Genomic DNA, 56909 nt, shown 5'->3' with positions numbered 1-56909 from the left:
GCGGCCCGGGGGCTAGCCGGGATCGCCCGTGACGTCTTCTCGGGAGCAACCGAAGTACTCGGGCTCGCAGTGGAGCGGTAACCTCCCAGCGGAGCGCTTCTCCTCTCTCGAGGGTAGGAAGGCCCGACGGCGCCCCCCGGATGGGGGGATCGACAGTTGAGGCCTTCCTGTTTCGTACCCTTTTATGTGGTGCCGGGTAGTATACTGGAATGCATTGTGGAGATCTGAATCATGCAACCGGACTGCCCCAACATCGCCGATCTCATGCTCCTGATGGCATCAAGCCTCGAAGAGACGGCACATACCCTGAACCAGGAGAATGCAGGCCAGTTCCTCGATGAGATTCTCAACGCAAAACGGATCTATCTGGCCGGTGCCGGGCGTTCAGGCCTTGTCGCGAGAGCGTTCGCCCAGCGGCTGATGCATCTCGGGTTCGAGAGTTACGTCATCGGTGAGACCATCACGCCCGCGTTCGGACCGGGAGACGTACTCATCGCCTTCTCAGGCTCGGGAGAGACCCAGTCCGTTGTCGACGCCTGTGAGACCGCCCGGGAGATCGGTGGGAGGATCTGCCTCATCACATCGACACCCGACTCCCATATCGGGCGCATGGCCGATTGCATCGTCGAGATCGGGAGTAACCCGCTCAAAGACGCGGATATCCCGCGCGACTTCGAGATCCGCCAACTCACCGGGCAATACCGGTCGGTCTCCGGCTCCTTCGCCCCACTCGGGACGCTTTTTGAGACCGCGGCGCTGGTCTTTTCTGATGCGATCATCTCCTCCCTGATGGAAGTGCGACACTGCACCATCGAAGAGATCAGGAGTCGTCTCGCGAACGTCCAGTGAGCGAGAGGCTCCAGGCGTCGCCCCGGAATCTTTTTGCCTATGTTCTGGGTCGAATTTATGCTGCCCGCAGGTAAACGGGAGTTTCGGCGTGCCCGGGCCGGCTGCGGGTAAAGCGCCGGAGTATTTATATTATTAATCATTAAGATTAAAGGGGGTTTTTGTTTGAGAGAGTTACGCATTCATGGTCGGGGTGGTCAGGGTTCCGTGACCGCCGCCGAACTCATCGCGTTCGCAGCGTTCGAGGGCGGTGTGTATTCCCAGGCATTCCCGGCCTTCGGCGTGGAGCGGCGCGGTGCTCCTGTTCAGGCGTTCGTCCGCTTCAGTGATGAGAAGATCCGGCTGCGCAGCCAGGTATACGAGCCTGACTACATCATTGTGCAGGACCCGACCCTGATCGGGGATGTAGACGTCTTCAAGGGCATGACTGCGGGCGGTATCGCCATCGTCAACACCGAGAAGCCTGACTTCGATGCCCGGGTACCGGAGGGCGTGAAGGTCTACGCTGTCGATGCGACCACCATCGCGCTCGAAGAACTGGGTGTGCCCATCACCAATACAACCCTGATGGGCGCGTTCGCTGCAGCCACCGGCGAGATCAAGCTTGAAGCGCTCGAACATGCACTGCGTAGCCGGTTCTCCGGGAGCATGGCCGATAAGAACGTCAGGGCAGCAGAGCGCGCATACAACCTGGTCGGGGGTGCCGCGTAGTGGCGCTGCGAGTCGGCTGCGCCGCGCCGCCAGGGAGAGCACTTGACAACAAGACGGGTGCCTGGCGGGTCTTCAAACCGGTCTTTGATCCCGAGACTTGCTCGAAATGCGGCATGTGTGCCATGGTGTGTCCGGAAGGGTGCGTTCGCGAGACGGAGGAGGGCACGTTCGAGCCCGATCTCGACTACTGCAAGGGTTGCGGGATCTGCGAGGAAGTCTGCCCGAAGAAATCGATCCGGATGGAGAAGGAGGAGAAATAATGCTGGAGTTTATGGAAGGGTCGCATGCGGTGGCCGAGATCGTGAAGCGGTGCCGTCCGCAGGTGATCTCAGCCTACCCGATCACGCCGCAGACGCACATCGTCGAGGACCTTGCCCAGATGGTGGCGAACTGCGAGATCGATGCCGAATACATCACCGTCGAGAGTGAGTTCTCGGCCCTCTCCGCCTGTCTCGGCGCGAGCGCGGCGGGCTCCCGGGTCTACTCGGCAACGACATCCCAGGGGCTTGCCCTGATGTTCGAGGTCTGCTTCAACGCGGCCGGGATGCGCCAGCCGATCGTGATGACGATCGCGAACCGCTCCCTCGGTGCGCCGCTCTCGATCTGGAACGACCAGCAGGACTCGATATCCCTGCGCGACTCCGGGTGGCTGCAGTTCTACGCGCAGGACAACCAGGAGACTGTCGATCTCCACATGATCGCCTATAAGGTCTGTGAAGACCACGACATCCTTCTCCCGGCATTCGTCTGTTTCGACGGGTTCATCCTCTCGCATACCTACGAGCCGGTCTCCCTCCCCACGCAAGAGGAGGTGGATGCCTATCTACCGGCCTTCATGCCCTACCAGCGGCTGGATGCAGCAAGCCCGCTGAGTTTCGGGATGTATGCGACACCCGAATACTACACCGAATTCCGGTACGAGATCGATCAGGCGCAGTATCGCGCCAAAGACGCGTTCATCAAGGCCGGGCGCGAGTTCGGCGAGCAGTTCGGCAGGGACTACTCCGGGCTCGTCGAAGGCTACCGGCTCGAGGACGCCGATATCGCGCTTGTCGCAATGGGCTCCATCTGCGGCACTGCAAAGGATGCCATCGACGAGATGCGCGAGCACGGCCGGAAGGTGGGGCTCTTGAACATCCGCGTCTTCCGGCCCTTCCCCGCCCGGGAGATCGCGGATGCCTTGAAGGGCGTCTCGACGGTGGCGGTGCTTGACAAGAACATATCGCTCGGCGGCGGCGGAGCGGTCGGCACCGAGGTGAAAGCGGCGCTCTACGGCTCCGGCATATCCGTGTACGACTACATCATCGCCCTCGGTGGACGCGATGTACGGAAGAGGGATATCGCTGCTGTTGTCGACCTCGCCGAGAAAGGGAAAGGAGACATGTTTTATGGATTACGGACGGAGGTGCTCTAGATGGCTGAAGCAGGACAGGGTTGCGTAGAGCAGGGATGCGAGCTCTTCTCGGCCGGGCACCGGGCCTGCGGAGGGTGCGGCCCGGCGCTTGCGGCCCGGCTCCTCCTCAAGGCGACAGGAAAGGACGTCATCATTGCCGCCGCCACGGGATGCATGGAGGTCTTCTCCACGCCCTATCCGGAGACCGCGTGGGGAGTCCCCTGGATCCACTCGCTCTTCGAGAATTGTGCAGCGGTTGCATCAGGCATCGAGGCATCGCTGAAGAGGCAGGGGCGAAAGGAGAAGGTCGTCTGCATCGGCGGCGACGGGGCCACGCTCGATATCGGGGTGCTCTGCATCAGCGGCGCCTTCGAGCGCGGCCACGACATCACGTATGTCTGCTACGACAACGAGGCCTACATGAACACGGGCATACAGCGGTCGGGTGCCACACCGTATGGCGCGAGCACTACGACGAGCCCCGCGGGGAAGTGCTCGCAGGGTAATCCGCGCCCGAAGAAGGATATGCCCCGGATCCTCGCTGCTCACGGTGCGCCCTACGTCGCGACCGCCTCGATCGCCTACCCGAACGACTTCGTCCAGAAGGTCGAGCGGGCGATCAACACCCCCGGCCCCTGTTACATCCAGGTGCATGCTCCCTGCTGCACGGGGTGGGGTTTTGAGTCCGGCGAGACGCTTTCCATGGCCAAACTCGCCATTGATACCGGTCTCTGGGTGAACTACGAGATGGTCGATGGCGAGGTGGTGAAGGCAAAGAAGGTGATGAGAAAACCCGTCGAGGAGTACCTCGCAAAACAGAAGCGTTTCCGGCACCTCTTCAAGCCCGCCCGGCAGGATGACGAGATCGCGAAGATCCAGGCGATCGCCGATGCAAACGCCGAGAGGTTCGGGATCGACATCAAGAAAAAAGGATCGTCAGAATAAAGTACAGCCCGAAGAGAATCATGGCGAGTCCGCTCGCCTGCACTACTTTTTTGTAATGGGTCCCGAGCACGTTCGCTCCCCGTGAGACCGCACCGGCGAGGAGCCCGAGGAAGACGATATCCGCACCGATATGCCCGACGTAGAACTCGACGAACGCCGGGTGGAGCGCGAGGAATCCGACGCCGAACGTGAGCCACCAGACCCACCAGTAGGGGTTGCCGAGCGTGCAGGCCAGCCCGAGAGCAACCGGCGCCCGGGTCTCTTTCTCCACAACGACGGCTTCTCCCGCACGAATGAACTGCACGATGCCGAACGCAATCAGAATGCCTGAGCCGAGGAGGGCGACGAGGTTGATGTACGGGACGTCACGCACGCCGAAGGCTATGGCCGCGACCATGGCAGCTTCGGGGATGCCGTGCCCCGCTACCAGGCCTGCAACGAACAGCCCCGGCGGCCGCGACCCGAGGCCGAGGACCGAGGCGGTCATGGGGCCGGGTGAAGCGGCCCCGGAGAACCCGATCAGGAATGATGCGATGACGATCTCGATCATTCACCTCCCCTCCTCCGCGAGATGAGGATGGGGAGGATCAGAACGAGCGCGACCGCGAGCCATATGGTGCCGAAAGCACCAAGCAGCATCTCGCGGTCGGGAGTATAGAATCGGACCTCTGCAACCGTTACATCCTCCCAGGCAACCTCAGTGGTCCCGTTCGGCCCGGACGAGATCGCCCCGCCGGAGCTGACCATCCCGATGAGCGGGTTTCTGACATCGAACTCCTCGGGGAGGGTGACGGTTACGGTATACGGTGTATCGAAGACAACCACGAAGTGGTTATCTCTCACCGGGGCCTGGTAGGTGACCGTGTAGTTACCCTCCGGGAAGGTGATGACCCCCCTGCCCGCCTCCTGGTACTCGACCGGGCCTGAAGGGCCGAGCACCTCGAGGTCCTCGACCTGGAGCGGGACACGCTCTCCCATCATGCCGGGGGTCCAGAACGTATGTTCGGTGCCGGTCACCTGGACCGAGGCCTCGTAGGTGGTGCCGCCGGGTAGCACCTGGAAGGCGGCCTCTTCGGCCGCCGCCGGAGTGCAGGTCAGTATCAGCGCAAGGCAGAGAGCAACGAGTGCAGGTCCGCGTCGATCTCGGTTGGGGGCTCGCATTGTCGTACCACTGTTTCGGGATCTTTTAAGAGGTGACCGGTCACCACGCAGACGATCCGCTCATCCCCATCGATCAGGCCGAGTTCGGCAAGTTTTCGTATTCCGGCGACCGAGGCAGCTGAGGCAGGTTCGACCCCGATGCCTTCTTTCCTCGCGAGATCCCGCTGCATGGCAAGGATCTCCTGGTCGGTCACGGCCGCTGCCGTCCCGCCGGTCGCGCGGACGGCGACGAGGGCCTTCTCTGCGTTCACCGGGGCGCCGATCCTGATTGCGGTCGCGATGGTCTCGGGCGAGGGTTCAGGGATCAGTTCGTCGAGGTTTTCGCTGATCGCCTTCACCAGCGGTTGTGAACCTGCCGCCTGGATGCCGGTCATCATCGGCAGGCGGTCGATGAACCCGAGGGACTCAAGTTCCCGGAGCCCCTTGTAGACCGCGGAGATGTTGCCCGCGTTTCCAACGGGGAGGACCATCCGGTCGGGCACTTCGCCGAGCTGGTCGATCGCCTCAAATCCGATGGTCTTCTGCCCCTCAAGACGGTAGGGGTTGACCGAGTTCAGGAGATAGAGGCCCTGGCTGATGCAGAGCTCGTGTACCATCTCAAGCGCTTTATCGAAGTTGCCGCGGATGGAGATGACCCGTGCACCGTGCATCAGCGCCTGGGCGACCTTGCCGAGGGCTACTTTCCCCGCAGGCAGGAGGACGACGCAGGGGATGCCGGCTTTCGCCGCGTAGGCGGCGAGGCTTGCCGAGGTGTTCCCGGTGCTCGCACAAGCGACGCTCGTCATTCCGAGTTCGCAGGCCATGCTGACGCCCACGGTCATGCCGCGGTCCTTAAACGAGCCGGTCGGGTTCATCCCCTCGTGTTTGGCGTAGAGTTCCGGGAGACCGAGTTCTTCACCGATCTTCTTTAAGTGGTAGAGGGGGGTGCCCCCTTCCTGGAGGGAGACCGGTTCACCCCTGACCGGGAGGAGCTCGCGGTAGCGCCAGACTGAGATGGGGCGCCGGTTCCATTCTTCCCGGGAGACGTTGATGCCGTCCAGGTCATATTCGACTGTCAGCAGGTGCCCGCAGCGGGTGCATGTATAGATGATCTGGTCCGGTGTGTAGGTCGCACCACAGTGAACGCAGACGAGACGGTACATGGAAAAATCGTTGATCGTCTGAATACGTATAGATATGGTTTCCGGGGGTATCCGGAACCGGGACAGGATCGTTTCATCGGCGCCATTGCCTCTTTACGCGGCAGATGAGCATGAAGAGCAGCCAGAGGAGAGGAGTTCCGACGAGCGTAAGAAGCCGGAGATCGTCCGGCGCTACTGGGGTCACGAACGGTGCGATGAACACCCCGACCGCCGCCAGCAGGAGTACGATGGTGAAGACGAGCGGTCGCACCTCGAGGTCTCCCTGCGTCCGGACGCGGCCCGCCACCCGCCGCCGGGAGAAGGGGTAGAGCCAGGCGACGCCGGCCGGGGTGCAGGTGTCCTCGACGAGGTGGAGGACGCACCCTGCAAAGAATGCGCACCCAAACAGAGGGAGGAGCGCAAGGGGCCATCCTAGCCAGGTGAGGATGAGGGCCAGGTAGCCGGAGAGAATGAGGGAAGTCAGCCCGACGCCTGAGAACGAGTGGAGCAGCCCCCGGTGCCGGTGCTGGTAACTCTTCCGGAGGAGCAGCGAGAAGATGAGGGAGAGCGGGTAGTAGATGAGGTACCTGATGGTATAGCCGAAGATCGGGAGCACCACCGCAAAACCGTTTAAGAGCTGTCCTCTCTTCCCTTTCACCCCGCCGATCCGCCCGTTGAATATCGCCGCGTCGGCGGCATCAGCGTCCGGTGCGAGCGATCCGATGAAGACGCCGAAGAGGAGGACGGCGCTCAGGACGGGGTCGAGGACGGTGAGAGAGGGAGCGATGAAAAGCCCTGCTGTCGCGAGACTGAGAGATACGTGCTGGTCACCCCGCATGGAATATCTCTACAATTTAGAGAGTAGTCGGTGATAAAGGTCGCTTCTGCGGTCCGAAAGTGAAGGAAGCGCAGATTGTGCCTCGTGAACCGTCGCAGGATCGAGTTCCACGATGAGGAGTTCCTCACCGGGACCGCACCGGGCGATGACAACACCGTCCGGGTCGGCGGCGAGCGACCCCCCGCAGTAGACGCCGTCCGGCCCGCTGGCCGTGTTGATCCCGGCCACGTAGTAGCGGTTCTCGAGGGCCCGTGCGGGGAGCAGGGTCTCCCAGTGGGAGAGGCGGCAACAGGGCCACGCGGCCGGTACCAGCATGCACTCCACCCCGGCGAGCGCGTAGATCCGGAAGAGTTCCGGGAACCGGAGGTCGTAGCAGATGGCAAGCCCGAAGGTTGTCCCGCCGACGGAGAAGGTGGCGATCTGGTCACCTGCCGTGTAGTAGCGGTCTTCCCCGCCAGGAGAGAAGAGGTGGGTCTTCGCGTAGTCGGCGACGAGGTTGCCGCCTGGATCGAGCACGACGACGGTGTTCCTGGGGCGAAGACCGCCTGCCGCTTCAACGATCGAACCTGCGACCGCGATGCCGTTCTCCTGTGCCATCCGTCCGAATGCGACAGTGAGTGGGCCGTCCAGGGGTTCTCCCGACCCGGGCGGGATCTCCGGGGACCACCCGGTTACAAACTGCTCGGGGAAACATATGAGCGACGCCCCGGCCGCGGCGGCCTCCCCTGCCATCCGCCCGGCCGCATCGAGCATCCGGGCCGGATCGCCCCGGCCGCCGGCAACCTGGGCAAGGGCTATCTTCGTCATTGCCGGGATGGATTTTCGTTCTGTCTCCGGCAGGAGAGGACGAGCATGGTTGCGCCGAGGACGACGAGAGCGGCGAGCGCCACCATGACATACCCGGTGAACGGGAGATCGATCGCGAATATCTGTAACCCGATGAGGATCCCGCCGGCGATGATGCAGGTGCTGATCAGGACCATACCGGGGAGCGTGAGGTCGGGTGTCATACGAGGCCTCCGGCGAGTATGGGGAATGCAGCCCTGAGCCCTACGACCATGAACTGGACCGCAATCGCGATGAGAAGCATACCCATCAGCCGGTTGACGGCGCGAAACTCTCGCTGGCCGATCCGCCGGACGATGATATCGGAGTGTTGCATCGTGTAGTAGGTGATCCCGATGGCCGCAACGGCGGCGAGCGGCACGATGGCGATAGCGACGACACCTATCCCCATCGCTTCGTTCATCAACACGATCACGGAGGCGATTGCACCGGGCCCCGTGATCATCGGGACTGCAAGCGGCATAACGGCGATGTCATCTGTCTCCTGCCCCTCGTACTTCTCGGTAGCCGTCATCTTCGTCCGCGAAGTCTTTGCATAGACCATGTCCATACCGATCCCGAAGAGAAGGAGGCCGCCTGCGATACGGAACGCCTCGATTGAGATGCCGAAGAGTTGCAGGATCCAGCCGCCGACGAAGGTGAATATCAAGAGGACGATCAGGGCGAACTGGCTCGCGTCACGCGCGACTTTGAGTTTAGCCGGCCCGTCCATCGTGCCGGTGAGGGAGACAAAGATCAGAGAGGCTGCGAGCGGGTTCACTACGATGATGATCGAAGAGAAACTCAGCAACGCAAAACTCAGGAGATCCGCCATTCGTGATCAGGTATGTGACAGGTTTGATATTAGCACTTGTGGTTTACCGGCAGACGTACGATCCGTCTTTCTGGATATCCGGCCCGAAAGGGGCATCTCCCACCGAAAGGTTCCGACAGCGCACGGCTGCAGCAGCTCGCTGGTAGTTCAGGGGAAAAAATAAGTGGTTTTTCGCCGCAATCCGGCACTCACTCGTAGAGGACGGACTCGTCAATCTTCGGGTAATCGACCAGTTCGCCGGATGCAAAGTGGATGCCGAGCTCGCGGGCGGCGCTCTCGGGGGAGTCGGATGCGTGGATCACGTTCCGGCCGATGTCGAGAGCGAAGTCGCCGCGGATGGAACCCGGTGCAGCCTCGGCAGGGTTTGTGGCGCCGATCATCCTGCGGACGACCGCGACTGCACCCTTCCCCTCCCAGGCCATCAGGAAGCAGGGTCCGCTCATGATGTAGGCTTTCAGGCCCGGGAAGAAGGGCTTCTCCAGGTGTTCCCGGTACTGCTCGACGACCCGACCCTCGGGGAGGAGTTCAAGTTTTGCTCCTGCGAGTTTGAGTCCCTTGGCCTCGAACCGGGAGACGATCTCCCCGACGAGTCCCCGCTGGACGCCGTCGGGCTTGACCATCACAAAGGTGCGATCCATCTGGATCACTCTTTGCCGCGGGCCTTGCGTCCCGCTGCGGTCCACTCAACGCGGCGCGGCACCCGGCCGAGCCGGTAGTTGTTCTGGCACTTGGTGCTGCAGAAGTAGTAGATGGTCCCGTCCTTCTTGACGAACATCTTGCCGGTGCCGGGCTCAAGGACGTCTCCACAGAAACTGCAGACGTATTTGTCGACCATGGTTACCGCCTCGAGAGCTTCTTGGCCTCACGTTCGGTCTCGAGCAGCGAGAGGATGTCTCCCTCCCGGATTGGGCCCACGGTGTTGCGGGTGATGATCCGCCCCTTGTTCGGGCCATCGAGGACCCGGCACTTCACCTGCTGGGCTTCGCCATGCATACCGGTCATGCCGATGATCTCGATAACTTCTGCGGGCGTTCCGTCGTTTGCCATGATCTCTTCCTCACGCTCTCAGTGCAGCAATCTGCTTCGCGATCTCGTCGACGAGATCCTTTGCCTTACCGGACTTGACGATAGCGGCGGCTGCCGATCCGACCTCAAGGCCACTGGCGGAGCCGATATCGTTCTGCTTCGTGATGTAGACGAAAGGAATCTGCTTCTCCTCGCAGAGCGGCGGCAGATGCATTACAATCTCTTCAGGCTCAACGTCCGAACCGATGAGAACCAGCTGGGCGATGTTTCGCTCGACGGCTTTTGTCGCCTCGTTGGACCCCTTCTTCACCTTGCCGGTGTCTCTTGCAATCTCAAGGGCTTCAAGGGCCTTATTCTGGATCTCTTCCGGAATCTCGAATTTTACATATGTCTTTGCCATAACTCGCCTCTTTCGGGAACAGGTATCGACTGTTCCGTCATCATTCATCAGTAGCGTAGCTGATCGAATGCGCTCTATTATGTCAATAGGAGGAGGGATAAAGGTTTGTCATTCGACCCTGCAAAGAGGGGTAATATTCTGGTATTCTCGTGCCTGCCCGCATGAGCGCGGTCGCCAGTGACACTACGCCGGAATCCTGTATATCTGGACTCCGTCTTTATCATAGATGAGTTCAAGCGTCTCCGTCGGGATTGAGACAGTGTAACGATCGCGCTCGCTTGCACCCACGTAGAGGAGCGTGGCGTTGTAGGCCCGCGCAAGGTCGACGGTCCGAGACGGCTGTTCGTATATTGCCCGCACGTCGGCACTCCGCTGGCCTACCCGCCCCTCGTCGCCCCGCCACATGTACTCGTGAAACGGCATCCCGATGACCGCCGGGATGCCGGAGAACGACGATACCCGGGAGTAGTAGGTGTAATCTCCGCCCTCCGCCTCGATGATGATATGGTCGCCCGGGAGGTCCCGGAGGAATACGATCGCTGCCGCATCCCCGGGATGCGAGCCATCTAAGTATGCCGCCCCGTCGAGGGTCCGGCTCCCGTAACCGAAGTCGATGTTGATCGCGAAGGGTGCGATGAGGACGAGCGCCACGACCAGAACCGGCAACCCCTTCCTTATCCCGGCGGGTATGCGATCTTCTACTCCGGCGCCCTCGAGCCACTTCCCGATGATGGAGAGGCTTGCCGTCCCCATCAGGAACCAGGCGGGGAGGTAGAACTTGAAGAGCGTGTTCATCCGGAAGTAGGTCTCTCCCATGTTGTCTACGAGGTAGATGATCTCTGTCGCGAGGATGATCGCGAGCCCGAAGATGGCGAGCGTATCGATAGCCGAGAACCGGCGGCGAACAAGGAGGTAGGCCAGCGGGACGGCGGCGATGGCCGCGGACGGATAGCCGGCGACCAGGAACGGCACCGCGGCAAGGAGGAGGTAGGGGCGTTTCCTGATATCGGGAAGACAGTAGGCGACCAGCACCGCAAGGAAGAATCCGTGGACCAGCAGAAACTCCACCGGGGCGGAGGGCGTCGGGACGATCCCGATCCCTTCGATGCCGGGACTGTTGAGCTGCAGGTAGAACGGGAGATACGCCAGGATCGCAAGCGGCGGCACCGCCGCAAGCACCATCCAGGACTTTGCCCTGTCCCGTGCAAAGTTTCCATAGCGCCGCCAGACCAGGAGGCCGAAGACCAGGGTGACCGGGGCATAGACCAGCACATCCCAGGAGTTGAACCCGGGCATGGACCCGAGAGAGAGGGCGGCAAGTCCGCAGAGGATCGCTCGCCCCCGCATCGAGAGGGTCCCCCACCGCAGGTAAGCGAAGACCAGGAGAAAGAGCAGGAATCCCTGGTTGAAGAAACTCATCACGTGCGGGTGCACGTCGCCCCAGAGCATCGAGAAGATGGGATACTCGTTGATGGTGTTTGTGATTGTCCTGGTGCTTCCCCAGAGGACGTCAAACCAGGAATCTCCGATAACGATATGGTAGATTGCCGATGGGTTCGGGATGAAGAGGGCAAGCACCGGGAGCCACCGGTGGCGATCGAGGAGAAGATGCCCGAGGGCGTAGAGCGAGACGACGGCAAGGCCGAGCACGGTCGGGAGGACGAGGTTGAACGTGACCGTCGAGGGCACCCCGGCCGTAAGACCGAGCACCCCGCTCATCCAGTAGCCGAGGTAGTAGTAGACGTCGAGCGTCCCCCCCGCGTACCAGGGGTCGAGCGGCGGGACGATCGGTTGCCGCATGATCGACGCGAGGATGGCGTGGTCCATGAACTTCTCAGCGTAAGAGATGGTCGGGTTGATCCAGCGCACCTCGAGCATGAAGAGGAAGGGGATCAGGAAGGCGAGGTCCCAGGTGAGTGCCGATCGCAGGCGCTCCCTCCCATAGAACCCCCGCGCCCCGGCGAGGGCGATAGCGGCGAGGAACGGCAGGAGGGGGAGCCAGACCGGAAGGCCCAGCAGGCCGCAGTACCAGGACCCGAGGGTGAAGAGGAGGACCGCCGCCGGGTATGCGGCGGCGGCCGCGAGGTTACCAAGGGTGCGGTCGAGCGCCGGCCAGGTCCCGAGCTGGAGCAGTTTGACGACTGCAAGCCAGAACAGGACCTGGACGACGAATTCACCCGCCAAACGTCTCCTCCTTCTCGATCTCCCTGGAAAAAGCCTTCTTTAAGAGGTCCATCGACCAGTCGCCGAAGTAGTAGATCGACCCGACGCCCCCGATGAGCGTGACCAGGTTCTTGATCAGGTGGTCGACGACCGCGATCAGCGTCGCCGTGGCTGCCGGCGTTCCCGCGAGCCCGAAGGTCAGCGCGAGCGCGAGTTCATAGGTCCCCACCCCTCCCGGGGTGACCGGCACCGCCTTGACGAGGTTGCCGATGACGATCGCGAGGATGACGATGCCGAATGGGACCGGGACCTGGAACATCAGGACGACCGCGAAGCAGACCAGCACGTCGACGAGCCATATGAGGAGCGATGAGCCGCTGAGCGTAACGAGGGCCCGGGGATTGAGGGAAGCCCGTTTCACTTCGTCGAGCATCCTCTGGATGGTAACGACGATCCGGTTCTCGGACTTCATCCTGCCAGACCAGAGGAGGACGGCAAAGAAGATGCCTCCTGCGACGAGGGGGACGATGATGGCCGTGACGAACCAGTCGGGGACATCGAGGACGGCGAGGACGAACGGGAGCGCGACGGCCCCGAGCACCGCGATCATGAGGATATCAAAGACGCGTTCGACGATGAGGGACGAGAACCCCTGCGAGTAGGTGGCGTCGTCCTCGTGCTTCAAGATGAGCATCCGTACAAGGTCGCCGAGGCGGGCGGGAACGATGAGGTTGGCCGTCTGGGAGATGAAGATGCAGGCGGTCGAAAAGCCAAGGCTCTTTTTGATGTCGAGCCCCTGCAGGATGAACTGGTACCGAAACCCCCGGAGGACCCAGGCAACAACGCAGATCCCTACGGCGGCAAAGAGGAAGGGTACCACGGCATGTTCGAGCGTCAGCAGGAGGTCGTCCCACACGCGGTAGAGCATGTAGACAACGATCCCGACCGCGAGCAGGGTGGGGAGGACGACAGCGCTAACCTTCTTCCACATGAAGCCGCCACCAGAGACGCACGATCGCCGATCCCATCTCGACAACATCTTTTCTACGCACAGTCGTCCCCTCTCCCTGCCGCCACTGCACGGGGAACTCCTGTACCCGGTACCCGTTCTTCTGTGCCCGCACCAGCACCTCGGTGTCCCAGAACCAGTGGCCCGCGGTCACCGATGGGAGCAGGTCAAGGAGGCGGTCGCGTCGGAACGCTTTGAACCCGCACTGGTGATCGTGGAGCGAGCTCCCGAGGATCGTCCGGACGAGCATGTTATAGCCGCGGCTTGCGATCTCTCTTTCGCCACTCCGGTTGATATCGCTCTCGGGGAGGAGGCGGGAGCCGGTTGCGATATCGTAGCCGTCCCGGATGGCGCCGATCAGTTCTGTGAGGTGCCGCATGTCGGTGGCGAGGTCGACGTCGTAGTAGCAGACGATCGATCCCTCTGCTCCGGTAAACGCACGGTTGAGGGCCCGACCCCGCCCGAGCCGCTCGTCGGAATGGAACAGGCGAACCCGGGGGTCGTTAGCCTCGTACTCCCTGACGAACTCGGTGCTCCCGTCGGTGCTCCCGTCCTCGGCGACGATCAACTCAAACTGTCCCGGCGCGATCGCCTCCAGCGTCTCAAGCGACTGCGGTATGGCGGTCTTGAGCGCTGAGAGGTCGTTGTAGACCGGCAGGACGGCGCTCACCTCGATCTCACGCATCCGGGTACCTCGCGAGAACCCTTCTTGCCACTTCCTGCCCGGCGACGACCGAACCGTTCATGCTCCGCTCGGGGTAGTTCGGGGGGCTGAACATCCCTGCGAGGAAGAGGCCGCGCTCCTCGTAGGCGGGCAGGCGGTTCCGGAGCCCGGTCGTGTAGACCGGGCCTGCGTATGGGTCGACGGCGAGCCGGTGCCAGTGCACCTCCTTCTCGCTGACGGAAAACCGCCGGCAAAAGTCGTTAAGCATCGACTGCTCAAAACCCTCCGGGAGCTTGCCAGCGAAGTAGGATGCAAGGTAGACGATATGTTCGCCGTACCACGCGAGCGGGGCGAAGTTGGTGTGCGAGACCACCGCACCGTACGGGGCCGCATCCTTCATGTTCAGCCAGTATATGCCGTTGGTCACGTCGCGGTCGAGCGCGAGGGTCATGCAGGCGGCGCCCTGGTAGGGCACCGGGGCGATATCGAGGCCGGCGAGGTCTGCGGTCACCTGCGGCGGGAGTGTCGATACGACGCAGTCATAGGCCTCACTGTTGACAAGCCAGCCATCACCCGCCCGCCGGATCTCCTCAACAGGAGAGTCGAGCATGATCGAGGCGCCCTGCCCCGTCGCCTCTTCCTCGAGTCGTGCTACGAAGTGCTGGAAACCTCCCCTCAGATAGCCCAGGCGCTCGCCCCCGGCACCCCGGTCCGACCGGATCGCGATACGGGATATGAGCCAGGCTGCAGAGACTTCGTCACGGCGCTCCCCGAACTTGCTCTTCAAGAGCGGCTCAAAGAACGAGGTATAGATGCCGGGGCCGAGGTTGTCGAGGATGAAGTCCTTTGCGGTGATCTCGTCGAGCGCTGCCACGTCGAGCCTTCGGGAGCGCAGGGTCAGCAGGCCGAGACGGGCCTTCTCGAGGAACGTGAGATGGGGATAGCGCAGGATCTCGGTCAGGGCGGTGAGCGGGTGGATGACTCCGTCGACGTAGTAGCCGGTAGACCCATGAAGCCATTCCAGCCGATCGGTCATCTGTAACTTATCGAAGAGGCCGAGCAGGCTGGTATCGCCGGCAAAGCAATGGTGATAGTACTCCTCAATCCAGTAGTCGCCGATCCGGTACGAACCGAGACAGCCCCCGGGAATGGGCCTTTGCTCATAGAGATCCACCTGGTGCATTCCGGCAAGTTCGAGAGCCGAGACCAGACCGGATAGACCTCCCCCCACAACGCAGATCTTCATCACTTACCACAACGTGTGAAAATTATAAGAACACTTTTGAGTTATAAAGTATACAACGTCTTTATACATAAACGTCGATATTATTGATTAGGCAATATGAGGGTGTGAAGCTGAATGAGGGTCTTCTTCATAGGATTCGGACAGGCTGGGGGCAAAATCGTTGATATGTTCATTGAACAGGATAAACGGATGCAGACCCAGAATTTCAGGGGCATCGCGGTAAACACGGCACGCACCGACCTGATGGGGCTCAAAAATATTGAATTAAAGGACCGGCTCCTGATCGGGCAGACGGTGGTCAAGGGTCACGGTGTCGGCACCGATAACGTAACCGGCGCACGAGTGACCGCCGATGAGATTGATGCCATCATCAACGCGATCGACTCGAGGGGGACGCACGATGTCGATGCTTTCGTCATCATCGCAGGCCTCGGCGGCGGGACCGGCTCCGGGGGCTCGCCGGTCCTGGCCCGGCACTTGAAGCGCATCTACCGGGAACCGGTCTACGCGATCGGCATCCTGCCTGCCCCTGAGGAAGGCCGGCTCTATTCGTATAATGCAGCCCGTTCCCTGAGCACCCTGGTGAATGAGGCGGATAACACCTTCATTTTTGATAACAGTGCCTGGAAGAATGAGGGTGAGAGCGTCAAGGATGCCTACAACCGGTTGAACGACGAGATTGTCCGGCGGTTCGGCGTACTCTTCCGCGCAGGCGAAGTCGGCAAGGCGGGCGTCGGTGAGATGGTCGTGGATTCGAGCGAGGTCATCAACACCCTGCGCGGCGGCGGCATCAGCACTGTCGGATACGCCATCAGCGAGAAGGTCAGCCCCCGAACGAAGCAGTCGCAGGGGTTTCTCTCCGGCCTGATGCGGAAGAAGGAGAAGACCGAGGAGGTGCTGACCGGGGAGGACAAATCGGCGAAGATCATCGCCCTCGTCAGGCGTGCCATGCTCGGGCGCCTCACCCTGCCGTGCGACTACTCGACGGCAGAGCGGGGGCTTGTTCTCCTCGCGGGCCCCCCGGATGAGATGGACCGAAAGGGTGTAGAAAAGTCGAAGAGCTGGGTGGAGGAGAACATCGCCGGGGTCGAGGTGCGTGGCGGGGACTACCCGGTGCAGAGCGACTACGTCGCTGCGGTGGTGGTCCTTGCGACGATAGGAAACGCTCCCCGGATCACTGACCTTCTTGAGATTGCAAAGGCAACAAAAGAAGACGTCCTGAAATCAAAGGAAAAACGTTCGACCATGTTCGATGACGGCATAGAACCACTATTTGAGTGAGGCAACGCAATGAAGGCAAATATCAGATGGATCATAGTTCTGCTGGCACTGGTCTGTGCCGTGCAAGTGGCATCAGCGGCGGCAGGTTTCGATATCAAGACCGAGACTATCAACCCGGCGAGCGGCGCTCTTGAACCCGGCCAGCAGGTGACCGCGCGGTACGTGCTCACCTACGAGATGGCCACCACCGGTACTGGCACCGGGGGTACTGACGAGACGTTTGAGTTCAGCACCGGCCTATCGGACCCCTCCTGGGACTTCAAGATCTACCGTGACGGCGTTGCCATCTATACCACCAAGAGGACCGGATACTACCCGGTCCTGACGGAGTATGAGGTCAACTACGGTGAAGACGATACCCAGCTGGACATCCAATTGCGCGGCAATGTGCCTTCGGGGGCAGGCGGAAAGATTGAGGTTATCAAGATCCAGCACATGCAGGGTGACACCGTGAGGGACACCCACTCCGTCAACCGCGACGTCGTGAGTGCGACCCAGGTCGGGAGTTCTCTCTCCCTCCAGCAGCAGAAACTCAAAGACCTGAAGGCCGACATCGATGACAAAGCCTCAAAGGGCGTGGACGTCTCCACCGCGCAGACCAAGTACAACGCCGCGAGTCAGGCGCTCACCAGCGCCGCGTCTGCAAGTCCGTCGCAGGCGGCGGGATACATCACCACCGCCACGAAGAATATGGACGAGGCGAAAGCGCTCCTAGATAAGGCATGGGCCGAGAAGGAGGTCGCCAATACCGCCGCGACGATCGAGTCCCTCGATGGGATGATCACCTACTTCGTTGAGAACCGCTCGATGGCGAGCGACCCGCAGGTGGTCGCCATCATGACCAAGCGCGAGAGCGCCGTCCAGTTCTACTCCCAGGCGCAGGACAACCTGAACGCAAAGAACTACCCGCTGGCACGCTCGAAGGCGACTGACAGCCAGAATAAGGCGAACGAAGCGCTGGCCGATGCCAACGCCCTCCGGGAGAAGATCGGTGAAGGATTTAACTTCGGCGGGAACCTCCTCCTCTACATCGGTGCCGGGATTGTCATCGTCCTGATCGTCGTGGGGGTTGTTCTCTACCGGAAGAAGTCCGGCTGGGACGAACTCGGATAGCCCAATCACTCTTTTTCACACCTGATTTTTTTGTCCGGATCCTGCCCCCCGGACCTCTCTTGGGATCCTGAGGACGGCCAATCCCCCAGGTCCCTCTACGCCAGCTTCCTCTTCTTCCTGGCTATATCTATGGCCTCGGGGATGTCTATGCGGCTCAGCAGGTCGGAATACCTGTAGATTGAGGCGCCTCCTTCCGAGAGGGGCAGCACCCTGCCTTTGTAGGTGAAAGTACATACAGATAGCGATATGTGATAGCGATAAGCGTCTTCTTGCATGGATTGCGATGAGGTTGGAAGGGTGTGGCGGGGCACCTGCACGTTATAGGTCCGCGCTGACAGGTGTGAAGCGTGTGGGAAGGCGAGCGTGGAGCATCAACAGGGCCGGGAACGAGCCCTGGCGTCGGTATCAGGACCGCTACCCGCTCCAGAGCCGACGAGGCACGTTTTGGAAAAAGAGGAGGATCTTCGGGCAAGCGCCCGGGCGGAGTATCATGCCGTTGTCGCCGTAGGGACCTTCGAGAAGACCTCGATGTTCCTGCTCCCTACCTTCCCGTCCCTCAGGAAGTAGTACTCGAGCAGCCTGTCTTTATTCTCATCGTACGAGAACCAGTAGTTCAGCCGGTAGGTCTCCTTCTCGTAGCCCTCGAGCGCCGGGTAGGTGTTGCCGTCGTGGGTGATCACGAGGTCGTAGCCGCCTCCATAGATCGTCGCCTCGCTTACCTTCTGGCTGTAATACGCGAGCTTCGAGGCGTTTTCACCCCGGTAATACCAGGGGAGCGGCCAGTAATTGTCGGTCGCAATCGCCACGTGGTCCGCGGCGTCAATCTTTGCAAAGACCTCCCGCAGGTCTTCGGAGTTCTGCACCTGCACAATGGGCTCATTGATGTCTGCGGGGGTGAACGCCACATGGAACGTCATCACGATCAGGAAGACGCTTGCCGCGACGGCGATGACTGCCTTCTTCGTCGTCATCGCATAGACCGCAACGAAGATCATGGGCAGGAGCTGGTGGAGGATCAGCCACGGCACCTTCTCGCCGATGTAGGCGTAGGCCGCCATCGAGAGGAGCATCCAGAAGATGGCGAACCGCGCAAACTCCCTCTGCCGATCGATCTGCTGGATCTCTCCCTTACCTGAGAGGATCTCGCGGAGCCGGTCCCTCCAGCCCTGTGGCTGCGGGGCGGGTGGGGCTGCAACCGCCGGAGGTTCTTCGTCGCCTCCTTCAGCCCCTTCCGTCGCCTCGGGACTCTCTACGCGCCTCTCCCTCCTCTCTCTCCAGCGGGAGACAGCGCCGGGGATGTCGATGAACTGCAAAACCCCGATGATGGCGAGGATCAGGATCGGCACCTCGTAGAGGATGAAGAGCAGGATGTAGAAGTACGGCGGCCCCCCAAGACGCTGCATCTGGTGCATCGATGTCCAGTGCTCGATGGCCCGGATCCACCAGGTCAGGATCATCTCCGGGTGGGCGCCGAACGACGAGTAGAAGGCCGCCATGATCCCGAAGACGATGAGAGCGACGAGCGCGAGATCCCGGACCCAGTGGGCCGGGAGCCGGATCTTCCTTGTCCAGACCGCGTAAAGGAGGTACGCCCCGAAGATCAGGATGACGATCGGCATGTTCTCCATCGTGGATATCCCGAGGCCGATCGCCGTCCCGGCAAGGAGCGCATACCGCATCTGCCCTCGCTCGAAGTAGTAAAGGAGGGCAACCAGGAGCACCATCGTGAAGAAGATGATGAAGGGGTCGTCCCGGAGGAACCTTGAAAAGTAGACCATGTTCGGCGATACGGCAAGGAAGAGCGCCGCTACCAGGGTCTGTTTCTTGTCGAGGTATCCGAGCTTGTAGATCGGGTAGAGCAGCGGGACGAGCAGGGTCCCGAGCAGCGCGGGGACGAGCCTTCCTACGAGATCCGAGTCGCCGAAGAGTGCAAACATGCCGGCCGTGACGTAGTAGCGCAACGGCCCATGGTACATGGGGTCGTAGAGGTAGGTCCCCTCGGTCAGGATCTTGTAGGAGAACCACGCGTGAATAGCCTCGTCGTGATGAAAGAGTTTTAAATCCAGGGAATAAAAACGAAGAATAATTGTGGCCAGAAGTATGAGGAGGAAAAGCCCCTCGAATGAGAGTAGTCGTTCACGGTACTCTGCCGCGAACGCGGCGGCCTTCACGCCGCTCTCACCTCAACTCTCCAGCACGATCTCGATGCCGATGTCTTTTGGAACCTGAATGCGCATCAGCTGGCGCAGTGCACGCTCGTCGGCATCGATGTCGATGAGTCTCTTGTGCACCCGCATCTGCCAGCGATCCCAGGTTGCGGTACCTTCGCCGTCAGGGCTCTTCCTGGTGGGCACCACGAGTTTCTTCGTGGGCAGCGGGATCGGACCTGCCAGATTGACGCCGGTACGCTCTGCTATCTCTTTGATCCTATCACAGACCATCTCGATCTTCTCAAAGTCAGTTCCTGAAAGACGTATTCTGGCCTTCTGCATGTCTACCACCAAAAAATTATAGGTACCTTCTTATCTCATCTGCTTGGGCGTGATGTTGATGCACACGCCTGCCGCAATGGTGGATCCCATATCACGGACAGCGAACCGGCCGAGCTGCGGGATCTCCTTGACCTTCTCGATGACCATGGCCTGGGTTGGCTTGATCTTGACGATCGCGGCATCGCCGGTCTTGAGGAACGTGGGGTTCTCCTCTTTGACCTGACCGGTGCGGGGGTCGAGTTTCTTCTGGAGCTCGACGAAGGTACACGCGATCTGGGCGGTGTGGCAGTGGAAGACCGGGGTGTAGCCGACGGTCAGGGCGCTCGGGTGGTGGAGCACGACGACCTGCGCGATGAATTCGTCAGCGACGGTCGGCGGCACGTCAGCGGGACCGCAGACGTCACCACGGCGGATGTCACCCTTGCCGATACCACGGACGTTGAACCCGACGTTGTCGCCCGGGAGCGCCTGCGGGATCTCTTCGTGGTGCATCTCGATGGACTTGATCTCACCCTCTTTGTTCGCAGGCATGAAGCTGACCTTCATCCCCTTCTTCATGATACCGGTCTCGACACGGCCAACAGGCACGGTCCCGATACCGGAGATGGAGTAGACGTCCTGGATGGGGAGACGCATGGGCAGGTTTGTGGGCTTCTCGGGCTCCGTGAGCGCGTTGAGTGCAGCGAGCACCGTCTGTCCCTTGTACCAGGGGGTGTTTGCGCTGGGCTTCGCGATGTTGTCGCCGACGAATGAGCTCATGGGGATGAAGCTGATGGCGTCAGGCTTGTAGCCGACCATCTTGAGCAGCTGGGAGAGCTGTTCCTTGACCTCGTTGTAGCGCTTCTCATCGTACTTGACGACGTCCATCTTGTTGATGCCGATGATGAGCTGGTTGATGCCGAGCGTACGGGACAGGAAGACGTGCTCCTTGGTCTGCTCCATCACGCCGTCGGGTGCGGCGACGACGAGCAGTGCGGCGTCTGCCTGGGACGCGCCCGTGATCATGTTCTTGACGAAGTCACGGTGGCCGGGGCAGTCCACGACGGTGAAGTAGTACTTGTCGGTGTCGAACCGCTTGTGGGCGATATCGATGGTGATACCACGTTCACGCTCTTCCTTCAGGCTGTCCATTACCCAGGCGAACTCGAACGAGCCCTTACCCTTGGTCTCAGCCTCTTTCCTGAACGACTCAATGATGTGGGGGGCTACAGCTCCCGTCTCAAAGAGCAACCGGCCGACGGTCGTAGACTTCCCGTGGTCGATGTGTCCGATTACCGCTAAATTCATGTGGGGCTTTTCAGCTGCCATAGATAATATCCTCCACTCAAATAGGCCTGTCACCTCGAACAGCCTGCTTATGCGAGTAACTTATACGTAGGACGTCCTCCATATAAAGCATTTCTATGCGCGCCAATAGCGCACATTGCGCAAATACCCCCTGGTAATCGACAGAATCTTATTCTCCTGAAATCTACGTTCTTCGTATATGAAGACACTTGAGTTTCACCGCGACGATGCAAAGGACCGGGTGACGGTTGCATGCGCAGATCGTGAGGTGTCGATCTACTCTCACTGCAGTTACTGCCGGCACTGTGCGGGTGTCCGGGTGGGCAGACGGACGATCCCGACACCGCAACGCCAGGCTCTCTCCGGCGTGCGGCAGGGGGGCAGCCCGGACGAGAACCTGATGAACGCCGCCCTCATGTTCAACACCCTCGTCCGGGATGGTACCGCGATCGAGTGCGAGGACGATAAGGGCGAGGGATTCTGTTCGATGTACCGGCGCTAGACGCCGGTGTCTCTTCTCGGAGGAATGGCCTATCTGCCCGCGGCTGCCGACCGCGCCTCCATCAACTCAACGGGGTGACTTCGGGTTATCTCTCCCCGCGCGGGATCGGGAGGCGACCCGGGGGTATCGTCGTGAGACTCCGGTGGCGTTCGGCGCAGAGGTTGCCGCCCGTATCATATGACCAATTTCCCCGACTGCTGTCCGTCCCGCAGCGCAAAAAAAGAATTTGCGCGCTCAGTTCAAACCAGGTTGAACACGCGCTCTGTCACCTCATACGGCCGGACCGTAATGTCGTCTGCCGTCCGGAACGTAGCGTTGCCGACGACCTTCACTTCATACGTCCCGATCGGCATGTGCTGGAACGTATGCGGCGTCGTCTCGCCGGTGTTCTTGTTGTAGAGATAGATCTGTGCCCCGGCGGGCTCGCTGGTCACGTGCAGGCTGCCGTAGGGGTAGGGTTCGAGGCGGAACGCAACTCGCGCATCGATCTCGATATTTTGATCGTCGGTGAGCCGGATCTCCTTCTCTGCGGGCAGGTATCCGGGACGGGTGACGGAGATGACGTGCTGGCCGTCCGAGACGTTCCTGATGAGGTAGGGGGTACAGAGGCCGGTCCTGAAGCCGTCTACCAGGATCTCAGCGCCTGCCGGGCTCGATTCCACGAGCAGTCCGCAGAGGGAGTAGTCCCGGGGCGCGATCTCGATCGCCCCCCCATCCTCCGTGACCGTGAGTTTGTAGGAGATGTACCGGTCACCGTCGTTCATGGTGACGAACGAGTTCCCGCCGGCGACCTCGACGGTCTTCGGCAGCCTGAAGACCGGCCCCTTACCGTTTATGGTGCACCCGTTGCCTGCGTAATCGTCTGATGCGAGGGTAACCCTCCGGGTGATTACTTGCTCCAGTGCATCCATCTGGACGGGGGTGATGCAGTCTCTCTCCACCCAGACGGTCTTTGTCGGGGTGTTGAACGACTGGCCTTCCTTGAGCACCCGCACCGTATGGCTCCCTTCCCGGATGCCCAGAATGACGTGGGGCGTCGTGAATACTGTCTTCTTTCCATCGATGGAGATGGTGGCGCCGGAGGGCCGCGACGTGATGTATATGCCACCTGTCCGGTCCGCTCCCGGCTCCATCTGCGGTTCGCCGAATTTCAGGCGGGCGAGGTTTGCAAAGCCACCCTCAGGGCTGAGGTCTGCAAATAGTTCTGTATCGTCCGGAACCGTCACGTTCGCTTCGTACGACACGAACTGCTCTAGTTCAAGGCGGAGGGTGTGGTCTCCGGGTTCCGCGGGGCTGATGGCGGCCGGGGTGACCTTCCCGGTGTACTCGCCGTCGAGGTGGATCCGCGCGCCGGCAGGGTTTGAACTGACCGTGAGGGCCGCCGGCAACGGCATGGCCATCCCGTAGATACCGAACGATTCAGGGTATGCGGTCACGGTCCCGTTCAGGAGGTCGATCGTGGTGTTGACCTGCTGCCAGGCAGCTCCCGTGGTATCGTAGCGGTACCATACTGCATCATGGGTTGCCTGCCCATGCGCCGTCATGGCGAATGGGTTCTCTGCCGTCGCATCCTCCGGGGCGATGCAGTACACCCGCTCCATTGAGGTTCCCGGAACCGGGGGGAGATCCTTCATCGTCCGGATCGTCACCGATGACACCGCGGCACCCGTGCCGTTGGTTATCCGGCTGCCTTCCGGGAAGACGAGTGATACCTCTCCGTTCCCGGTGCGGTAGCGTAGTTCTTCCTCGAGCATTCCTGTAGCGTTGTGCGTCAGCGCAAACGATCCGATCTCCTCATTGGAGGCCTTCCGGGCATCGGAGGAGATCTCCATGCCAGGGGATGTCTCTCTGCCCGCTGCCCCGGAGCGGATGACCAGGATGGCGTTCCGGTTCTGAAGGTGGTCGCCGGCGATGCCGACCGGGTAACTCTGCACCTTCACGATGTTCTCCGATCCCTTGATGAAGGGGAGGACGTCCAGGGTTGCGGCCCAGACCCCTGTCGGCCCTTCCTGCAGCGGGTTGAGCCAGTCCCAGGTGTTCAGCACTACCCGGTTCCCCACGCCGCCCTGGTCGGGTTCGGCGGTGCTCACGACGTAGAGTTGTGCTGCGGAAGCCCGATCTCGATCGATGGTTCCGTCGATCTTCACCTCGGTGGTGGCATCCTCTTCGGTTGTTCCCTCCCAGAGGTCTGCGAGGACATCATCGCACCCCTCCCCGATCCAGTAGTCGATCCTGGGCCGGGTGGGGTCGCTGACGACGAGCACCAGGAGGGCGGCAGGTACACGGCAGGCGACCTTTGCCTCTCCTTCTATCTGCACCGTCAGTGTGCGGTCGCCGGCGGTGAGCATCTCCGGCGGGATCGCCAGGGTAAACGTCCCGGCCATCGGCGCCGAGCCGGTCCCCTGCCGGTCCCAGGATACGGCTGCGGGGGTGACCAGCTTACCGTCGAACCCGAACGCCGGCGTGACCTCGGTCCCGGTGCCTGTCGCCGTCTCCGTTGCGTTGCTCACGTAGACGTACAGGAAGCCGCGGTCGATCTTCGCGCCTTCGGGGACGGCGACGGGGATCCGTATGGTCGACGATGAGCCTGCGGTCAGGGGTTCCGCCGGCCCGGATGCGGTGAAGGCGTTGAGGGTGCCGTTGATGGAGCCGGTCGTCGATGCATTCAGCGTGCTGCCCTTGATGCCTGACCCTGCGGACGATCCGGCGCCGCTTCCGCCGCTGCTACCGCCTCCACTCCCGGACCCACCCGTATCGCCGCTTTTTCCGGTCCCCTGGACCGAGTAGCCGCTTATACCCGTTTCCGAGAAGCCGGTAAGGTCATTCGACCATGAGATTCCCCTGCCCTGGTTGGACTGGTTGCACCAGCCGTAGGCGTTGAAGGCCGCGAACGTCTCCATATTCTCAAAGGAGTACTCGATCTTTGCGCACCCTCCGTCGGTCAGCCCGTCGAGGAAACTGTTCGGGCCGATCGCGCCGACCCCGAGGTCGACGAACATGATGTGGAACCGGTCTTCCGGGTTGTTTTTGCTCATGTCCTGGCCGTAGTAGATCGGGTAATTCGCCTCCCGGCAGGGTTTCCAGGTCTGCGGCGCGTAGATGAAGTCTGATTTGGTGAAAGCCCGGTCCGTGAAGCCTTCGCTGTACGCGATCTCCTCCATGGTCGGAGGCTGGTTCAATACCGGGGTCGGTGTCCACTGGTAGCCGCTTGCCCTGACGTGGAGTTTGAAGTTATCGGGGACCTCTCCCTGCACCGCCACCATGAGGATGAGGTCGTCAAAGAACCCTCGCCCTCCCGTATCGGAGAAGTAGAATGTGCCCGACTGGGTGCTGGTCTCCGTCACCTGTCCGTAGCGCTCGGACGGGTCGGTCGTGATATGGAGGGCGTTGAGTCCTCCGCCGTCGAACTTGATGTACTTATCCCCGCCGTTTGCCATCGTGATGTCGATGTGCTTGTAGTCGGGGAGGGTGATCCCTCCAAAGTCGGCTGCCGCGGCAGGTGCGGCGATGAGCGCGACGAGGAGAACGAGGATGACGATCGTCTCCCGCCACCCGGCCGGGTGCATGTGTGGGTTGGTTTTCATCGCAACTATCTCCTGTGTTCCCGGCCATCCCGGCCGGGTTCATCTGATCTATACTCGGTTCTCATCCGGCACTTTGCCGGAGAAAAAAAGGGCGTTCAGGTCCTCCGCACAAAGAGGAGGAATCCGAACGCCAGGATCGTTGCCCAGACCGGGAGTGGGGTGGCCTGCGGCGTCGCCGGGACTCCCTCAGCGGATGCGACCCCCTCTTTCGTTCCGGTTGGGGTCACTGATGAGGTGGGCTCGGGAGTTGCCTCGCCGGCCGCTCCGGGGACCTCCCCGGTCGCTGCGATGGCAAAGAGGCCGAACCCATCGGGGCTGGCAGAGAGTACGACGTTGCCGTCCCCCTCACCGAGCGCCTCGACCGGGACCGCCTGCCACGCACCGTCGGCGTAGCGGAACAGGGCGACCTGTTCTCCGGTGCAGCCCTGCTCTGCGAGCCAGGCGGCCGGGACGGCGAACCGGAACTGGACGGCACTCATGTCCGCCTCAGCTGCCTTGTAGAGGGTCGCCTGGACGTACTGGTAGACCGCGCCGGCCGGGGGTTCGGCGCCCTGCGGGAGCGAGCCCTTTGCGACGGTCACCATGACATCCCTGACGTCGGTCTTCGTGGTGAGGGTGACCGCCGAGACCGCCGTCGCGTCCATCGCGAGGGTGACGCTCTCGCCGGACTTGAGGTTGCTCGCCGCGCCGACCGCGGTCGAGGTGCCGCTGCTGCCGCCGGACGAGGAGGGGACGGTCGGGGACGAGGAGGCGGCCGTGGCTGCGGCCAGCCCGAAGATCGAGAGGCCGTTGGGTGATACGGCCTCAAAGATCATGTTCCCGTCGGCGTCGGTACCGATGAGCCTGGTTGCGAGCACTTCCTTGGTGCCGTCCTCGGCGGACCGGATGATCCGGATCGCGTCAACGCCGCCGTGGGCGGCGACCCAGGCAGGGCTGACCGCCATCCGGATGGTGGCGCCGGCGACATCCTGGCCGTTCTCAAGGTTCGTCTTTACGATGTTCAGCGTGTAGGCGACGTCGCCGAGGGCGAGCCCGTCGGCGCTGGCGGCGAGCTGGAAGGCGCTCTGTGCATCGGCGGAGACGTTCTGCGAGACGGTCGTCGTGAGGCCGGCTCCCTGCGGGATGCCGGTCAGGTTCGCCGAGACGGAGGCGCTGACCGTGCCGACTGAACCGAGCTCGGTGACGACCGGGTTCGTGTCGAGCGTGATCCCGGCGACCGTGCCGTTCACGGTGCCGTTCCCGACGGTGGGAGCGCCCTCGGTCTCGATGGTGAGGGTGAAGTTGCCCTCTTCAATCCGGATAGTGTTCCCGGAGACGGTTGCGTTGGCCGCGGTGGTGTTGATGCTGACCTGCGGCTTGCCGTCGTTACCTGTGGTCACGTTGCAGCCGGGAATGTCCAGCGGGGCCTTCTGGGTCTGGTCGCCCTGCGGCCGGGTCACGGTGACCGTGGCGGTGCCCGCCAGATTGCCGTATGCGGCGGTCACGGTCGTCGTGCCGGGGGCACGGGCGGTGAAGAGGCCGGTCTCGCTCAGGCTACCCACCGACGCGTTCGATGAGCTCCAGGCGAACGAGACATCCGGAACCTCAATACCTTCGGCGCCGTAGGCGACCGCGGAGAACCGCTGTGTTTCGCCGTTGGTCAGGTTTACCGAGGCGGGCTCGACCGCGATCGAGGCGATGCCGGGCGTGACCGCGGAGACGTTAACTCTCATCTCGATCTTGTCGAGGTAGAACCCGAGGCCTGTGTTGGAATATCCGGCCGGGTTGTAGTAGAACGTCTTTACCGCAAACGTATGGTTCCCGGCCTCGTAGCTGGAAATGTCGACGGCGTAGGTCATCCACCGGTCCAGATTTGTAACCACTGCTACCTCTTCACCGTCGATGAACGCTTTGATCCAGCTTGCTCCTTGCCGGACTCCATACAACTGGAACCGCATCTGTGCGGCACCTTCAGGGAAAGTGAGGACCTTTTCGGCAGATGCATTGGTGGCTATCTTCGGGGTGCCGATACTGTATGACCCCTCGTAGACGACATCGTCCCGGAGCCCTGCGTTTGAGAAGGTCCAGCCATCGGCCGACTCGCAGGAGTCGATCCAGACAGTCTCGAGAACGGTCTTGTTCACGAATACGTCGGCCGTGTCCCGAAGGGTGTAGCACTGTCCTGTGATTGTCGTGTTTCCTGCGTACACTGCGGTGAACAGGCCGCCGCTCGTGATGGGGCCGACCTTCTCGTCGCTGCTACTCCATGCAAACCCGGCACCTGTCATGACGTGGCCGTTCTGGTCGTAGACCGTGCCGGTGAACTGCTGCTGGGTCTCACCGATCATGACGGCCGAAGACGGACTGACCTCCACCGCCGTCGGGATCGGAATGTCGTCGTAGGGCTCGCCGAAGTAGGCCCCGGCCGGCAGGACGAGGGGGTAGTTGTCCACATTATTGGTGTACAAGGCGATACCCGCATCGCCGATGCCGTTGTCGTCCATATCGTCGATGGGGTACGAGGCTCCCCAGTAGTTGCCGATCAGTCCGGTATACGTAACACCGTTGTAGGTGTAGGTCACTGGATCGGGAGAACTCCAGGTGTTCGCCTGCCCGGAGGGGTAATCCAAAGTGTTTGAATTATTTACGACGGTATTTGCGAACAGCGTGTTGGACGGACCGGACTGCATATAGATTCCATAGGTATTGTCCGTGACGATGTTGTGGTCAAAACGGCTGTTCTCGACGCCGTTCAGGAATAACCCATAATTGTTACTCGTGATGACGTTTCCGGTAACGGTAATGTTACTGGGTGCCGAACTCTGGAAAACTGTTTCTATAACGAGCCCCTGCGCGCTGTCCCAGCAGGTATTGTTGCTGATGACGCTGTCGCATATCGATGCACACAGCAAAGCAATAGAGAGCGTTGTACTGCCGTTGATAACGTTGCCGTCAACGAGTATGTTGTTCGCACCTTGGACATAGATACCTGTTTTAGAAACGGCGATGATGTTGTCGGTTAAGGTACACCCTGAGTAATCGCGACAGCTTATGCCGCTTGTGCCACTGATGCCGAATCCGGAGACCGTCGAGTTATCGGCCAAAACCGTGACGCCGTATGTCGATGTTGGGGCAATCTTCGTCTTCTCCGGTCCGTTCTCCGACCTGAGGGTCAGGGGCTTCGTGACGGTGACGGATTCGTTATACATCCCGTCCCCGACGACGATCGTGTCGCCGTCGAACGCGGCGTCCACGGCCGCCTGGATCGAGGTGAAGTCCGCTCCGCCCGAATCGTCGACGGTCCAGGTCAGGGGCGACTGTGGGAGCACGGTCACGGGTACCGTGGCATTGACGGCGCCGATGGCCGCGGTGACGTCCGCACGGCCGTAGGTGAGCGAGGCGAAGTAGCCGGTCTCGTTCACCGTGCCGACCGAGGTATCGGAGCAGGTCCAGGTGAAGGCGAGGCCATCGATGGTGGTGTTGTACTGGTTGACGGCCGTTGCGTTGAACTGGAGCCCCTCGCCCACCGTCAGGGAGGCGGGCGAAGGCGAGATCGTGATCGCCGTCAGCATCGCCGGGTCCAGCACCGTGACGGTCGCGTTCCCGCTCACTGTCCCGTTGGCGGCGGTGAGGGTCGTCGTGCCCGCAATAAGGGCGGTGAAGGTGCCCGTCTCGTCGACCGTGCCGACCGTTGTGTTCGAACTGGTCCAGGTGCAGAGGACTCCGTCCATCGGTTCGTCGTACTGGTCGAGGGGGGTGGCGGCGAACGTCCAGTTGTCACCGACGAGTACGCTTTTTTCGGCCGGTGAAACCGTTATTACCTTCAGGACCGGCACCGGTGGAATGATGGTGATATTCGCCGTCCCGGTCACCTCGCCGTAGGTGGCGGAGAGGTTCGTCGTGCCCGGTGCGAGGGCGGTGAAGAAGCCGGTGGCGTTCACCGTGCCGACGGTCTCGTTCGAACTCGACCAGTCGACGGCGAGGTTCGCGAGCACGGTTCCCGAGGTGTCCGTGGCCAGGGCGAGGAACTGCTGCACGAGGCCGCGGGAGAGTTCGATATCTGCTGGATCGATAGCAACGGATGCGATCGTCGGGGTGTCGGTCGAGCCGATGGCGTACACGTTGCTGTCGCTCGACCCGATGTAAATGGTGCCGTCCGCACCGATGGAGGGCGTGTCGAAAAAGCGCGGGCTGACCGGGTCGAGGAACTTCCACTTCAGGGTGCCGTCGGATCGGATCGCGTAGAGATACCGGTCGTTCCGGTCGCTCGAGGCGATATAGACGGTGCCAGCGGCATCGATTGCCGGGGCCGTCGTGAGGGTGCCGGTGGTGGTATAGAACCACTTCAGGGTGCCGTCGGGGTTGACGGCGTTGATCGTTTTACTGGCTGAACCCGCATAGATCGTGCCATCGGGCCCGATTGCCGGGGTCGCAACGGCGCCGCCGGTGGCGTAGGACCACTTCGGGGTGCCATCAGGGTTGATTGCATAGAGGCTGCCGTCGGCGGAACCGATGTAGATCGTGCCGTCGGCACCGATCGCCGGGGCCGTGTTGACCGCACCGCCGGTGGCGTAGGACCACTTCAGGGTGCCATCCGGGTTCATGGCATAGAGGCTGCTGTCGGCGGAACCGACGTAGATCGTGCCGTCGGTACCGATTGCCGGGGCCGTGTTGACCGCACCGCCGGTGGTGTACGCCCATTTCTCCGTGCCGTCGGGGTTGACGGCATAGAGTTTCATGTCGGCGGAGCCGGCATAGATCGTACCGTCGGTCCCGATCGCCGGGGCCGAGCTGACCGCACCGCCGGTCGTGAACGTCCACTTCACCGTGCCGTCAGGGTTCATGGCGTAGATCTTCATGTCCCGGTTGCCAAAGTAGACATTACCCTCGCTGTCGATCGCTGCCGCCGTGTAGATCTGGTTGGGCGTGGTATAGGACCATTTCAGGGTGCCGTTCTGGTATATGGCATAGAATATCTTATCTCTCGAACCAGCGTAGACCGTGCCGTCGGCATCGAGGACCGGCTGGACGTAGAAGAAACTCTTGGCCTTGTATGACCAGAGTTGCACCGGGAACTCGGGGCCCGTGTACGGGCTCAGCCCGGTGTGCCGCAGGTCGTGCCCGTACATCGGCCATGCCGAGACGGTCGGGGCGTCGGAATCCGTGCCGATGACCGAGTAGCCGCTCATCACCTTGTCGGAGGTGAGGGCGTTCGTCCAGGCGACCATGTCGTCGCCGTTGTTCGAGTTCTTGCAGTAGCCGTAGACGCTGAAGGCGGCAAACGACTCCAGGTTCTCGAAGGCATAGTTGATCCTGACCGCACCCCGGTTCTCAAGGGCTTCGTTCGGCCGGAGGACGCCTGCATTGAGGTCGATGAACATGATCTGGAAGGTGTTCTCCGTGTCGGTCATGTCCTGGCCTGCGTGGATGGGGTAATCGGCCTCGTTGCCGGTCGGCTTCCAGATCTGGGGGCCGTAGATGAAGTCCTCCTTCGTGAATACTTCATCGAGTACACTAGCCTGATAGGTCACGTTGTCGAGGGAGGGTGCCCGGTTTCTCTCCGGGTTCGGCGTCCAGGTATACCCGTCCGCCTTGATGTGGAGTTTGAAATCATCAGGGATCGTCCCGTTGACGGCGACCATCAGGATGACCTCATCCTCGTAGCCCTTGCCGCCCGAGTCGGTGGCATAGAAGGTTCCGGCCTGGTCCTCCGAAACCGTCACCTGGCCGAAGTTCACGGCCGGGTCGGTGGAGATGTGGAGGGCATTGAGACCGCGACCGATCCCCTCGAACCTGATGTTGTAGGTGTTGTTGTCGAATGCGTTGTACTTCGCGCCGAGGTCGTTTGCAACCTTCACGAAGATGTTGTTGTACCCGGGCAGAACGGACGGCCCGGCCGGTTCGGTAACGGTGATGTAGCCGGTCTTGACCTCGCTGTCCGATCCGCCTGCATTGGCAACCGTCAGGTTCACCGAGTAGGTGCCGGCCGCGGTGTAGGTGTGGGTCGGGTTCTGTTCGGTAGAATCGACGATGCCATCGTCCTCAAAGTCCCAGGCCCAGGAGGCGACCGTGCCCGTGGAGACGTCGGTGAAGAGGACGTCGAGTGGGGCTTCCCCGCTGGTGGCGTTAGCCATGAAGTCCGCGGTGGGGGGCTCCGGGAGCGGCTGGCCTATGACAGCGTATCCGGACGACCCGCTGGCGCTCAGGCGGTTGGTCCAGCGGATGCCCTGGCCCTGGTTCGAGGAGACCGTGTAGGCATACGCATCGAAGGCCGCGAGCGTCGGCAGGTTCTCGAAGGAGTACTCGACCCTGATCGCCCCGTTGTCGGTGATGGACTGCCCCGAGAAACTCGGCTGGCTGAATGTGCCTCCGCCGAGGATGCCCGCATTCAGGTCGATGAACAGGATCGAGAAAGTATTCCCGGTATCCGCTATATCCTGCCCGTCGAAGATCGGGTAGTTCGCCGCCGCGCAGGGCCTCCAGATTTGCGGTCCGTAGAGGAAGTCGTCTTTGGTGAACGTCTCGTTCAGCGCGTCGGGAACGTAGGTGATATCGTCGAACGTCGGATAGGTGCCCGTGAGCACCGGCGTCCACTGGTAGCCGCTCGCCTTAATGTTGACCCGGAAACTATCAGGTATCGTGCCGTTGACGGCGAGCATCAGGATGCCGTTATCGTCCCAGCCGCGGCCGCCGGTGTCGGTGAGGTAGAAGACGCTTGACTGGCTTTCACTAAACGTGATCTGGCCGCCGACTGCGGTGATCGGGTCGGTCGTGATGTGGAGGGCGTTCATGCCCTGGGTGCCGCTCTGGCCCGGACTGAAGAAGTGATAGGTGTTGTTGCCGTAGTCGTTGAACCGGGCGTTCCCATCGTTTGAGATCCGTAGCAGCACGTCATTGTTCGACGGTATCACCGTGCTGGCGCCGAGATTGGAGGTGTCCGCATCGATGTAGACATACTCCGGCGACAGTTCGGTTGCTTCGGGTGTCACCTCTTCCTCGACTGTTTCGGTCGGCGTCGGTTCGGGTGTGCCGTTATCCCCCGCACCGAAGTCCGGAGGTATCTCGTCGGGAGCGCCGACGGTCGGTTCGGTTGTGTTCGATGGCAGGTCGGTGCCTCCCAGCGCCACCGCCGGTACGGCGATGATCGCGAGGATCAGCAGCAGGACGGCTATCCGCCCCTGCCATGGGCTGTTTTGAATACGTTTATCCCCTGTCATAATATTTCCCTTTTAAAGCAAGGATTCTCGAAGGAGTTCCTGCGGAACTGGCACAATGAGTGCCCAAATCGGCATAACTGCTCTCTGAGAATGAGTAAAATCTCAACCGTGTAGTATAATACCGTTACTAAATCGGGGCAATTTAAGCGAATTAGGTTAACATTTTTTAGCCATTATTAAATATATCGCAAGGTGGTGCTCGAAAAAAGGTTAGGTCCGGTGGATCACGCGATGTTCACCGTGTAGCCGCTGCTGCCCGCACCGGAGACCGCGTTGGTCCAGGAGATCCCCTGACCTTGGTTCGAGTCCAGGCACCATGCATAGGCATTGAAGGCTCCGAACCCGGTGAAGTTGCCGATCTGGTAATCGACCTGCGCCATGCCGCCGCTCGGAAGGGTGCTGTTGAGCCCGAGCACGCCCACGTTCAGGTCGACGAACATGAGCTGGAAAGTGTTGTCCGTGTCGGCCATATCCTGACCGTAGAAGATCGGGTAATTCGAGACGCTGCTCGGCTTATAGATCTGCGGGCCGTAGGCGAAGTCGCCCCGCCAGAAGGTCTCTTGCAGTGCTCCTGCCTGGTAATCGTATGAGGTCGGCTCTAGGCCGGTGGCTTCCCACTGATGGCCGCTTGCGGTGATTTCAATTGAGAAGTCATTGTTCAGGGAGGCGTTGGTCGCGAACATCAGGATGATGTCGTCATCGTACCCCCGACCGCCCGTGTCGGATACGTAGAACGTCCCGGTGGCGGAGGTCGAGTTGGTCACCTGTCCGTTGGGGGAACCTGTGTTCGTCGTGATGTGGAGGGCGTTCAGGCCGCTGCCGCCGAACTTCATATAGTAGGTCCCGTTATTCCCGGCCCCATAGGCTGCGCCGTCGAGGTCGTAGAGTGGTCCGTATTCGTTTGCAACCTCGACAAAACACTCCTTGGGTGGCAATACGGTCAACGCCGATGCGGGTATCACGCAGAGCACCATCATCACGACGAGACCTGCAGCGATCAGGCGTGGGGTTCTCCTCGCGGAACGTGTTGTTTCTACTGTTTTCATACTTTCACCTATAAATCCTGCCGCAAACTCGGGGTTTGTGGCTTTTTAAGATCCGTTGATTACCTCTAGCGGCTAATCAACTACTGGCCCTTGAATGTATCCTAATGATAAATATTATTATTTACAATTAAGTTAATAGTGGCTCATTAACTTATTTCGTTCATGTCATCGGACTGAATAGCCCGCAGTCCCCTTTACTTCTTTCGTAGTCTCCTCAAAACTCGTCGCACCTGCAGGGGATGTGCTTTCTCTTACTCTGTTTTGCTTGTGATATAGGGCTAAAGCGTGAGTATGACTTCTGCCGGACGTTCCCTTCGGGAGAGATAGGGTGTACGTGAAGTGACGGGCGATGTCCCCCAACGCCTGATGTGGGGGTTGGCTGCCCCCTCCCGTGTCTCCTGCATTGTTCCAGGCGCCTGCCGGAGGAAAAGAGGTGTTCAGGTTCTCCTCATGAAGAAGAGGAACCCGGAAACCAGGATTGCCGCCCAGACCGGGAGCGGGGCGGCCTGCGGCGTGGGGGTGCTCCCGGCAATCCGGGCCGCTACTCCTGTCATGAAATTGGTTCGGGTATATTTGGAGCGGCAATCAACCGCGTGTAGCCGATGTAATTTCAGTATGTCTCGTATCGCGCCCTGAAACGATTGTATTAATTGCATCACATTAACTCACCTCGAACTGACAAGCGTCAAATAGCATCCCCGCCCACGTTTTTCCAGGAAACAGCATGGCAGGCACGGATACGGAGATTTCAGCGCTCAACCGCCGGGCACGGGAGCACGCAGCCGCCCTCGCTGCGGTTCGCTCCGGCATGGAGACAGTGATCATCGGACAGCAGGCGGTTATCGAGCAGGTGCTCGCGGCGGTGCTTGCCGGCGGCCACGCCCTCCTTGAAGGGGTGCCGGGGATAGCAAAGACGCTCACGGTCAGCACCCTCGCCCACTGCCTCGACTGCACCTTCGCCCGGATTCAGTTCACCCCCGACCTCCTCCCCGCCGATATCACCGGGACCCGGATCTACGACCGACATACAGCCGCGTTCCGGACGATCCAGGGGCCGATCTTCCACCAGATCATCCTTGCCGACGAGGTCAACCGCGCCCCCCCGAAGGTGCAGTCCGCCCTCCTCGAGGCGATGCAGGAGGGGCAGGTCACCATCCAGGGCGAGACTTACCCGTTGCCGCGCCCGTTCTTCGTCCTCGCCACTCAGAACCCGCTCGAATCGGAGGGCACCTACCCGCTCCCCGAGGCACAGCTCGACCGGTTCATGCTCAAGATCCGGATGGAATACCCGACCCTCGACGAGGAAGTCGCCATCCTCGACCGGTTCACGGCGGGCGATCAGCCCGACACCCCGGCGCCGGTTCTCGATGCCCCGGGCGTAGCCGAACTTCAGTCGTTCGTGCGATCGGTATACGCCGACCCGGGCGTGAAACGCTATGCCGCACAGCTGGTCGACGCCACCCGGCACCCGGCGGAGTACGGCCTCGACCTCGGCCCCATGATCGCCTCCGGGGCCTCCCCGCGGGCATCGCTCGCCCTGCTCCTCTGCGGCAAGGCGCACGCGGTGCTCGCCGGCCGGGGCTACGTCGTCCCCGACGATATCCGGGCCCTCGCCCCCGCTGTCCTCAGGCACCGGGTCCTCCTCACCTTCGAGGCGGAGGCGGACGATCTCACCTCAGAAGAGATCGTCCGGAAGATCCTGGCGGTCGTGGAGGTGCCCTGACGGTGAGCGACGCCGAAGAGCGGGCGGATCTCATCAGGCAGATCCGGCGGATCGACCTTAAAACCGCCATGCTGGCCGACGGCTCCTGCCTCGGCCCAAGACGATCGCCATTTAAGGGGGGCGGGATGGCGCTTGCAAACCTCCGGGAGTACCTCCCCGGCGACGACGCCCGGGCGATCGACTGGAAGGCCTCGGCGCGGATGGACCGGCTCGTCGTCAGGGAGTTCGAGGAGGAGCGGAGCCGGACCTACTATCTCGTCCTGGACCGGTCGGGCTCCGCGACGTTCGGGTCCTCGACGAGCAAGGACCGCCGGATACTCGAGGTTGCCGCGAGCCTCATCTTTGCGGCCCACCGGCAGAACGGGCGGGTGGGGCTCTGCATCGTCACCGACCGCGTCGAGGCGTTCATCCCGGCCCGGCCGGGGAAGAGCCAGATCGTCAGGCTCGTGCAGGCCCTCGTCTCCCACCGGCCGGAGGGAAGAGGCACCGATCTTGCCGCCGCGTTCCGGTATCTCTGCACGAGGGTCCGGCGCAGGTCCTCAGTCATCGTCCTCTCCGACTTCGACGACCCGGGGTTCGCCCGCGACCTCTCGCTCCTGCGGCGGCGCCACGAGGCGACTGCCGTCAGGGTCACCGATCCCGCGGAGAACTCTCTCCCGGACGTGGGGCAGGTCTTCCTCGAAGACCCGGAGACCGGGGAGCAGGTGCTCGTGGATACGTCGGACCCCGTCTTCCGCAGCGCCTACGCCGACGCCCTGACCGTTGCGGACCGGCGCATCGAGGGCGATCTGCGCTCGTGCCGGGTTCCCGGGATCCGCGTCTCCACGGAGGAACCCTACGACCTGCCCCTGCGCCGCTTCTACGCGCACCCGCGCTACCGGGGTGGCTAGATGACCGGGTTTGCAGAGCCGTTCTGGCTCGTCGGCCTTGCGGGCATCCCTGTCCTCTACCTCCTCTACCGGCGCGCCGTCCGGGAACGGTCCTATGCCGCGCTCACCTTCTCCCGTGTCGCGGTTGCCGCGCAGGCCCGGGATCCAGACCGTCTGAGGCGCCCGCATACCCTCTTTGCCCTTGCCCTCCTCGCCCTCGCCCTCATCCTGGTCGGCCTTGCCGACCCGCAGATCCCGCTCGAGGGGATGGACGAAGGGGTAAGCGTGGTGCTGGTGCTGGACACCTCCGGGAGCATGCAGGCGACCGACTACCAACCCACCCGTCTCGAAGCCGCAAAGGCCGCTGCGGGGATCCTGCTCTCCCGGCTCAACCCGGACGACTATGCGGGGATCGTCATCTTCGAGTCCGGGGCGACGAGCGCCGCCTACCTCTCTCCCGACCGGGACCGGGTGATCGAGAGGCTATATAGCATCCGGGGGCGGGACGGGTCGACGGCCCTCGGCGACGGGCTCGCCCTCGGCGTTGACATGGCCGACTCCATCCCCAACCGGCACCGGGTCGTGATCCTCCTCTCTGACGGCGCCGGTAACGCCGGCACCTTCTCCGCAGAGGAGGCCGCCGCGTATGCCCGGGAGCGGAGTGTGCCGGTCTACACCGTGGGCATCGGTTCGGCAAACCCGCTGGCGGGCACGTCGGAGCATGCTGCGCTCGACGAAGAGACGCTCCGGGCGATCGCCCGCACAACCGGGGGGAAGTACTACGCGGCGGTCGACGAAGGGACGCTCGCAGCGGTCTATGCCGGGCTGACCGACGAGATCCCGCGCGAGCCGAAGGATACGAGCATCCGTGATGTCTTCTTCGTCGGGGCGCTCGCTGTTCTCCTTCTGGAGATGTATCTCCGCTACGGCAGGGGGAGGATCCTGCCGTGAGGCGGTTCCTCCTCCTGTTCCTCCTGGTTGCTTTTGGGTGCGTGGCAACCGTTGCGGCAGGGAGCATCACCTTCTCGACCGGACAGTCCGACTACACCGTGCAGGTCGGGGAAGAGGCTACGATCCCGATAGCCGTCGAGAACACGATCGGGGCCGATGTCACCGGGGTGCTCACCCAGGGGGTGCGCTTTGTGCCGGAGGATAATGAAGACGGCAACCCGGCGGCCAGAACTCAGTCCCGGCCGATCACTATCTTCCAGGATATCCGGGAGATAGCCGCCGGCGCCGGGACGGCCACGGAGCCCGGTACGTTCTTTTTTGAGATCGCGTTTGAGTACGGGGACGGGCCGCGTACCCGCATTTCCCTCCCGGAGATCCGGGTCCATGTCGTCCAATCTCAGACGGAGCAGCAGGAGCAGACTGAGCAGCAGGTGAACTCCATCTCGTCGGTCTCGACCCTCCCCGGGCCCGCCGGGTCGCAAGGACCGTCTTCACCGTCTCCTGATAAACTGCCCGGGCAGATGCCGCAGGATATGGGCATGCTCCAGGCGCAGGCGGCACGGGAACATGATCGCATGCAGGCCCTGCGCTCTGCGCTGCTCACCGGGCTTGAGGCGGATCCGCTTGTTCGAGAGATCCACGCCATTCTCACATCACACGGTTATGTCAGGGCGACGACGACCGTCAATCCCACGGATGAGGGCTCTGGAACGTTTGTTTTCGACTACCTGGGAGGATCCGGAGAGACGATACGTGCCAACGGCATGGTAGCGAACGGCACCGCGGCGTATGCGGCGTACGCCGCCGACCGGTCGCTCGTGGTGCCTGACGCCCTGCCAGCGCATGAGACCTACCGGCTGTTTGCCGGCGAGCTCGCGGATGCCGGTTTCTTCCCGATATCGACGGCGGTGAACGCGACCGTGGGCGCCACATTCGTCAGCGTGGGGTTTGCCGACAGCCAGAATCGGACGGCAAGGATCACCGCAACCCTCGTCGGGGGGGAGGTGCAGGCGGTGTCTCTCGAAGAGCCGCCGGATCCCTTTTGGCTTTTCAGTGTAAGCGCACTCTGCATCGTCCTGCTGATCGCTTACCTTGTCCGACGGGGGGCACCGAGAGCGCCGGAGCCGCCGCTCCCCCCGGTCTCCCGTGACCCCCGTGGCGACGCTCTCCGTCTCCTTGAGGCGGCACGCGGAGAGTTTGACCGTGGCGACCGAAAGGAGGCATATGGTACGGCCGGCAGGGCGCTGCGGTCCTATGTATCATCTGCATGTGGGGCCGGCATGGAACTTGCGGACGGCGATGTTCTGCGCCTGCTTAAAGAGTGCGGCCATGAGACCGGGGCGGTCTCTTCCGTCCTTGAGCGGTGCGGAGGCGTCTCCTATGCCGGATCCCTGCCCCGGGATGAAGAGTTTTGGGCCGTTTTCCGAACAATCGAAGCCTTTATTCAGCAGGATTTATCCCGCGTCGCTGCTGGAAATGATTAACCTTATTTCGTTAAATCGCACCTCATTAATTAAACAAAGTTGATTCGCATCCGGTTTCAGCACCTTTTTCATCTCTATCTCCCCAGTCTGTTTAGGTAGAAGGCATATCATGACCCTGCTTCTTGCTCTTGACGACACGGACAGCCTGGAATCCCGGGGAACAGGCCGCCTGGCCCGTGCGGTCGCCGACGCGATTGCACAACACTATCCGGTATGGGGTGTCACCCGGCACCAGCTCTTTGTCCACCCATCGATCCCGTACACGTCGCACAACAGCTGCGCCGTCATCCATATCGATGCAGACGGCGGTGCGCCGCTGAATACGGTTCTCACCATAGCTGAGGAGACGATGCTCGATGACTTCGTGGAGGGGAGCGACCCCGGCCTTGCCGGAGCGACCCTCGACCAGGTGGCACCGGCCCTGATAGCATTCGGCCGCGATGCTCAGCAGATGGTGATCACTCAGGAACGCGCCCGGACGCTGGCAAAGAACCTCGGCATATGGCTGAAAGGTCTCGGCGGCACTGAAGACGGCGTGATCGGCGCGATGGCTGGCCTCGGGCTCGCAGCGACATACAACGACGGCAGGTTCCTCCAGAAGGGCGCCATCCGCAGCCACACCGGCCCGACGCCGGCGGATGTCCTCCTCGGAGCAGGGATCGACGAGATCATGACGCTTGACGGCCGGAGGGTCACCGAAGGGACCATCATACTCAAAGAAGGCAAAGCTGCCAAAGCCTGCCCCATCAATGGCAGGGTGGTCCTCTTTGTGGACGAGCAGGATGGAAAAATGGTTGCGATAAAAAGGAACTGAGTATGGAGTTCGGGAGAAGAGTCGTACTGGCGGTCGTCGTGCTCGCGGCGGTCGTCGCCGTATCCTTCCTGGTCGATACCGCTGTCTGGGAGGCCTATGCCCGTGACAGCAGTTCGTCCGACTCTCTCCTGCATACTGCGACCATTGATCGGGAAGATTTCCGGCACGGCCCCCAGTCCTGGCGTCCGTATGGCACACCGATCGCCATCGGGCCGGGGGACCTCCCCTCCGGGGACTGGTACCTCGCCTTCGTGGAACTGGGAGTGGTGCCTGTCGGCGGGAACCCGGCTCTTGCCAGGACCGGATCGGTCCGGATCGACTACCGGTTCACGGATCTCGCCGGAACGGGATCATTCAGCGCCTACGGCCTCCGTGCCGGAGACGGCAGGACATGGACGAACCGGCAGTCTGGCTATGGCACCTCCGGCTACTATGTCTCGGGGACCGCCGTACCCGGCGAATCACCGCGGTGGGCGTCTCCTCTCGAGGCGGGCGACCGGTATACTCTCGAGACGGCAGGTTCCCCGCGCCCTGTGGATGACGATGTACCCCCGGATACCCGTATGTTCTGGTTCGAGCGAACCGGCTCGGGCCTGGACGGTCTCCACATAACCGTCGACCCGGCCGCCCGGAAAGGGCAGGTGACCGAGACCACCGCTCTCGAAGGGTCGTTCTATGTCACGTATACGGGCGGAAACGTGGTCGGCGATCTGTTCCTGATGGTCGCCGTGGATCGGCCGCAGCCGGAAGGCTTCGAACTCCGGCTCGAATCGACGTTTGTGGAGGACGACAGATGATTAAACGCCCGTCGTACTTTAGCCTGTACGAGATCGCCCTGCTCTCGCTCTTTGGAGCTCTTGCCTTCGTCATACGGATGGCAGTTAAGATCCCGCTCCATATTCCCGGGAACTCCGGGATCCTCTGGGTCCTGCCGCTCATAATCGGCACCGCCCTTGTGCGGAAACCGGGGGCAGGCACGTATGTCGGTATTGTATCCGGCCTCCTTGCGTCGTTCTTCGGACTGGAGGCGCTTCACGTCTTCGATGTCTTCAAGTATACCGCAATGGGGGTCACCGTCGACCTTGTCTCGATGGCGTTCGGCTACCGCCTTGACCATCCGGCGGTCGCGTTCATCGCCGGCGCCGCCGGAAACCTGGTCAAGATGGTGGTGAACTACGCCGTGCACCTGCTTCTGGGCGTCCAGGGCACCTTCATCCTCATCGGCATCGGGGTGTCGTCGGTCACGCATCTGGTCTTCGGGGGCCTTGGGGGAATACTTGCCGCTCTGATTATCGGGCGACTCTACAGGGCGGGTGTCGTGCACCAGGGCGATGTGCCGGATGACGGCTGACGCGGCTATCGAGTTCAGGTCGGTCTCGTTCCGGCACCCGGCTTCCCGGTCGGTACGGCCACGAGAGGTGCTCACCGGAATCGATTGCGTCATCAGGAAGGGCGAGCGTGTGCTGCTGACCGGCCCGAGTGGCTCCGGGAAGACAACATTCCTCCGGTGCTGCAACGGCCTGATCCCGCACGCCCGGCCCGGCATCTTCAAGGGCGACGTCTTTGTCCTGGGACGAAACACCCGCGACCGCACAATCAGTGACCTTGCCACCACAGTCGGCATGGTCTTCCAGGACCCGGACCACCAGATCTTCTCGACCGATGTAGTGAGCGAGATCGCCTTCGGTCCCGAACAACTCGGCTGGCCCTCCTCGCGGATTGACCGGGCGCTCACCGAGGTCCTGCACCTGCTTCGGCTTGATCACCTCGCGGACCGTCAGACAACCGAACTCTCCTGGGGGGAGCGCCAGCGGCTGGCGATCGCCTCCATAGTCGTTGTGCATCCGGCCATCCTCATTCTTGACGAACCGTTCTCCGGGCTTGATGCCGCGAGCGCGGCCGGGCTCCTTGACCTCCTCGGTACGTTGAACCGCGAGTCCGGCATGACGATCATCCTCTCCGAGCACCGGGCGGAACTGGTCGCCTCGTGGGCTTCCCGCCGGATATCTCTTGTTGCTGGAAAAATTGCCGGCGATTGCGGGTCCCCTGTACCGCATGCCCCCCTGAGGAGACCTCCCTCCCGCCGGGCGGCAAGAGCCGCATCCGCGGGCATCGTCACCCTGCAGGATGTCACGTTCCGCCACCCGGGGAGCGGGGCCCCGGCGCTGGACGGCGTCTCCCTCACCATCCACCCGGGCGAGGTGACGGTGCTGGTCGGACCGAACGGATCCGGGAAGAGCACATTGCTGAAGCATTTAAACGGCCTCCTCCGACCCGAGTCCGGCCGGATAATCGTGAACGGAAGAGATACCCGGGACGGCACCGTCGCAGAGCTCGCCCGCTCCGTTGGCCTGGTCTGCCAGCATGCCGACTACCAGCTCTTCGGGGAAACCATCGCCGAGGAACTTGCCTTTGCTCCTGCAAACCTCGATATCCCCCCGACTGTGATAACGCAGAGGATCGAGTCTGTGCGCGAGCACCTCGGCATTGGGCACCTGGGGCTCGAGGCCTCGCCGCTTGCCCTCTCGGTCGGAGAGAAGCAGCGGGTGAGCATCGCATCGGTCCTGACGATGGATACTCCTGTTCTGGCACTTGATGAGCCGACTCTCGGCCTGGACCCCGGGGCCAAACAGAGGCTGGCCGGGGTCATCGCAACACTCTGCACCAGAGGAAAGGCGGTTGTCGTCGCGACCCATGATGGAGAGTTCTCCTGTGCGGTCGCGGACCGGATCGTCAGGATCGAGCGCGGCCGAATTGTGGATGATCGTAGGGCGCCGGAGGAGCAGGCATGACGGCCGGAGACGGACGGTCCCGCCGCCGGCGCGCCCATCGGGCAGTGGGCTACATCCCTGCAGATTCTTTTCTTCACCGGCTGGATCCGAGAACCAAACTCCTCACCCTGATCGTGATCAGCATCGCCGCGTTTGCCACAACATCACCGGCCCGTACCGCGCTCCTTTTTGCCTTTGTCGCCGGCCTTGCGGTTGCCGCCGGCCTCAGCAGGCCGTTTTCCCGGTCGCTTCTTCTTCTCCTGCCACTCCTTGTCTTCATCCTCGCCATCGACGGTCTCTTTCCGAGGGAGGCCTGGGGTCCTGTTTACTTTTCAGCACAGGTCGGCCCGTTCTCCCCGGAGGTAACCCCCGGGGGACTGCTCTTTGCTGCGGCAATGGGACTCAGGGTTCTTGTCATCGGCGGTATCTCGTTCCTCTTCGTGATGACCACCTCCTACACCGGTTTCGTCGCCAGCCTCCGCGCAAGCCGGTTGCCCCCGGTCATCGCTTTCTCTCTAGGGTATGCGCTGAAATCGATGACGGCGCTCACCGAGGACCTCAGGAACATCATGGATGCCCAGCGTTCCAGGGCCCTTGAGTTCGACCGGGGGACGCTCATCAAAAACAGGAAAAAGTTCATGGCGCTCGGCATCCCCATGACGGTATCGGTTCTGAACCGGGCCCGGTATGTGACCGAAGCGATGCAGAGCAGGGGATTCGCATCGATCGCGAGGCCTACCTGCTACCGTCCTCCCCGCCCCGGGAGGTGCGATCTCTTACTGATCACCGTGCTCGTTATCTCGATACTTGGTATAGCGATGGTGCCGGTGTAGGGGCCGGTTCTCACTCACCAGCGACCTGCCTATCCGGCCCGAACTCCTTGCGGATCCCTTCTGCGAACTTCTCGTACCCGATCTCATCCATCTGATCGGCAAGACGCCGATCGCTCCAGGCGCTGCGGTAGATCCAGTAGACGATACGGTCGATCACCTCGACGACCTCCTCCTCAGTCTCGACGGTGACGAGTTCCCTTCCTATCCGGGGTGCATCGCCGCGCCGGCCACCGACCATGATCTGGTAATGGTCATACTCGGACTTCAGGAGGTGATAGGGGCAGGAGTGAATGCATATGCCGCACTGGACGCATTTGCCCTCCTCGAGGACCGATACGCCGTTCTTCAGCACTATGGCGCACTTTTTGCAGTATTCCGCGCAGGTGCCGCACCCCGTGCAGAGTCCCGGGGTGCGCAGCGGCCGTATCCTGCCGATGACCCCGATATCGTGCAAGAGTGGGCTGTTGCACATGTGGGTGCAACCGGATATGGCGATACGGAGCCGTATCGGGAGCTCCTTTCCGAAAACTCGCTCATCAACCTTTCGGGCAAGGTCGATCGTCTCGCAGTTGGCGTACTTGCACCGCTCCGTCCCCGGGCAGGCCATGATGTTCACGACCTCATTATGCTCCGCCCCGATGGGAGTCCCGTTCTTCTCAAGGGCTTTTGCGATCTTCTCAAGGTTCTCGGGGTTCACATGCGGGATCTCCACGGTCTGGCGCATGGTGAGGTGGAGGGAGCCGTCCCCGTATTTCTTGCTGATCGATGCCAGTTGCCGGACCTGATCTACGGAGAGGACCCCCGCCGGAATCCGCAATCGTATCGTCGCATAGTCTGCGTTCCGCTCAGTGATGACCCCTCCCCGGGAGTAGAGGGCGTAGTCTTTCATCATTCTACAGTAGTAGTTGCCGCCGGGATTAAAAAGGTGGTCACAGGAGGGCAAGGGTGAGGATGACCGCCGCCCGGGAGATCTCGTTTGTAGCGCCGACGACATCGCCGTTGACACCGCCAAAGAGGTGCCGGGAGAGGGAGAGCATCAGCACAACGATGGCGACCGTGACCGCGAGGGCGAGCGCGATGCTCGGTGCAGGGACCGGCAGCAGGAAGAGGGGCAGCGCGAGCAGGATGGCCGGGACGAGGAACCATGGTCTCGCAAACCCGTGGAGGTAGGAGTGGATCCCCTCCCGGAAGGGTTCGCCGAGCGTGGTGAGGCAGGACATCGCGACCTTCGCACAGACCTCGGCGATAAGGATGGCCGCCGGGAGGTACGCGACCGTCTGCAGCCCGGCAAACGCTATGAGCGTGACGACGATCCCTGCCGCGAGGGCGCCGGCCCCGGTGGTCCGGTCGGTCATGGCGGCTATTCTCTTCTCCCGGCTCCCGTGGGCCATGAGCCCGTCGCCGAAGTCCAGCAGGCCGTCGAAGTGGTTGCACCCGGAGAGAAGAAGCACCGTTGCGAGGGCGATAGCCGCACCCACCACCGGCGACGCTATGAAGGAGACAATAACAGCCGCTATACCGCCGATCACGTACCCCGCGAGCGGGTAGAGGTAAGAGCGGCGAGCGAAGTGCTCGAACTCGACCGGCCTTCCCAGGGGGAGCGGCGTGCAGAACTGCAGGAGGGCGAGAACGGACTTCACATTGACTCACTGTAGAGGCGCGACGTGCATCCTGCGATCAGCCCGGCGACGGCATCGTCGAGGAACGGCCCGAGTTTGCCCAGGATCCCCGGTTTCTTCTGGTCGTAGCGAGTGAACTCGAACCGCGCGTAAGTCCCCCCGATCACCTCGGCGATCGCCATCCCGATGATCTCGTCCGAGAGCAGGAAGACCGGATCGTCAGCGATCTCGGAGTTCTTCCGCTTCACGTAGAGTTCGTCCTCGAGCAGGATAGCGCCGAGGAGGAGCGACGAGATGTTCGGGTCCAGAAGGGCCTTCCCGATCTTCTCATCCAGTCTGCCCGCGGCCTCTTCCGCACTGATCCCGTGCGGGACGTAGAGTTCCATCGCGGAGGCGACGATATCTCCTCGCGTGATACCCTTCTCCTCCAGCCTGCGTTCGATCTCGAACATTGTTCTAGTATTGAGGCTGGTGGGTATTTTGGCGTTTGTGTTTGCGATTGCCGCCCGCACCGCAGGTGCGAGCGGCCGGAGCGTGAGAAGACCGAAGGTCTTCGAAGTGCGACTTCCCCGAAGGGGAAGAAGTTTGAGCACCGTCAGGTGCGAGTGGCGATGGGCGCGAGTTCAAACTCCGTCCGGCGTGATCGGCCACGGGCCTGGAGAAGGCAGCCGTCCACAGCCTCGCCGAGATCCCCGGCCGGCGCTACCCGCCCTGGAACCGGGCACCCGTCATGCGCTCTGCCGGCCGGCATCAATCTCTTCTAGCCTGCAGACCAACCCTATACTGATGTCCAACCCATTCCTCTCAGAAGACCCGGGGATCAGACCGAAGCGCCCGATGATGGCGTTCATCCTCGGCAATACCATGCTCTCCACCGTCCCCGGTATATCGGGCGCCGGGCCGAGCCCGAAAGGGACTTTGCTCACGCCGAATCTGGATGCAGAACTCGTCACGACCGGCGCGATCACGAGCGTCGCGGCCCGGCCGAACACCCCTACCGGGTGCCCGACGCCGGCGACCATCGCCCGGTCCATGGTGGAGTTGACCGGTCTCTCTCCCGTTCTCATCAACGCGGGCCTTGCCCATGTCCCCGCGGTTCCCTGCCTGGACGTCTACGGGAGCCCGGGCGGCGATCCCCGGAAGGAGGATGCGGTGCCGAACGCAGCGCTCCTCTTTGGGCGAGGTGAGATGGTCGGCCGGTTGCTCGCGCAGTACAGCGACTTTTTGATGCTCGGCGAGTGCGTCCCCGGCGGGACGACAACCGCGCTCTGTGTCCTCCGTGCGCTCGGCTACGACGCCTCGGTCAGCAGTGCTTTCATCAAAAACCCGGTGGACTTGAAGGAAGCCGTCTGCAGGGATGCGCTCGCCCGGATGAATGCTGCCGGCGCGCGCGAGCCTCTCGATATCCTCCGGGCCGTGGGGGATCCCATGATGCCGGTGGCGGCAGGGATCGCGAGCGCTTATTCCGGCGAGATCCTCTTCGCCGGGGGGACCCAGATGCTTGCCGTCGCGGCCACCTTGAAAGCGCTCGGGAGGAGGGTGCCGCGCCTTGCGACGACAGTCTACGTCAGGGATGATCCCTCCGCCGGGTTCGCCCGGTCGGTCGCCGACGTCGGCACCGCGGCGTACTACGTCGACCCGAACTTTGCCGGTATCGGGCACGTCGGGCTCGCCCGGTACTGCATCGGCGAGGTCAAAGAGGGGATGGGTGCGGGCGGGGCTCTGACGCTCGCCTACCTGATGGGCCACGAACCGGAGGAGATCACCCGGAAAGTCTTCGATTTCGTTCAGAAATATGACTGAGGGAAGGACTATACCTTTTTACATCCATCTATAAGCAATGCTTCCACTCTATGTGGTCAACAATCACGGACAGTTCAACCACCTGATCCAGAGGACGCTCCGTGATATGGATATTGAGACCACTATGATCTCGAACGATACGCCGCCGGCCGAGGTCGCCCGGGGCTGCCGGGGCATCATCCTCGGCGGCGGCCCGACCCTGGACCGTGCCGGCTCCGCTCCCGCCTACCTCGATCTCGGCCTCCCGGTCCTTGGTATCTGTCTTGGACTGCATATCATGGCGACGGCCCGGGGAGGTGCGGTCCGCCGGGGGGCAAGCGGCGGGTTCGGCGCGGTCGAGGTCGATATACTCGAACAGAACGATCTTCTTCAGGGTTACCCGGACCGGGTTCATGTCTGGGCGTCGCACGCGGACGAGGTCTCGGTGGTTCCGGAAGGATTTGTTCGACTTGCAGAGTCGACCATCTGCGGTGTGGAGGCGATGGCGTCTCCCGATGAACGCCTCTACGGCGTCCAGTGGCACCCTGAGGTCAGCCATACCGTCAACGGGCGGCTTATCTTCGAGAACTTTGACAGGATATGCTCGGAATAGATGACGTTGCGAGCCGGATCGAGTCCGTCGGGTTCCGTTGCCGGGAGTGTGGCGCCTGCTGCCGGCGGGTTGCAGAGGACTCAAACCTCGTGCTGGTGAGCCCCGCTGAGGTCAGGACGATCATGGCAGCGACCAGCATGGCCTGGGATGAGGTCGCCGAGCCCTATCCCGACTTCATCGATGCCGGGAACGGCGGGGAGTATACCCTTGCCTGGTGCCTCCGGCGCACGACGGATGCCTGTATGTTTCTCCGCGACGGGCGGTGTTCCATCTACGCTCATCGCCCCTGGATCTGCCGCACCTATCCGTTCATGCTGGCCGACGACGACCTGCTGGTCTCTGAGTGCCCCGGTCTCGGCACGCCCCTCTCTTCCCCCGACGCAGAGGCCGCAGCGGCTGATCTCTGCAGGCGGCACGCCGCCGAGGCAACAGAGGAGGCGGGTCTTTGTGCCGTCTACCGGAGAGTGACGGTGCCGCCGGGGAGGCGCGCCGTGATCGACAGCGAGGGCGTAAAGGTGCTCCATGACTGAGATCCGTCTCGTCGGGACGGCCCACGTCTCGCAGAAGAGCGTCGAGGATGTCCGGGCTGCTATTGAAGAGTTCGAGCCCGATATCGTCGGTGTCGAACTCGACAGGGGACGGTATACCTCGCTCACGGAGGAGGTTCCCGAGCCCTCTGTTGCGGATATCCTGAAGAGAGGAAACTTCGGCCAGCTCCTTGTCCAGTGGGTGCTCACCTACATCCAGCAGCGTATCGGTGCCGAGACCGGCGTGAAACCCGGCTCCGAGATGCTGGCCGCCATCGAAGAGGCCCAAACGCACCAGAAGCCCGTTGCGTTCATCGACCGGGATATCCGGATCACGCTTGCCCGGTTCTGGGGTAACATGGGGGTCTGGGAGAAGATCAAGTTCATCGGGGCCCTGCTCTACTCGCTGGTGAGTGTCGAGGGTGAGGAGATCGATGTGGACGCGCTCACGAACCAGGACGTGGTGAGTGCCGCGATGGAGGAGTTCCGGAAGTTCTCTCCCCGGGGCGCCCAGGCCCTGATAGACGAACGGGACGCATATCTCGCTCATCAGGTCCTGATGCTCGGGAGCCGGTATGAGCGGGTGCTGGCGGTCGTCGGCGCCGGGCACATCCAGGGGGTGCAGCGCTACCTCGACGCACCGGAGACGCTGCCGCCGCTCCCGACCCTGACTGCCGAGGTGAAGGGCCTGCCGTGGGGGAAGATCATCGGTGCGACCGTCACCGGCCTCTTCCTCCTCCTCTTCGCCGCGATAGCCTTCTCCGGCGTGGGCCTGGACGTCCTGCTCGCCGCTTTTGCCTACTGGATCCTGATCACCGGCGCTTTAAGTGCCGTATTCACGCTTGCAGCCGGCGGACACCCCCTTTCGGCTGCCACGGCGTTTACCGTCTCGTGGATGACATCGCTCAACCCGGTGCTTGCGGCGGGGTGGTTCGCCGCGGCCGTCGAGGCGAAGATCCGGAAGCCCACCGCCGGAGAACTCCGGCAGATCATCGCGGCGGAGACCTTCTCGGAGATGCGGAGGATCCCGCTCTTCCGGGTGGTGCTGGTCGCCGCTCTCGCGAACGTCGGGTGCACGATAGGGGTCGTTGCCTACTTCCTGTTCATCTTTCCCGTCCTCGGGATCGATCCGACGGTGGTCATCACTGACGGCTTCTCGAACATGTTGCAGATGATCCAGGCCCTCTTCTAGGGCCGCTCCTCCGGATGGGGCACCCCTATCTCCCCATTTCCCCAAGGTATTTAGGCCTGGAGTGCCCACCATCGTTGCATGAGTCCGATTGGTGGAACGGTTAACCTCGGTGTCACCGTGATACGGAGCAGGCACAGCGTGCGGAAGTACAAGGACAGTCCGATCGAGGATAAGATCATCAAGGACGCCCTCGACTGCGCGCGCCTTGCCCCGACGGCGAGAAACGAGCAGCCCTGGCTCTTTGGGACCATCCAGAACCGCGAGACGCTGCGGGCGATCGCGGACCTGACCGATAACGCCAGGTTCATCGCGGATGCGCCCATCTGCTTCGCCGTCTTCGGGAAGCGGGATGCAAAGTACTATCTCGAAGACTGCTGCGCGGCGACGATGCAACTCCTCCTCGCGCTCCAGGCATGGGGTGTCGGGTCCTGCTGGGTTGCGGGTGAGAAGAAGGATTACGTCGAGGATGTCCGGAAGCTCCTCAACGTCCCGGAAGAGTACACGCTCGTCTCTCTCGTGCCCGCGGGGTTCCCCGAGGAGATCCAGATCGCGAAGAAGAAGACCCCCGACGAGGTCACGTTCTTCGAACGCTACGAAGAAGAATAGGCTGATGTAACAAAAATTCCTTTTTCTCTCTGTTTCAGGCCCCGCGGCACCCATACGTCTTTTTCATCCGTCGCTCTGGTTTGCCGGACAGCATGGGCAGAAGGCCGCTACGAGTTCTTTTTAGGCCCTGCCGATCACAGATAGGCACAGGCCCGGTGGATACCTGTCGGATCCCGATCATGGTCCTCGCATCATGTAGGTCATATCTGACTGCGAACTGTGCCTGTCTCTTCACGGTACACGATGCTTTTAGAAATATTTATTAACTATAGAAGGAAATTTCCTTCCTATGGGCGGTGGAGCCAACCAACAGGTAGTCCGGAGGCCGGGGTATGATTGACACCGGCGCTACGGCGTTCATTCTCATCTGTACAGCTATGGTCATGCTGATGACTCCGGGGGTGGGACTCTTTTACGGCGGACTCGTCCGGCGGAAGAACCTCATCTCTATGATCGCGCTCTCGTTCATCGCCTTTGCCCTCGTCAGCATCCAGTGGGTCGTCTGCGGGTACAGCCTCTCCTTTGGCACTGATATCCATGGCTTGATCGGGGGTCTTGAGTATGCCTTCCTGCAGGGTATCGGGATGGGCGGTGATGGCATCCCGGACCTGCTCTTTGTTGCCTTCCAGATGGTCTTTGCGGGCCTCACACTTGCAATCGTGACATCCGGGGTTGCGGAGCGGATACGGATCGGTTCGTTCCTTCTCTTCGGCCTGCTCTGGACGACACTGGTCTACGACCCGCTCGCTCACTGGGCATGGGGCGGCGGGTGGGCGGCGCAGTTCGGTGCGCTTGACTTCGCCGGAGGCACGGTCGTCCACATCAGCTCAGGGTTCTCCGCGCTCGCGCTCGCCCTCGCCCTCGTCATCGGGAAGCGTCTTGGCTTCGGCGGTCACGGCATGGAGCCGAACAACATCCCCCTGGCCCTCCTTGGGGGGGCGCTCCTCTGGTTCGGGTGGTTCGGGTTCAACGCCGGCAGCGCCCTTGCCGCGAACGGCCTTGCGGCAAATGCATTTATCGTGACGAACATCTCAGCCGCTGCGGGAGCCCTTGCCTGGCTCTGCGCTGCCTGGGTTCGCGGCAGGCCAGGCTCAGTGGGGATGATCAGCGGGGCCATCGCCGGGCTCGTCGCCATCACTCCGGCGGCCGGGTTTGTCGGTCCCATGGCCGCGATTGCCATCGGGGCCGGTGCAGGCCTTTTCTGCTACGGGGCCCTGCTTTTCCGGGTCCGGAAGGGCCTTGACGAGAGTCTCGATGCGTGGGCGATCCACGGTATGGGCGGGATCTTTGGCGCTCTCGCAACCGGGGCTTTTGCGGTCGCGGCAATAGGGGGCGTAGAGGGTCTGCTCTACGGGAACCCGGGCCAGTTCCTCATCCAGGTAGTGGATGTGGGCGTGGTCGTGGCCTACTCGTTCGGCGCGACCTACGTCATCGCGAGGGTCGTCGATGCGGTGATGGGGCTGCGGGTCACCGAGGAGGAAGAGTATGTCGGACTGGACATCGCCCAGCACGGCGAGTCCGTGCGGGTGTGAGGTGGTGCGGATGAGGATGGTCTGCGCAGTCATCAGGCCGGAGATGTTCGGCCCCGTACGGGCAGCGCTTGAGGCGGCTGGCATCTATGGCATGACCGTAAGTGAGGTCATGGGGCGGGGAGCACAGAGAGGTATAGCCCTTCGGTTCAGAGGAAAGACGATGCCGGTCGAGCTCATCCCGAAGGTGAAGATCGAGATGGTCGTCAGGGATGCCGATGTTGAGAGGGTCATCGACATTGTACGGGCGAGCGGCCGGACCGGCAAGCCGGGCGACGGCAGGATCTTTGTCCTGCCGGTCGAGAGTATCTGCAGGGTGCGGTCAGATCAGAGCGATCCGGCCGACTCCTGACCCCTCCCTTTGACCGGTTCCCGTGCCGCCCTCTCAGATTCCACTGCCGCTACTTCGTGAAGTGCGGCAGAACCTCTTTTGTAGCGAACTCCATGAACTCCCGCTGCTGCTGCCCGATCTGGTGGATGCAGACGTGGTCGAACCCCTTCCTGACACCCTCCTCGATCTTTCGGATGACGGGGTCAGGATCGGGCCCGCAGGTGACGTGCTTTGCGACGTCCTCCGGCGTCACCATCTTCGCCACCTGCTCGTAGTGGACCGGTGTGGGAAGGAGCCTGTTGAGCTCCCCCTCGTTTGCCGCGATCGGCCACTGTTCATAGGCGGTCCTCCGCCCCTCCTCCTCGGTCTCTGCCCAGCAGACCGATATCTCGATGTATGCAGGCTTATCGCCGCCTCCGGAGTCCCGGAAGATGATGAGGTTCTCCTCCGCATTGGTGCCCGGGTTGATGAACCCGTCACCGGCCCGCCCGGCCAGAGAAGCGCTGATCGGGCCTTCGGACGCGATGTAGATGGGAGGGAGCTCATCGGGGAGCGTGAATATCTGAGCGTTCTCCAGGGTGTAGAAGGAGCCGTAATGATCCTGCATGCCCCCCTTCCAGAGCAGCCTGATCACCTCTATCGCCTCCTCAAGCATCTCTATCCGGATGGGGGCCGCGGGCCAGGGGTCGCCGAAGACGTGCTCGTTGAGGTTCTCGCCCGACCCGAGGCCCAGACTGAACCGTCCGGGCATCATGCTCGCTGCGGTTGCGGCGGCCTGGGCGATGATCCCCGGGTGCGTCCGGATCGTCGGGCAGGTGACCCCGGTCACCAGGTGAAGATCTGCCGTCACCTGCGAGATGCCGCCGAGGACCCCCCAGACGAACGGGCTCTGCCCCTGCTGGTTTGTCCAGGGGTGGTAGTGATCCGATATCATGGCAAACGTGAAGCCGGCATCTTCAGCCTGGCGGGCGTAGCAGACCAGGTCAAGGGCCCCATGCTCTTCGCTCGCCAGTTTGTATCCTATTTCAACCATCCTTCAATCACATCCGTGCCACCCATACGGCTGCCTGTCCCCTCTTTCCCGGGGCAGGGGCGGCGTGGGCGCCGGCTACCTCGTTCATCTCATGGATATAGGTTTCCCCCGGCCGGATCTCCCATAAATAGAATCCTATCATACCATACTGCATGGCAACGCCTACTCTCCAGGTGGCGCTCGATCTCCTTGAGCTCGATCGTGCGGTAGAGATCGCAGAAGAAGCGGTCCGTGGCGGTGCGGATTGGATTGAGGCCGGGACGCCCCTGATCAAGAGCGAGGGGATGCAGGCCGTGCGGACGCTCCGGGAGCGCTTCCCCGGTCACGAGATCGTCGCGGACATGAAGATCGCCGACACCGGGGCCATCGAGGTAGAGATGGCGGCAAAGTCCGGTGCCGCCATCATCTGCATCCTCGCCGATGCCGACGATACCGTCATAACCGAGGCGGTGCGCTCGGCTCGCAAGTACGGCGTCCGGATCATGGCCGACCTCATCAACGTCACCGATCCTGTCTCCCGGTCGCGGGAACTTGCCGCGCTCGGCGTCGACTACATCAACGCCCACGTGGGCATTGATCAGCAGATGATCGGGAGGTCGTCGCTCGACCTCCTCCATCGCCTCGCGGGAGAGGTGCAGATCCCGATCGCCGTTGCAGGAGGGCTCGATGCAGAGACCGCATCCGAGGCAGTCGCCGCCGGGGCCTCGATCGTCATCGTGGGGGGGAACATCATCAAGGCAGCCGACGTGACCGGGGCGGCACGGCAGGTGCGGAGCGCAATCGATCGGCCCGAGATCCGGCCGCGGGAGGAGGAGAGCCAGGAAGCCGCAATCCGTCGCTTGCTCGAAGCGGTCTCCGCACCGAACGTCACCGACGCCATGCACCGGAAAGGGGCGATGGCGGGCGTCGTCTCTCTCTCTGGCCGGGTGAAAGCGGTCGGCAGGGCGGTGACGGTCCGGACCGTTGCCGGGGACTGGGCAAAACCCGTCGAGGCGATCGACGTCGCCGGACCGGGCGACGTGCTTGTTATCAGTAACGACGGCCGGCGGGACGTCTCGCCCTGGGGGGAGCTTGCCACCCACTCCGCGATGAACCGTGGGGTTAGCGGCGTCGTTATCGACGGAGCGGCCCGGGACGTCGACGACATCCGGGAGCTCGGCTTCCCGGTCTTCGCCACGGCAACCGTTCCGAACGCTGGCGATCCCAAAGGCCTCGGGGAGATCAACACCGAGATCGCCTGCTGCGGACAGGAGGTGCGGCCGGGCGACTGGATCGTCGCCGACGAGAGCGGTGTCGTGGTGATCCCCCGGGAGCGGGCGTATGAGGTTGCCCGGCGCGCGATGGAGGTCAGAAAGACCGAAGAGCGGATTCGCGAGGAGATCCGGCGCGGAAAGACGCTCTCTGAGGTCTCGGAACTCCTGAAATGGGAGAAACGGCACTGATCGGCAGCGGACACCGGCGTGTCGCACGCTTCAAAAAGACGAGAGCCCGGGAGTACCCCCTGGCTCCGGGATCTATTTTGAGAGGGGCGTCTTGAGGAGTTCTCCGCCACGGTCAAGGAGGTGCCGGACAGCATCCTCGACCTGGTCCACGCGCAGGATCAGGACCGCCGCGTCCTTCCCTGAGTAGGCGTAGGCATACTCGATGTTGATCCCCGCATCCCCGAGGATCGACGCGATATCCGAGAGGCCGCCGGGCTCGTCACGCATCTTCACGCCGATGACATCGGTGAACGAGACCCTGAACCCGAGACCGGTCAGTGTTCGGTGGGCGTCCTCCGGCCGGTCGACGAGCGCGCGAACGACACCGAACCCGTCCGCTTCAGCGATACTGAATGCAAAGATGTTGATCTTCGCATCCCGGAGCGCACCGGCGATCGCCGCGAGGCGCCCGGGACGGTTCTCCGAAAAGATTGAGATCTGTTTGACGATATATGACTTCTCCATTACAATGACCTCCTGTCAACAACCTTCTTAGACTTTCCCTCAAACCTCGGCAGGGTGCCCGGTTCGACCAGTTCCACGTCCACGCCCACGTTCAGGGAACTGCGCAGACGGTGCTCCACCTTCCTCTTGATCACCATAAGGTCGGTGATCTTGTCGGAGAACGCCTCCTCGCTCACTTCCACCCGTACGAGCATGGAATCAAGCGCACCCTTCCGGTCGACGACGATCTGGAAGTGCCTGCCGACGTCCGGGATCTCAAGCAGCACGTGCTCCACCTGCGACGGGAAGACGTTGATGCCCCGGACGATCAGCATATCGTCCACCCTTCCCCGGATCCGGCCGATGCGCGGATGGGTCCGGCCGCAGGCGCAGGCGTCCTCTTCGAGGACGGTGAGATCCCCGATCCTGTACCTGACCATGGGCAGCGCCTCTTTCTGGAGCATGGTGATGGTCAGCTCGCCCTGTTCCCCGGGCTCGAGCACCTCGCCGGTCTCGGGGTCCACGATCTCGACGAGCGCGAGGTCGCCCCATATGTGGATCCCCTGCTGCTCGGCACACTCGGTGAACATGGGCCCGGAGAGTTCGCTCGTCCCGTAGATGTCGTAGGCGCGGATCCCGAGCCAGTCCTGGATCCGGCTCCGCATCTGCTCCGACCAGGGCTCGGCACCGAGGAAGCCGATCCGCAGATCGGTGTCGTTCTTGATCGAGACCCCCATCTTCTCCGCCACCTCCCCCATGTGGAGGAGGTAGGAGGGGGTGCAGGCGATCGCGGTGACGTGAAGGTCCTGCATCAGCTCGACCTGCCGCTCCGTGTTCCCGACGCTTGTGGGGAGGACGGTGGCACCGACCCGTTCGGCGCCGTAGTGGGCGCCGAGGCCGCCGGTGAAGAGGCCGTAGCCGTAACTCACCTGGATCACGTCACCCGGTCCGAGGCCGCAGGAGGAGAACCCTCGTGCCAGCGACTCACTCCAGTTCTCGATATCGCGCTCCGTGTAGCCCACGACCGTCGGCTTTCCCGTCGTCCCGGAGGAGACGTGGTATCGGACCAGCTCGTTCCGCTCGGCGGTGAAGATCTTGTCCGGGTAGCCGTCCCGCAGGTCTCGTTTGTACATGAACGGGAGTTTCGCGATATCCTCGAGTGTCCTTATGTCGTCAGGGTGAACCTGCTGCTCCTTCATCCGGCGCCGGTAGAAGTCGTTGAAGCTGTAGAGCCGGTAGATCAGGGATTTCGCGAGTTTGAACTGGAGTCGCCGCAACTCATCAGGCGGCATCTCCTCCGCTCGTGGATTCCAGGGCGCCATCAGATCGCGCCCCGCCGGTCGATGACCCGTTTCGCCTTCCCCTCGAACCGGGGGAGCGACCCCGGCTCCACCAGTTTCACCGCGGTCCGGAGCCCGAGCGTGTTATGGAGCTCGCCGGCGATCTTCTTCTGCGTGCGGGCGAGGTCCTGGAGTTCGCCGGAGAACCCCGCTCTGCTCATCTCTACCTCGATCGTCATCTCATCCAGATGTTTGATGCGATCGATATATACCATGAACTGCTCTCCGACCTCAGGGAGGGACCGGAGCACGTGCTCGATCTGTGAGGGGAAGACGTTGATCCCCCGGATGACCAGCATGTCGTCGCTGCGGCCCGTGAGCCGTGCAATCTTCTGTCCGCGCCCGCAGGTACATCCATCCTCCATCAGCTGGGTTATGTCGCCGGTGCGGTAGCGGATGAGCGGCAGGGCCTCTTTGATGAGCGGGGTGATGACGAGTTCGCCCCGTTCTCCGGGAGCGAGCCGCTCGCCCGTCTTAGGGTCGATGACCTCTGCAAGGTAGCAGTCGTGCCAGAGGTGGAGACCGTTGTGCTCCGGGCATTCGAACGCCACACCCGGGCCGTACATCTCTGAGAGGCCGTAACTATCGTATGCCGTCACGCCGAGGCGCCGCTCGAGCTCTGCCCGCATACTCTCCGACCAGGGTTCGGCCCCGAAGATCCCGGTTTTGAGGGAGTCCAGCGTCTTCCCCATCGACTCGGCCACCTCGGCGAGGTGGAGGGCGTAACTCGGGGTGCAGTGGATCGCGGTCACCCCGAAGTCCTCGATCATCTCGATCTGGCGGCGGGTGTTTCCCGTTGCGCTCGGGAGCACGGTCGCCCCGATCTTCTCGGCGCCGTAGTGAAACCCGAGCCCTCCGGTGAAGAGACCGTAGTTGACCGCGTTCTGGAAGACGTCGTCCTCTCCAAGGCCGATCATCGTCATGTTCCGTGCGATCAGTTCCGACCAGTTATCCAGGTCCTGCCGGGTGTAGCCGACGACGGTCGGTTTCCCTGTCGTGCCGGAGGTGGTGTGGATCCTGACGATCTCTTTCATGGGAACCGCAAAGAGGCCAAACGGGTATCCGGCCTGGAGTTCCTTCTTGTAGGTGAAAGGAAGTTTCTCGAGGTCGTCAAGCGTCCTGATATCGTCTGGAGAGACGCCCGCTTCCTTGAACTTCCTCTGGTATAGCCCAACCTTCTGTGCTTGATTCAGCGACCACTTCAGCCGCTTGAGTTGTAGATCCGCGAGTTCATCAGGGCGGATCGTCTCCATCGCTCTGTTCCAGAACATAGTATCCCATCG

54 protein-coding genes (1 of these 54 running past the window's edge) are annotated in these 56909 nt (G+C 62.1%); 26 read left to right on the top strand and 28 right to left on the bottom strand.

Features of this window, described 5'->3' with window-relative positions:
- The 6 genes from V6K60_RS11835 to V6K60_RS11810 form a co-directional block, all read left to right on the top strand.
- Positions 1–81 carry the 3' end of a methanogenesis marker 12 protein gene (locus V6K60_RS11835; RefSeq protein WP_332450727.1) on the top strand. The gene continues 792 nt to the left of window position 1, outside the view, so the window shows 81 of its 873 coding nt (coding positions 793–873); its start codon lies off the left edge, out of view; it ends in the stop codon at positions 79–81.
- Positions 82–231: 150 nt separating this feature from the next.
- Entirely contained in the window at positions 232–849 is a 618-nt protein-coding gene (gene hxlB, locus V6K60_RS11830) for a 6-phospho-3-hexuloisomerase (protein WP_332450726.1), read from the top strand.
- A 162-nt stretch (positions 850–1011) separates the two neighbouring features.
- The gene (locus tag V6K60_RS11825) at positions 1012–1557 is read left to right on the top strand and encodes a pyruvate ferredoxin oxidoreductase subunit gamma (RefSeq protein ID WP_332450725.1); all 546 of its coding nucleotides are present in this window, start codon (positions 1012–1014) and stop codon (positions 1555–1557) included.
- Positions 1557–1817, top strand: coding sequence for a 4Fe-4S binding protein (locus V6K60_RS11820; protein ID WP_332450724.1), 261 nt, complete (start codon positions 1557–1559; stop codon positions 1815–1817). The genes V6K60_RS11825 and V6K60_RS11820 overlap by 1 nt, the downstream gene beginning before the upstream one ends.
- Complete coding sequence (locus tag V6K60_RS11815; protein ID WP_332450723.1) at positions 1817–2971, top strand: transketolase C-terminal domain-containing protein; 1155 nt, start codon at positions 1817–1819, stop codon at positions 2969–2971. The genes V6K60_RS11820 and V6K60_RS11815 overlap by 1 nt, the downstream gene beginning before the upstream one ends.
- Positions 2972–3895 (top strand): thiamine pyrophosphate-dependent enzyme, encoded by a 924-nt coding sequence (locus V6K60_RS11810; protein WP_332450722.1) that lies wholly within the window; start codon positions 2972–2974, stop codon positions 3893–3895.
- Here V6K60_RS11810 and V6K60_RS11805 read toward each other — a convergent pair.
- The 15 genes from V6K60_RS11805 to V6K60_RS11735 all read right to left on the bottom strand — a co-directional run bounded on the left by V6K60_RS11805 (position 3870) and on the right by V6K60_RS11735 (position 15183).
- Entirely contained in the window at positions 3870–4445 is a 576-nt protein-coding gene (locus V6K60_RS11805) for a LysE family translocator (protein WP_332450721.1), read from the bottom strand. The two genes, V6K60_RS11810 and V6K60_RS11805, sit on opposite strands and share 26 nt — an antisense overlap.
- Complete coding sequence (locus V6K60_RS11800) at positions 4442–5056, bottom strand: DUF5803 family protein (protein ID WP_332450720.1); 615 nt, start codon at positions 5054–5056, stop codon at positions 4442–4444. Before V6K60_RS11800 ends, V6K60_RS11805 begins: the two co-directional genes overlap by 4 nt.
- Entirely contained in the window at positions 4996–6198 is a 1203-nt protein-coding gene (gene thrC, locus V6K60_RS11795; protein WP_332450719.1) for a threonine synthase, read from the bottom strand. The genes V6K60_RS11800 and thrC overlap by 61 nt, the downstream gene beginning before the upstream one ends.
- Positions 6199–6271: 73 nt before the next feature.
- The gene (locus V6K60_RS11790) at positions 6272–7015 is read right to left on the bottom strand and encodes a metal-dependent hydrolase (RefSeq protein WP_332450718.1); all 744 of its coding nucleotides are present in this window, start codon (positions 7013–7015) and stop codon (positions 6272–6274) included.
- A 9-nt stretch (positions 7016–7024) separates the two neighbouring features.
- A complete protein-coding gene (locus tag V6K60_RS11785; RefSeq protein ID WP_332450717.1) occupies positions 7025–7822 on the bottom strand; it encodes a nitrilase-related carbon-nitrogen hydrolase in 798 nt (265 codons plus the stop codon).
- Entirely contained in the window at positions 7819–8025 is a 207-nt protein-coding gene (locus V6K60_RS11780) for a hypothetical protein (protein ID WP_332450716.1), read from the bottom strand. Before V6K60_RS11780 ends, V6K60_RS11785 begins: the two co-directional genes overlap by 4 nt.
- A complete protein-coding gene (locus V6K60_RS11775) occupies positions 8022–8675 on the bottom strand; it encodes a MarC family protein (RefSeq protein WP_332450715.1) in 654 nt (217 codons plus the stop codon). Before V6K60_RS11775 ends, V6K60_RS11780 begins: the two co-directional genes overlap by 4 nt.
- Before the next feature lie 188 nt (positions 8676–8863).
- The gene (gene ndk, locus V6K60_RS11770; protein WP_332450714.1) at positions 8864–9313 is read right to left on the bottom strand and encodes a nucleoside-diphosphate kinase; all 450 of its coding nucleotides are present in this window, start codon (positions 9311–9313) and stop codon (positions 8864–8866) included.
- A 5-nt stretch (positions 9314–9318) separates the two neighbouring features.
- Positions 9319–9510, bottom strand: a complete 192-nt coding sequence (locus V6K60_RS11765) for a 50S ribosomal protein L24e (RefSeq protein ID WP_332450713.1) — start codon at positions 9508–9510, stop codon at positions 9319–9321.
- A gap of 2 nt (positions 9511–9512) precedes the next feature.
- Positions 9513–9722, bottom strand: coding sequence for a 30S ribosomal protein S28e (locus V6K60_RS11760; protein ID WP_011843564.1), 210 nt, complete (start codon positions 9720–9722; stop codon positions 9513–9515).
- Between the two features lie 10 nt (positions 9723–9732).
- Positions 9733–10101, bottom strand: a complete 369-nt coding sequence (gene rpl7ae, locus V6K60_RS11755; RefSeq protein WP_332450712.1) for a 50S ribosomal protein L7Ae — start codon at positions 10099–10101, stop codon at positions 9733–9735.
- A 183-nt stretch (positions 10102–10284) separates the two neighbouring features.
- A complete protein-coding gene (locus V6K60_RS11750; RefSeq protein ID WP_332450711.1) occupies positions 10285–12285 on the bottom strand; it encodes a DUF2298 domain-containing protein in 2001 nt (666 codons plus the stop codon).
- Positions 12275–13255 (bottom strand): lysylphosphatidylglycerol synthase transmembrane domain-containing protein, encoded by a 981-nt coding sequence (locus V6K60_RS11745; RefSeq protein ID WP_332450710.1) that lies wholly within the window; start codon positions 13253–13255, stop codon positions 12275–12277. Before V6K60_RS11745 ends, V6K60_RS11750 begins: the two co-directional genes overlap by 11 nt.
- Complete coding sequence (locus V6K60_RS11740) at positions 13239–13958, bottom strand: dolichyl-phosphate beta-glucosyltransferase (protein ID WP_332450709.1); 720 nt, start codon at positions 13956–13958, stop codon at positions 13239–13241. The genes V6K60_RS11745 and V6K60_RS11740 overlap by 17 nt, the downstream gene beginning before the upstream one ends.
- Positions 13951–15183 (bottom strand): NAD(P)/FAD-dependent oxidoreductase, encoded by a 1233-nt coding sequence (locus V6K60_RS11735; protein ID WP_332450708.1) that lies wholly within the window; start codon positions 15181–15183, stop codon positions 13951–13953. The genes V6K60_RS11740 and V6K60_RS11735 overlap by 8 nt, the downstream gene beginning before the upstream one ends.
- Before the next feature lie 114 nt (positions 15184–15297).
- Here V6K60_RS11735 and V6K60_RS11730 point away from each other — a divergent pair, with 114 nt between their 5' ends.
- Positions 15298–16464 (top strand): tubulin/FtsZ family protein, encoded by a 1167-nt coding sequence (locus V6K60_RS11730; RefSeq protein WP_332450707.1) that lies wholly within the window; start codon positions 15298–15300, stop codon positions 16462–16464.
- A gap of 60 nt (positions 16465–16524) precedes the next feature.
- The gene (locus tag V6K60_RS11725) at positions 16525–17577 is read left to right on the top strand and encodes a hypothetical protein (protein ID WP_332450706.1); all 1053 of its coding nucleotides are present in this window, start codon (positions 16525–16527) and stop codon (positions 17575–17577) included.
- A gap of 488 nt (positions 17578–18065) precedes the next feature.
- On the opposite strand, the gene V6K60_RS11720 is transcribed toward V6K60_RS11725, so the two are convergent.
- From V6K60_RS11720 to tuf, 3 genes are read right to left on the bottom strand one after another with little or no spacing between them, the layout of a single operon-like run.
- The gene (locus tag V6K60_RS11720; RefSeq protein ID WP_332450705.1) at positions 18066–19748 is read right to left on the bottom strand and encodes a flippase activity-associated protein Agl23; all 1683 of its coding nucleotides are present in this window, start codon (positions 19746–19748) and stop codon (positions 18066–18068) included.
- A gap of 12 nt (positions 19749–19760) precedes the next feature.
- The gene (rpsJ, locus tag V6K60_RS11715; protein WP_011843573.1) at positions 19761–20069 is read right to left on the bottom strand and encodes a 30S ribosomal protein S10; all 309 of its coding nucleotides are present in this window, start codon (positions 20067–20069) and stop codon (positions 19761–19763) included.
- 30 nt (positions 20070–20099) lie between these two features.
- Positions 20100–21377 carry a translation elongation factor EF-1 subunit alpha gene (gene tuf, locus V6K60_RS11710; protein ID WP_332450704.1) on the bottom strand — a complete coding sequence of 426 codons (1278 nt, stop codon included), beginning with the start codon at positions 21375–21377 and terminating at the stop codon, positions 20100–20102.
- 178 nt (positions 21378–21555) lie between these two features.
- Between tuf and V6K60_RS11705 the strand changes: the two genes are divergently transcribed.
- Positions 21556–21858, top strand: a complete 303-nt coding sequence (locus V6K60_RS11705; protein ID WP_332450703.1) for a hypothetical protein — start codon at positions 21556–21558, stop codon at positions 21856–21858.
- Positions 21859–22097: 239 nt separating this feature from the next.
- On the opposite strand, the gene V6K60_RS11700 is transcribed toward V6K60_RS11705, so the two are convergent.
- The 3 genes from V6K60_RS11700 to V6K60_RS11690 all read right to left on the bottom strand — a co-directional run bounded on the left by V6K60_RS11700 (position 22098) and on the right by V6K60_RS11690 (position 33684).
- Complete coding sequence (locus V6K60_RS11700; protein ID WP_332450702.1) at positions 22098–25442, bottom strand: PEGA domain-containing protein; 3345 nt, start codon at positions 25440–25442, stop codon at positions 22098–22100.
- Positions 25443–25537: 95 nt separating this feature from the next.
- The gene (locus tag V6K60_RS11695) at positions 25538–32638 is read right to left on the bottom strand and encodes an Ig-like domain-containing protein (protein ID WP_332450701.1); all 7101 of its coding nucleotides are present in this window, start codon (positions 32636–32638) and stop codon (positions 25538–25540) included.
- A gap of 224 nt (positions 32639–32862) precedes the next feature.
- A complete protein-coding gene (locus V6K60_RS11690) occupies positions 32863–33684 on the bottom strand; it encodes a nitroreductase (protein WP_332450700.1) in 822 nt (273 codons plus the stop codon).
- Positions 33685–34408: 724 nt separating this feature from the next.
- Here V6K60_RS11690 and V6K60_RS11685 point away from each other — a divergent pair.
- The 9 genes from V6K60_RS11685 (at position 34409) to V6K60_RS11645 (ending at position 43129) form a co-directional block, all read left to right on the top strand.
- Positions 34409–35407: an AAA family ATPase gene (locus tag V6K60_RS11685; protein WP_332450699.1), complete on the top strand. Its 999-nt coding sequence runs from the start codon at positions 34409–34411 to the stop codon at positions 35405–35407.
- A gap of 2 nt (positions 35408–35409) precedes the next feature.
- Positions 35410–36297, top strand: a complete 888-nt coding sequence (locus V6K60_RS11680) for a DUF58 domain-containing protein (RefSeq protein WP_332450698.1) — start codon at positions 35410–35412, stop codon at positions 36295–36297.
- A complete protein-coding gene (locus tag V6K60_RS11675; RefSeq protein ID WP_332450697.1) occupies positions 36298–37227 on the top strand; it encodes a vWA domain-containing protein in 930 nt (309 codons plus the stop codon).
- Positions 37224–38711, top strand: a complete 1488-nt coding sequence (locus V6K60_RS11670) for a hypothetical protein (RefSeq protein ID WP_332450696.1) — start codon at positions 37224–37226, stop codon at positions 38709–38711. Before V6K60_RS11675 ends, V6K60_RS11670 begins: the two co-directional genes overlap by 4 nt.
- Positions 38712–38820: 109 nt before the next feature.
- Entirely contained in the window at positions 38821–39525 is a 705-nt protein-coding gene (locus tag V6K60_RS11665) for an ABC transporter substrate-binding protein (protein ID WP_332450695.1), read from the top strand.
- A gap of 2 nt (positions 39526–39527) precedes the next feature.
- Entirely contained in the window at positions 39528–40322 is a 795-nt protein-coding gene (locus V6K60_RS11660; RefSeq protein WP_332450694.1) for a hypothetical protein, read from the top strand.
- Positions 40319–40876, top strand: coding sequence for an ECF transporter S component (locus tag V6K60_RS11655; RefSeq protein WP_332450693.1), 558 nt, complete (start codon positions 40319–40321; stop codon positions 40874–40876). Before V6K60_RS11660 ends, V6K60_RS11655 begins: the two co-directional genes overlap by 4 nt.
- Positions 40866–42317, top strand: coding sequence for an ABC transporter ATP-binding protein (locus tag V6K60_RS11650; RefSeq protein WP_332450692.1), 1452 nt, complete (start codon positions 40866–40868; stop codon positions 42315–42317). The genes V6K60_RS11655 and V6K60_RS11650 overlap by 11 nt, the downstream gene beginning before the upstream one ends.
- On the top strand, positions 42314–43129 hold the full coding sequence (locus V6K60_RS11645) for an energy-coupling factor transporter transmembrane component T family protein (RefSeq protein ID WP_332450691.1): 816 nt from the start codon (positions 42314–42316) through the stop codon (positions 43127–43129). The genes V6K60_RS11650 and V6K60_RS11645 overlap by 4 nt, the downstream gene beginning before the upstream one ends.
- Before the next feature lie 10 nt (positions 43130–43139).
- On the opposite strand, the gene V6K60_RS11640 is transcribed toward V6K60_RS11645, so the two are convergent.
- Genes V6K60_RS11640 through V6K60_RS11630 form a run of 3 tightly spaced genes read right to left on the bottom strand, consistent with a single transcriptional unit; the run spans position 43140 to position 45200 of the window.
- Positions 43140–44021, bottom strand: coding sequence for a nitrite reductase (locus V6K60_RS11640; protein WP_332450690.1), 882 nt, complete (start codon positions 44019–44021; stop codon positions 43140–43142).
- Positions 44022–44058: 37 nt separating this feature from the next.
- Entirely contained in the window at positions 44059–44769 is a 711-nt protein-coding gene (gene cobS, locus V6K60_RS11635; RefSeq protein ID WP_332450689.1) for an adenosylcobinamide-GDP ribazoletransferase, read from the bottom strand.
- Positions 44766–45200 (bottom strand): phosphatidylglycerophosphatase A, encoded by a 435-nt coding sequence (locus V6K60_RS11630; protein WP_332450688.1) that lies wholly within the window; start codon positions 45198–45200, stop codon positions 44766–44768. The genes cobS and V6K60_RS11630 overlap by 4 nt, the downstream gene beginning before the upstream one ends.
- A gap of 334 nt (positions 45201–45534) precedes the next feature.
- Between V6K60_RS11630 and cobT the strand changes: the two genes are divergently transcribed.
- The 7 genes from cobT (at position 45535) to V6K60_RS11595 (ending at position 51349) form a co-directional block, all read left to right on the top strand.
- On the top strand, positions 45535–46551 hold the full coding sequence (gene cobT / locus V6K60_RS11625; protein WP_332450687.1) for a nicotinate mononucleotide-dependent phosphoribosyltransferase CobT: 1017 nt from the start codon (positions 45535–45537) through the stop codon (positions 46549–46551).
- A 37-nt stretch (positions 46552–46588) separates the two neighbouring features.
- Positions 46589–47143, top strand: a complete 555-nt coding sequence (locus tag V6K60_RS11620; RefSeq protein WP_332450686.1) for a GMP synthase subunit A — start codon at positions 46589–46591, stop codon at positions 47141–47143.
- Positions 47131–47673 (top strand): YkgJ family cysteine cluster protein, encoded by a 543-nt coding sequence (locus V6K60_RS11615; RefSeq protein ID WP_332450685.1) that lies wholly within the window; start codon positions 47131–47133, stop codon positions 47671–47673. The genes V6K60_RS11620 and V6K60_RS11615 overlap by 13 nt, the downstream gene beginning before the upstream one ends.
- Entirely contained in the window at positions 47666–48862 is a 1197-nt protein-coding gene (locus tag V6K60_RS11610; RefSeq protein WP_332450684.1) for a TraB/GumN family protein, read from the top strand. The genes V6K60_RS11615 and V6K60_RS11610 overlap by 8 nt, the downstream gene beginning before the upstream one ends.
- 78 nt (positions 48863–48940) lie before the next feature.
- On the top strand, positions 48941–49468 hold the full coding sequence (locus V6K60_RS11605) for a nitroreductase family protein (RefSeq protein ID WP_332450683.1): 528 nt from the start codon (positions 48941–48943) through the stop codon (positions 49466–49468).
- Between the two features lie 332 nt (positions 49469–49800).
- Complete coding sequence (locus V6K60_RS11600) at positions 49801–51000, top strand: ammonium transporter (protein ID WP_332450682.1); 1200 nt, start codon at positions 49801–49803, stop codon at positions 50998–51000.
- A gap of 10 nt (positions 51001–51010) precedes the next feature.
- Positions 51011–51349, top strand: a complete 339-nt coding sequence (locus V6K60_RS11595) for a P-II family nitrogen regulator (protein ID WP_332450681.1) — start codon at positions 51011–51013, stop codon at positions 51347–51349.
- Between the two features lie 49 nt (positions 51350–51398).
- Here V6K60_RS11595 and V6K60_RS11590 read toward each other — a convergent pair whose 3' ends face one another.
- Positions 51399–52361, bottom strand: a complete 963-nt coding sequence (locus tag V6K60_RS11590; RefSeq protein ID WP_332450680.1) for a TIGR03557 family F420-dependent LLM class oxidoreductase — start codon at positions 52359–52361, stop codon at positions 51399–51401.
- Positions 52362–52513: 152 nt separating this feature from the next.
- Here V6K60_RS11590 and hxlA point away from each other — a divergent pair, with 152 nt between their 5' ends.
- Positions 52514–53803: a 3-hexulose-6-phosphate synthase gene (gene hxlA / locus V6K60_RS11585; protein WP_332450679.1), complete on the top strand. Its 1290-nt coding sequence runs from the start codon at positions 52514–52516 to the stop codon at positions 53801–53803.
- A 72-nt stretch (positions 53804–53875) separates the two neighbouring features.
- Here hxlA and V6K60_RS11580 read toward each other — a convergent pair whose 3' ends face one another.
- Genes V6K60_RS11580 through V6K60_RS11570 form a run of 3 tightly spaced genes read right to left on the bottom strand, consistent with a single transcriptional unit; the run spans position 53876 to position 56897 of the window.
- On the bottom strand, positions 53876–54307 hold the full coding sequence (locus tag V6K60_RS11580) for an ACT domain-containing protein (RefSeq protein WP_332450678.1): 432 nt from the start codon (positions 54305–54307) through the stop codon (positions 53876–53878).
- Complete coding sequence (locus V6K60_RS11575) at positions 54307–55608, bottom strand: phenylacetate--CoA ligase family protein (protein ID WP_332450677.1); 1302 nt, start codon at positions 55606–55608, stop codon at positions 54307–54309. The genes V6K60_RS11580 and V6K60_RS11575 overlap by 1 nt, the downstream gene beginning before the upstream one ends.
- A complete protein-coding gene (locus V6K60_RS11570) occupies positions 55608–56897 on the bottom strand; it encodes a phenylacetate--CoA ligase family protein (RefSeq protein WP_332450732.1) in 1290 nt (429 codons plus the stop codon). Before V6K60_RS11570 ends, V6K60_RS11575 begins: the two co-directional genes overlap by 1 nt.
- Positions 56898–56909 lie beyond the last annotated feature (12 nt).

Origin of the sequence: Methanoculleus sp., from assembly GCF_036677455.1 — an archaeon.
GTDB lineage: Archaea > Halobacteriota > Methanomicrobia > Methanomicrobiales > Methanoculleaceae > Methanoculleus.
Note: the sequence above shows the minus strand (reverse complement) of the source record. Positions and strands in the feature narration are given on the sequence as shown.

Excerpts from the sequence above, each read along its gene's own strand:
- rpsJ (WP_011843573.1), bottom strand. The coding sequence starts at position 20,069 with ATGCAGAAGGCCAGAATACGTCTTTCAGGAACTGACTTTGAGAAGATC.
- hxlA (WP_332450679.1), top strand. The coding sequence starts at position 52,514 with ATGGCAACGCCTACTCTCCAGGTGGCGCTCGATCTCCTTGAGCTCGAT.
- V6K60_RS11665 (WP_332450695.1), top strand. The coding sequence starts at position 38,821 with ATGACCCTGCTTCTTGCTCTTGACGACACGGACAGCCTGGAATCCCGG.
- V6K60_RS11760 (WP_011843564.1), bottom strand. The coding sequence starts at position 9,722 with ATGGCAAACGACGGAACGCCCGCAGAAGTTATCGAGATCATCGGCATG.
- V6K60_RS11700 (WP_332450702.1), bottom strand. The coding sequence starts at position 25,442 with ATGAAAACCAACCCACACATGCACCCGGCCGGGTGGCGGGAGACGATC.
- V6K60_RS11600 (WP_332450682.1), top strand. The coding sequence starts at position 49,801 with ATGATTGACACCGGCGCTACGGCGTTCATTCTCATCTGTACAGCTATG.
- V6K60_RS11590 (WP_332450680.1), bottom strand. The coding sequence starts at position 52,361 with ATGGTTGAAATAGGATACAAACTGGCGAGCGAAGAGCATGGGGCCCTT.
- V6K60_RS11765 (WP_332450713.1), bottom strand. The coding sequence starts at position 9,510 with ATGGTCGACAAATACGTCTGCAGTTTCTGTGGAGACGTCCTTGAGCCC.
- hxlB (WP_332450726.1), top strand. The coding sequence starts at position 232 with ATGCAACCGGACTGCCCCAACATCGCCGATCTCATGCTCCTGATGGCA.
- V6K60_RS11780 (WP_332450716.1), bottom strand. The coding sequence starts at position 8,025 with ATGACACCCGACCTCACGCTCCCCGGTATGGTCCTGATCAGCACCTGC.
- thrC (WP_332450719.1), bottom strand. The coding sequence starts at position 6,198 with ATGTACCGTCTCGTCTGCGTTCACTGTGGTGCGACCTACACACCGGAC.
- V6K60_RS11575 (WP_332450677.1), bottom strand. The coding sequence starts at position 55,608 with ATGGCGCCCTGGAATCCACGAGCGGAGGAGATGCCGCCTGATGAGTTG.
- V6K60_RS11595 (WP_332450681.1), top strand. The coding sequence starts at position 51,011 with ATGAGGATGGTCTGCGCAGTCATCAGGCCGGAGATGTTCGGCCCCGTA.
- tuf (WP_332450704.1), bottom strand. The coding sequence starts at position 21,377 with ATGGCAGCTGAAAAGCCCCACATGAATTTAGCGGTAATCGGACACATC.
- V6K60_RS11660 (WP_332450694.1), top strand. The coding sequence starts at position 39,528 with ATGGAGTTCGGGAGAAGAGTCGTACTGGCGGTCGTCGTGCTCGCGGCG.
- cobT (WP_332450687.1), top strand. The coding sequence starts at position 45,535 with ATGTCCAACCCATTCCTCTCAGAAGACCCGGGGATCAGACCGAAGCGC.
- V6K60_RS11620 (WP_332450686.1), top strand. The coding sequence starts at position 46,589 with ATGCTTCCACTCTATGTGGTCAACAATCACGGACAGTTCAACCACCTG.
- V6K60_RS11775 (WP_332450715.1), bottom strand. The coding sequence starts at position 8,675 with ATGGCGGATCTCCTGAGTTTTGCGTTGCTGAGTTTCTCTTCGATCATC.
- V6K60_RS11615 (WP_332450685.1), top strand. The coding sequence starts at position 47,131 with ATGCTCGGAATAGATGACGTTGCGAGCCGGATCGAGTCCGTCGGGTTC.
- V6K60_RS11735 (WP_332450708.1), bottom strand. The coding sequence starts at position 15,183 with ATGAAGATCTGCGTTGTGGGGGGAGGTCTATCCGGTCTGGTCTCGGCT.
- V6K60_RS11805 (WP_332450721.1), bottom strand. The coding sequence starts at position 4,445 with ATGATCGAGATCGTCATCGCATCATTCCTGATCGGGTTCTCCGGGGCC.
- V6K60_RS11740 (WP_332450709.1), bottom strand. The coding sequence starts at position 13,958 with ATGCGTGAGATCGAGGTGAGCGCCGTCCTGCCGGTCTACAACGACCTC.
- V6K60_RS11800 (WP_332450720.1), bottom strand. The coding sequence starts at position 5,056 with ATGCGAGCCCCCAACCGAGATCGACGCGGACCTGCACTCGTTGCTCTC.
- V6K60_RS11815 (WP_332450723.1), top strand. The coding sequence starts at position 1,817 with ATGCTGGAGTTTATGGAAGGGTCGCATGCGGTGGCCGAGATCGTGAAG.
- V6K60_RS11695 (WP_332450701.1), bottom strand. The coding sequence starts at position 32,638 with ATGACAGGGGATAAACGTATTCAAAACAGCCCATGGCAGGGGCGGATA.
- V6K60_RS11640 (WP_332450690.1), bottom strand. The coding sequence starts at position 44,021 with ATGATGAAAGACTACGCCCTCTACTCCCGGGGAGGGGTCATCACTGAG.
- V6K60_RS11645 (WP_332450691.1), top strand. The coding sequence starts at position 42,314 with ATGACGGCCGGAGACGGACGGTCCCGCCGCCGGCGCGCCCATCGGGCA.
- V6K60_RS11630 (WP_332450688.1), bottom strand. The coding sequence starts at position 45,200 with ATGTTCGAGATCGAACGCAGGCTGGAGGAGAAGGGTATCACGCGAGGA.
- V6K60_RS11675 (WP_332450697.1), top strand. The coding sequence starts at position 36,298 with ATGACCGGGTTTGCAGAGCCGTTCTGGCTCGTCGGCCTTGCGGGCATC.
- V6K60_RS11605 (WP_332450683.1), top strand. The coding sequence starts at position 48,941 with ATGAGTCCGATTGGTGGAACGGTTAACCTCGGTGTCACCGTGATACGG.
- rpl7ae (WP_332450712.1), bottom strand. The coding sequence starts at position 10,101 with ATGGCAAAGACATATGTAAAATTCGAGATTCCGGAAGAGATCCAGAAT.
- V6K60_RS11650 (WP_332450692.1), top strand. The coding sequence starts at position 40,866 with ATGACGGCTGACGCGGCTATCGAGTTCAGGTCGGTCTCGTTCCGGCAC.
- V6K60_RS11705 (WP_332450703.1), top strand. The coding sequence starts at position 21,556 with ATGAAGACACTTGAGTTTCACCGCGACGATGCAAAGGACCGGGTGACG.
- V6K60_RS11810 (WP_332450722.1), top strand. The coding sequence starts at position 2,972 with ATGGCTGAAGCAGGACAGGGTTGCGTAGAGCAGGGATGCGAGCTCTTC.
- V6K60_RS11685 (WP_332450699.1), top strand. The coding sequence starts at position 34,409 with ATGGCAGGCACGGATACGGAGATTTCAGCGCTCAACCGCCGGGCACGG.
- V6K60_RS11610 (WP_332450684.1), top strand. The coding sequence starts at position 47,666 with ATGACTGAGATCCGTCTCGTCGGGACGGCCCACGTCTCGCAGAAGAGC.
- V6K60_RS11730 (WP_332450707.1), top strand. The coding sequence starts at position 15,298 with ATGAGGGTCTTCTTCATAGGATTCGGACAGGCTGGGGGCAAAATCGTT.
- V6K60_RS11570 (WP_332450732.1), bottom strand. The coding sequence starts at position 56,897 with ATGTTCTGGAACAGAGCGATGGAGACGATCCGCCCTGATGAACTCGCG.
- V6K60_RS11745 (WP_332450710.1), bottom strand. The coding sequence starts at position 13,255 with ATGTGGAAGAAGGTTAGCGCTGTCGTCCTCCCCACCCTGCTCGCGGTC.
- V6K60_RS11580 (WP_332450678.1), bottom strand. The coding sequence starts at position 54,307 with ATGGAGAAGTCATATATCGTCAAACAGATCTCAATCTTTTCGGAGAAC.
- V6K60_RS11790 (WP_332450718.1), bottom strand. The coding sequence starts at position 7,015 with ATGCGGGGTGACCAGCACGTATCTCTCAGTCTCGCGACAGCAGGGCTT.
- V6K60_RS11655 (WP_332450693.1), top strand. The coding sequence starts at position 40,319 with ATGATTAAACGCCCGTCGTACTTTAGCCTGTACGAGATCGCCCTGCTC.
- V6K60_RS11785 (WP_332450717.1), bottom strand. The coding sequence starts at position 7,822 with ATGACGAAGATAGCCCTTGCCCAGGTTGCCGGCGGCCGGGGCGATCCG.
- V6K60_RS11690 (WP_332450700.1), bottom strand. The coding sequence starts at position 33,684 with ATGAAAACAGTAGAAACAACACGTTCCGCGAGGAGAACCCCACGCCTG.
- ndk (WP_332450714.1), bottom strand. The coding sequence starts at position 9,313 with ATGGATCGCACCTTTGTGATGGTCAAGCCCGACGGCGTCCAGCGGGGA.